The sequence below is a fragment of the Streptococcus pneumoniae genome (genome assembly GCA_040719455.1).
GTDB classification, from domain to species: domain Bacteria; phylum Bacillota; class Bacilli; order Lactobacillales; family Streptococcaceae; genus Streptococcus; species Streptococcus pneumoniae_G.
In genome coordinates, this window is sequence record JBFDTN010000001.1 from 1743528 (window position 1) to 1801198 (window position 57671).

Genomic DNA, 57671 nt, shown 5'->3' on the forward strand with positions numbered 1-57671 from the left:
TATCAAGCATAGGAATAGAGGATTCTCGTTGGAAGTCATATTTTATCATCTTTCCTTGGCAGTGAGGACAAGGAGGAGCAGGATAATCTAAGGTTGCTTGAAGGAGGATATGGGATTTAACCTTGTAAGCAGAAGTGATGGTGATATTTTTATCTTTTATTCCGATAAGATTTGTGGTATTATGAAGTTGTTCCATATGATTCTTTCTAATGTGAGTTTGGTCGCTTTTCATTATAGATTATATGGGACTTTTTTTCTACACTGAAAAAGCCCTATAATCTCTTCAGTGGAAGTTACCCACTACAGAAATTATAGAGCCACAATTAGGAATGCTTTCAACCTAGGTGAACTGGTGATTCTAGTATTTCTCAAAAAGAAATACTACAAAGCAGAGAACCAAGCTATTTATCTAAAATAGGGCAAATCTCTGCTATCCTCTTTATACTAGAGATATTTGCAATACTTATCTCAGTTTATCTGTCTAAAAATAAAATTCTAAGATGAAAAACCCATGATTGTATGATATACTCCCCATATAGTGGACAGTGAAAAAACAAAAATTCACTAGAAACTATAAGGGGAGTTTTCTTATGTCCAAAAGAAGTTCAAAATCAGTAGAAGAGAAATTAGAAGTTGTTTGCTTATTCCTTAACCAAGAACAGTCTCTTACCCAACTTAGTAAACAATATGAGGTCAATGTTCAAACAATTCAGTCTTGGAAAATGAAATATGAGAAGTTCGGTATAGACGGTCTTAAGGAAAGTCGAACTTGGAAACACTATTCGTCTGAGTTAAAAGAACAAGCCGTTCAAGACTATCTAGCTGGTAAAGGTTCCTTAAGAGATATCTGTTCAAACTATCATATCTCTGACACTTATGTTCTCAGAAGTTGGATAAAACGGTATACTAGTGGTAAAGACTTAAAATCCACAAGTAAAGGATACAGCCGTATGAACAAAGGACGCAAGACCACATTTGAAGAACGACTTGAGATTGTCAACTACACCATCGCTCACGAGAAAAACTATCAAGCTGCCATTGATAAGTTTGGTGTCTCCTACCAACAGGTTTATTCATGGGTACGTAAGTTTGAGAACGAGGGAGCCGAAGGGCTGGTGGACCGAAGAGGAAAAGGACTAGAAAGCAAGCCAAACCTCACGGAAGCTGAAGAACTTCAACTCAAAATTAAGCAACTAGAAGAACGGAATCGTTATTTAGAAATGGAGGTAGGCCTGCTAAAAAAGTTGGAAGAAATAGAACGGCGAAACCGTCGGTGAGATTAGGTAGACACTTAGACAAGTTCCAAGCTATTAAGAACTATCAAGAGGAACACTCAAATGCTTCCATTCAACCCTTATGCCAAATACTAAAAGTCTCTCGGTCAGGATACTACAAATGGCTATCCCATGAGGAAACACCATCTGAGGCGGAGAATCAGAAACTAATGGAACATATCAAGGAACTCCATAACAGTCGCAATGGCATTCTAGGTTACCGTCGCATGACAACGTTTATCAATCGTCAGTTCGATACAAACTATAATAAGAAACGGATTCGAAGGCTCATGAGAATACTGGGCATTCGTTCTGTTATTCGCCGTATTCGCCACTCTTGTACGAAAGCTGGTGATAGATTCTACGCTGAGAATCTTCTAGCTCGTGAGTTTACTGCGACAGCACCGAATCAGAAATGGTGCACAGATGTCACCTACTTACAATATGGTCTCGGTACCAAAGCTTATTTGAGTGCCATCAAGGACATCTATGATGGCTCGATTATCGCCTATGAGATTGGTCACAACAATGATAATCCCTTGGTCATGAAGACTATTAAGAAAGCTCTAGCAGTAAATCCAGGAGCGACACCGCTCATTCATAGCGATCGTGGCAGTCAGTACACATCAAAAGAATATCGTCATTTTACAACACAGGCTGGCATTACTATATCGATGTCACGAGTTGGGAAATGTATCGACAATGACCCGATTGAAAGCTTCTTTGGGCATTTCAAGACAGAATCTTATCATCTCAAGAAATACAAGACCTATGAGGAGCTAGTCGCTGATGTGGAAAGCTACATTGAGTTTTACAACACACAACGCTATCAAACAAAATTAAACAACCTGACTCCTTGGGAATTCAGGAATCAGGTTGCTTAACATCTTTTATTATTTGACTGTCTACTTGACAGGGAGCCGTTCAGTTCAATCATGGGTTTTCTGGTGGATAAATATAGTGGATAGTGCCTTGGCAGGTGGTGGGGTTAAACCAGCCACGGTAATTGGCGATAGGTTGTGTGGCGCTACCGTCCATATTGCATTCGGATACTTGGATGGAATCTATTGATTGTATGGCTATAACGACGGCTACATGTCCATACTCACCACCATCCCAGCAAGCGATGGCTCCGATTTTTGGTTGGTTGCTGACTTCAAATCCGGCATTGTGCGCATGTTGGATCCAATCTTTGGCATTTCCCCAGTAGTTACCAGCCCATGGAGCTAGTTCTTTAGCTCCCCAGGTGCATTGACCGATTGGATAGGTATTGCTTACTGAGGCAGTTAAGAGGTGATGAGGTGAGGGTGTTGGTTTTTCTTTTTCAATGGAGAAGGAGTAGTCGGCGATTTGAAAAGATTTGCCCGCAATAGTGCGATAAAGAATGCTATGGACAGGCTCATTTTCTGTAAATTTTTGGCTAGAAAGAAGAGCATGAAATTTACCATCTGATGTCTGTGTCACGGTGCTCCAAGTGGGAGGATCTGTGTCAGAATAAGTGACTAGACTTAAGTTTCCATCATTTGTGGTATCTGTAATCAGAAATTCATAAGTATCAGAAGAAGTTGGTTTAGCAACTAGCTTGGCTTTGAGATGCTCGGTGTTTAAATGGACATCACGCAGATAATAGGTTTCTTGGCTATTGTCTTTGTAAGTGATGGTGATTTGATTGTGGTAATTGCCAGAGTAGAGTTGATGGTTTTTGCTTTCAATGAGTGTGCTCCATTTTCCTGATACTGCTTGTGTGAGGTCATAGGTGCGAGCATTATTTTCATCATCATTCCAAACAGTTGCTTGGGCAGATTGTACGCTTTTGGATTGCTCCGTTTCCGTGAGCGTCAGCTGGTAGCTGGCAGAAATAGGATCTATCGTGTCGATTTTTAATAAGGGTTGAAGCTTGTCTTGACTGGGGAGTTGCTCAATCTGGATGGGGATAGAGGTATAGGCAAGACCTGTCAAATCGGATGTTTCGTTTCCTTTAGTATAAAGGCGTATTTGGTAGTTGCCTGTTTGGTAATGATGTTCCTTAAGTGGAATTTGGGCAAGATAGCCACCATTAGGTTGATGATCGGCTTGATACCAACGGCTTGTAGAATCTCCTAAATGCTCCGAGAAGACTTGTAGGGATAGTTGCTGCGATTCTTTGGAAAGTGTTTCAATTGAAATCTTTAGAATACCATTGGAGCACTCTGTATGGATATTTGGTAACAATGGATTGTGGAGATTTGAGGAGATATCTGAGTTGAGATTTGAATGATTGGCAAAGATGTAAGGAAGATGTGGATTTGGCTGGATAATGCTCGTAGGTTGAATCATATGGGCTTGAACGGATTGAGTGGGTATGATGAAAGCTAGGCAGGTAGCTAAAGAAAGGATTGATTTTTTCATAAGACTCCTTTAGATGAATGTTGCATTTACTTTATTCGTAAAAAATTAGACTTTATCTAGCTGCACTTATTCGTCTTATATAGAATATCTATGAACATTTTTAAGTGATAACTTCTATATGTTCGGTTTTTATAGAGAGAATTGCTTTTTTTACTATAAAAATAATGATTTTGTTTGTAAAAACGAATATTATATGCTAGAATATAGCCAAATACTAAAAATATAAAAGTAAAGGCGAACGATACTATGAAGCAATCATTGTTATATTCGGGGAAAGCTAAGGACATTTACGCAACAGAAGATGATGAGCTGATTGTCTCCTGTTATAAGGATCAGGCGACAGCCTTTAATGGTCTGAAAAAGGAAGAAGTCATCGGCAAGGGACGGCTCAATAATCAGATTTCGTCTTTGATTTTTGAAAAATTAAACCGAGCAGGCATTGCGACCCACTTTGTCAGAAAGTTTTCAGACACGGAGCAGTTAAATAAAAAGGTGACGATTATTCCGCTTGAAGTGGTGCTACGCAACTATACGGCGGGTTCGTTTTCTAAACGCTTTGGTGTGGATGAAGGTATTGCGCTTGCACAGCCGATTGTGGAATTTTACTACAAAAGAGATGAGTTGGATGATCCCTTTATCAATGATGAACACGTTGCCTTTTTAGGGATTGCGTCAAGTGAGGAAATTGCTTATATCAAGGAAGAAACGAGAAAAATCAACCGCTTATTAACGGCTTGGTTTGCGGAAATCGGCTTGACCCTGATTGATTTCAAGTTGGAATTTGGCAAGGACAAGGATGGTGTAATTATCTTGGCGGATGAATTTTCACCGGATAATTGCAGGCTCTGGGATGCGGACGGGCGTCACATGGACAAGGATGTCTTTCGTCGTGGTCTTGGAGAGATGACCGATGTCTATCAAATCGTGTGGGAAAAATTACAGGAGTTGGACTAAGATGAACAAACGAATTTTTGTCGAGAAAAAAGCCAGTTTTCAGATGAAAGCAGAGAGCTTGCTGCGTGAATTGCAGGAGCGTTTGGGAGCTACAAGCCTGACAAGTTTGCGCTTGGTACAGGTCTATGACGTTTTTGGCTTGGATGAGAGCCTGCTTGCGGTAGCCGAGGAGCGGATTTTTTCAGAAAAGGTGACTGATACCCTTCTTAGTGAGAACGAGGTGGGAACGAGCCTTGCACACAGTCGTTTCTTTGCGATTGAGGCCTTACCTGGTCAGTTTGACCAACGTGCGGCAAGCAGTCAGGAGGCGCTTTTCCTTCTAGGAGCTGACAGCAGCGTAACGGTGAAAACGGCTCAGCTCTACCTCTTGAATGCGGATGTGAGCGAAGCGGATCTTGCAAAGATTCAACATTATTTGCTCAACCCTGTTGATTCACGTTTCAAGGATGTGACAAAAGGCTTAGAAGTCCCTGCTTTTTCAAGTTCTGATGCGACTATTCCAGTCCTTGATTTCTTTAAGGACTATACAGAAGCGGATTTTGCCCAGTATAAACAGGATCAGGGGCTTGCCATGGAAGTGGCGGACTTGCTCTTTATTCAGGATTATTTTGCCTCTATTGGTCGTTGTCCGACAGAAACAGAGTTGAAAGTCCTAGATACCTACTGGTCAGACCATTGTCGTCATACGACCTTTGAGACTGAATTGCGTAGGATTGATTTTTCAAAATCTAGTTTTGAAGCACAATTGCAGGCGACTTATGAAAAATATCTTGCTATGAGAAGAGAATTGGGGCGTGCGGACAAGCCGCAGACTCTTATGGATATGGCAACGATTTTTGGGCGGTATGAACGGGCCAATGGGCGCTTGGATGACCTTGAAGTGTCAGATGAAATCAATGCCTGTTCAGTGGAAATCGAAGTTGATGTCAATGGGGTGAAAGAGCCTTGGCTCTTGATGTTTAAAAATGAAACCCACAATCATCCAACAGAAATTGAGCCTTTTGGTGGTGCTGCAACCTGTATCGGAGGTGCCATTCGTGATCCCTTATCAGGGCGTTCCTATGTTTATCAAGCTATGCGGATTTCAGGAGCGGGTGATATTACGCGACCTCTGTCTGAGACCCGTTCCGGTAAACTACCGCAGCAGGTTATTTCTAAAACAGCTGCCCACGGCTATTCTTCCTATGGAAACCAAATCGGTCTTGCTACGACCTATGTGCGAGAATATTTCCACCCAGGCTTTGTGGCAAAACGCATGGAGCTAGGTGCGGTTGTCGGAGCGGCTCCAAAAGAAAATGTCATCCGTGAAAAGCCAATAGCAGGTGATATTATCATTCTGCTCGGTGGGAAAACAGGTCGAGATGGTGTCGGTGGAGCGACAGGCTCGTCCAAGGTTCAGACAGCAGCCTCTGTTGAAACGGCTGGTGCGGAAGTACAAAAAGGAAATGCCATTGAAGAGCGGAAAATTCAACGGCTCTTTCGTGATAAGAGCGTGACACGCTTGATTAAAAAATCCAATGACTTTGGAGCTGGAGGAGTCTGCGTTGCTATTGGGGAATTGGCAGACGGTCTTGAAATTGACTTGGACAAGGTGCCGCTCAAGTATCAAGGTTTGAATGGGACAGAAATTGCTATTTCAGAAAGTCAGGAACGCATGGCAGTAGTCGTTGCACCAGAAGATGTAGAAACCTTTATTACCCTAGCCGCTAAGGAAAATATCCTAGCTGTTCCTGTCGCCTGCGTGACGGAAAGACCGAATCTTGTCATGACTTGGAAAGGGCAGAAGATTGTCGATATTGAGCGAGCTTTCCTTGATACCAATGGCGTACGTGTCGTGGTAGATGCGACAGTAACCGATAGTTTCAATACGCTACCAGAGCAAGGCATGACCTCAAAAGAGACCTTGAAAGAAGATGTAGAGGTGCTACTTGCTGACTTGAACCATGCTAGCCAGAAAGGCTTACAAACAATTTTTGATAGTTCAGTGGGGCGTTCTACCGTCAATCATCCGCTAGGTGGTCGCTATCAACTGACACCGACAGAAAGTTCTGTTCAGAAATTGCCTGTTGAACATGGCGTGACTGAAACGGTCTCTGTCATGGCTCAGGGCTACAATCCTTTGATTGCAGCATGGTCTCCTTATCACGGAGCAGCCTATGCGGTGATTGAGGCGACAAGCCGTTTGGTAGCAACAGGAAGCAACTGGGACAAGGCCCGCTTCTCCTATCAGGAATATTTTGAGCGAATGGATAAACAAGCAGAGCGATTTGGAAAACCGGTGGCAGCCTTACTTGGCTCGATTGAAGCTCAGATTCAGCTAGGCTTACCATCAATTGGTGGTAAGGACTCCATGTCTGGAACCTTTGAAGAATTGACGGTTCCTCCGACCTTGGTCGCTTTCGGGGTGACAACCTCAACCGCAGACCGCATTTTGTCGCCAGAGTTTAAGGCAGCTGGGGAATACATCTATTACATTCCAGGACCTGCTATTTCTGAGAAAATTGATTTTGCAAGAATTAAAGAAAATTTCAAACAATTTACAGAAATCCAAGAAAAGAACACTATTACAGCTGCAGCAGCTGTCAAGTATGGTGGTGTGGCAGAAGCCCTAGCTCTGATGACGTTTGGAAATCATATTGGAGCAAGCGTAGTGCTGGACCAGCTTGAAACCAGTCTACAAGGGCAACTGGGAGGCTTTGTCTTTACCAGTCCAGATGAGATTGAGGGCATTCTTAATATCGGTCAGACGACAAGTGAAGCAAGTCTTATCATCAATAGCGTGGACTTGCCTATTTCAAGCTTGCTGGCAAGTTTTGAAGGAACTTTTGAGACCATTTACCCGACCGTCTTTGAACAAGACAGTCGCATGGCAGAAGTGGCACCAGTTGTGACAGAGGTTGCTAGACAGAGTAAAGAAAAAGTAGCGCAACCGCTGGTTTATATCCCAGTCTTTCCTGGGACCAACTCCGAGTACGATTCTGCGAAAGCCTTTGAACAGGCAGGAGCCAAGGTACGCTTAGAGCCTTTTGTGACCTTGGATGAAGCAAGGCTCGCCCAGTCGGTTGATAAGATGGTAAATTCAATCAATGAAGCGCAGATTCTCTTTTTTGCAGGTGGATTTTCAGCGGCAGATGAGCCAGATGGCTCAGCCAAATTCATCGTTAATATCCTGCTCAACGAAAAAATCAAGACAGCAATTGATGCTTTCATCGCTCGTGGCGGTCTCATTATCGGTATCTGTAATGGCTTCCAAGCCCTTGTCAAATCAGGTCTTCTGCCTTATGGCAACTTTGAAGAATCAGACGAAACAAGCCCAACCCTCTTTTACAATGATGCCAACCAGCACGTAGCGAAAATGGTAGAAACCCGTATTGCTAATACTAATTCACCATGGCTTGCTGGTGTGGAAGTAGGCGATATTCACGCCATTCCTGTATCGCACGGAGAAGGCAAATTTGTGGTAACTGAGGCAGAGTTTGCAGAGCTGCGTGATAATGGGCAGATTTTCAGCCAGTATGTGGATTTTGAGGGCCAAGCAAGTATGGACAGCCGCTACAATCCAAATGGCTCCTTCTATGCGATTGAAGGGATTACTAGCAAGAACGGACAAATCATCGGGAAAATGGGGCATTCTGAACGCTATGAGGCAGGATTGTTTAAGAATATCCCGGGCGAAAAAGACCAGCAGTTGTTTGAAAGTGCCGTGCGGTATTTTACACAAGATTAAGAGGAAAACATGACATACGAAGTAAAATCTCTCAATGAAGAATGTGGTTTGTTTGGTATCTGGGGGCATCCGCAGGCCAGTCAAGTGACTTATTTTGGACTGCATAGTTTGCAGCACCGAGGTCAGGAGGGGGCTGGGATTTTGGCCAATGAGGCTGGATGCCTGCACCGCCATCGAGGCTTGGGCTTGGTCTCAGAGGTCTTTAGACGGCCTGAAGAATTGGAAAGTTTGCAGGGGCAAGGAGCAATCGGGCATGTTCGCTATGCGACTGCAGGCGGAGCTTCTATCAACAATGTCCAGCCTTTCTTATTTGACTTTTTTGATATGCAGCTGGGGCTGGCCCACAATGGGAATTTGACCAATACCCAAAGTTTGAAGAGGGAATTGGAAGAACAAGGGGCGATTTTTGCTAGTTCCTCTGACACCGAGATTCTGATGCACTTGATTCGTCGCAGTAAAAAAGAAACTTTGCTCGATAAAATCAAGGAGGCCCTTAATCAGGTTAAGGGTGGCTTTGCCTATCTGATTATGGCGCAAGACAAGCTGATTGCAGCGCTTGATCCCAATGGATTTCGTCCCTTGTCAATCGGGCGCATGAAAAATGGTGCCTGGGTGGTATCAAGTGAGACCTGCGCCTTTGAAGTGGTTGGTGCTGAGTGGATTGAAGATGTCAAACCAGGTGAGCTTGTCATCATTGATGATGAGGGCCTTCAGCATGACCGTTATACAGAGGATACCCAGCTAGCGATTTGTTCCATGGAATACGTTTATTTTGCTCGGCCAGATAGTGTGATCAACGGGGTCAATGTCCATGCGGCACGCAAAAAAATGGGCCGCCGTTTGGCACAGGAAGCAAGGATTGAAGCAGATATTGTGGTTGGCGTGCCCAATTCTTCCCTATCTGCGGCTAGTGGCTATGCAGAAGAATCTGGTCTGCCTTACGAAATGGGCTTGATTAAAAATCAATATACTCAGCGTACCTTTATTCAGCCAACGCAGGAATTGCGTGAGCAGGGTGTTCGGATGAAGTTATCTGCTGTTTCAAGCATTGTCAAGGGCAAGCGCGTGGTCATGGTGGATGACTCGATTGTGCGGGGGACAACCAGTCGCCGCATTGTCCAACTCCTGCGAGATGCAGGAGCAGCTGAGGTACACGTGGCAATTGCTAGTCCTCCCTTGAAATACCCTTGTTTCTTCGGCATTGATATTCAACAGCGCAGCGAATTGATTGCAGCTAACCATAGCAATGAGGAGATTTGTGAGATTATTGGTGCAGATAGCCTGACCTTCCTGTCCTTGGAAGGCTTGATTGAGGGGGTAGGTATGGAGACAGATGTGCCAAATGGTGGGCTGTGTGTCGCTTATTTTGACGGTGACTATCCAACTCCACTCTATGACTATGAGGAACGCTATTTAGAGAGTCTAGCGGAGAAAACAAGTTTCTACTAAATATAGTCGTTTTATTTGCTACATTTGATTAAAAACTAAAGGAGAAAAGGATGTCGAAAAATACATACGCAGCGTCAGGTGTTGATGTGGAGGCAGGCTATGAAGTCGTAGAACGCATCAAAAAACATGTCAAAAAGACGGAACGCTTGGGCGTCATGGGTGCTCTCGGTGGTTTTGGAGGGATGTTTGACCTCAGCCAGTTTTCAGTCAAAGAGCCTGTCTTGATTTCTGGGACAGACGGAGTCGGAACAAAGTTGATGTTGGCCATTCAGTACGACAAGCATGACACTATTGGTCAGGATTGCGTGGCCATGTGTGTCAATGATATTGTCGCAGCAGGTGCAGAGCCTCTTTACTTCCTTGACTACATTGCGACTGGGAAAAATATTCCTGAAAAGCTAGAGCAGGTGGTCAAAGGGGTTGCGGACGGCTGTGTGCTAGCGGGTGCTGCTCTTATCGGAGGAGAAACTGCTGAAATGCCTGGTATGTACGGCGAAGATGATTATGATCTAGCAGGATTTGCGGTCGGTATTGCGGAGAAATCTCAGATTATTGACGGGTCAAAGGTGGGAAAAGGCGACGTTCTTCTAGGCCTCGCCTCAAGTGGTATTCATTCTAATGGTTACTCTCTTGTCCGACGTGTCTTTGCTGACTATACAGGAGATGAAGTGCTGCCTGAACTAGATGGCAAGCCTCTCAAGGAAGTCTTGCTTGAGCCAACGCGTATCTATGTCAAGACTCTGCTTCCCCTCATCAAGGCAGGTTTGGTGCACGGGATTGCCCACATTACAGGTGGCGGTTTTATTGAAAATATTCCACGAATGTTTGATGCAACATTAGCAGCAGAGATTGAAGAAAGTCAGGTGCCGGTTTTGCCTATCTTTAAAGCCTTGGAGAAATACGGTGAGATTCCTCATGAAGAAATGTTTGAAATTTTCAACATGGGTCTCGGCATGGTTCTTGCTGTCGCAGCAGAAGATGTGGAGCGCATCAAGGAGCTAGTAGACGAAGAAGTCTATGAAATCGGACGAATCATTGAAAAAACAGACCAAAGCGTGGTATTCAAATGAAGAAAATAGCTGTTTTTGCCTCAGGAAATGGGTCTAATTTTCAAGTGATTGCGGAGCAGTTTCCTGTTGAATTTGTCTTTTCAGATCACCGAGATGCCTATGTCCTTGAGCGAGCAAAGAATCTTTGCGTGACAGCTTACGCCTTTGAACTCAAGGAATTTGAGAATAAAGTAGCCTATGAAACTGCGATTGTGGAGCTCTTAGACAAGCATGCAGTAGATTTCGTGGTCTTAGCAGGTTATATGAAGATTGTGGCAGACACCCTTCTTGCACGCTACGAGGGGCGGATGATCAACATTCACCCTGCCTATCTGCCTGAATTTCCAGGAGCACATGGGATTGAAGATGCCTGGAATGCAGGTGTTTCTCAGTCGGGTGTCACCATTCATTGGGTCGATTCAGGTGTTGACAGCGGGCAAATTATCCGTCAGGAGCGCGTGCCGATAAGAGCGACGGACACTCTGGAGAGTTTTGAAGAGCGGATACATGCCATGGAATACCAGCTCTATCCAGAGGTGATTAGGGAATTGATTTCTGATTTGTGAATCGAATGTGATCGAATAGAGCTGTCATGATTGATTCCAAAGAGAAAGGATACCAAATGGTAACACTACGATTAGTTGATGAAGAAAATTTTGCTCAGGTTATTGAGTTGACCGCGGCGGAAAAAGACAAGCAGTTTGTAGCGTCTAATCTTCGTTCCCTAGCGGATTGTTGGCTGTATCGGGAAAATGGATATGTCTTTCCCTATGCGATTTATTCTGCTGATGAGGTGGTAGGTTTCGCCCTAGTTGATGTAGATGACGAAGAGTCTTGCTACATGATTTGGCGTTTGATGATTGATTATCGCAAGCAGGGAAATGGATATGGAAAATCTGCTGTCCTAGCCTTGATTGAGCAGGCTGAAAGTTTGGGAAAATACAGCATGGTTCGGGCAGATTTTGTGAAAGGAAACCAGAAAATGGAGCGCATCTTGCAATCACTAGGATTTACCGTTTTTGACCAAGATGACAAAGAAATATTTACCAGACGAGCGATTGAATGTAAATAGTTGTGAACGATTGACAAACAAGAAAAAGAAGGAGAAATCATGACAAAAAAAGCCTTGATAAGTGTGTCAGATAAGACAGGGATTGTGGAATTGGCACAAGCCTTAGCGCAGCTTGGTTGGGAGATTATCTCAACAGGTGGGACGAAAGCAGCTCTTGATACTGCAGGAGTGGAAACCATTGCTATTGACGATGTGACAGGTTTTCCTGAGATGATGGATGGTCGTGTGAAGACCCTTCACCCTAAGATTCATGGTGGTCTTTTAGCAAGACGTGACCTTGACAGCCACCTGCAAGCAGCTAAGGACAATAAAATTGAGCTCATTGATCTTGTGGTAGTCAACCTTTATCCCTTCAAAGAGACGATTTTGCGTCCAGATGTGACCTATGATTTGGCGGTCGAAAATATCGACATTGGTGGGCCGTCCATGCTTCGCTCTGCGGCAAAAAATCATGCCAGCGTGACCGTTCTTGTTGATCCAGCGGACTATCAAGGCGTATTGGAGGAGCTGCAAACTGCGGGCGAGACCAGTCTTGCGACCCGCAAACGCCTAGCAGCAAAGGTTTTCCGCCATACTGCAGCCTATGATGCCTTGATTGCAGATTATTTTACCAATCAAGTGGGCGAAGCTAAGCCTGAAAAGTTCACCTTGACCTATGAACTCAAGCAGCCGATGCGCTACGGGGAAAACCCGCAACAGGATGCGGATTTCTACCAAACAGCTCTTCCACTTGCCTATTCCATCGCAGCCAGCAAGCAACTAAATGGCAAAGAATTGTCCTTTAACAACATTCGAGATGCTGATGCGGCTATTCGGATTATCCGAGATTTCCCAGAACGTCCAACTGTTGTGGCGCTGAAACACATGAACCCATGTGGGATTGGTCAGGCAGATGATATTGAAACAGCTTGGGACTATGCCTACGAATCAGATCCGGTATCGATTTTTGGTGGTATTGTTGTGCTCAATCGTGAGGTGGATGCGGCAACGGCTGAAAAAATGCACCCGATTTTCCTTGAAATCATTATCGCCCCAAGCTATACACCAGAAGCCTTGGATATTTTGAGCAACAAAAAGAAAAATCTGCGCATTTTGGAGCTTGATTTTAGCCAGCAGGCAGACAGCATCTCTGAAAAAGAGGTGACAGGTGTGCTAGGTGGCTTACTCGTCCAAGATCAAGATGTGTTGGTAGAAAATCCTGAGGATTGGAAAGTGGTGACCAAGCGTAAGCCGAGCCCTGAGGAGGAGACTGCCCTTGCATTTGCTTGGAAGTCTATTAAATATGTCAAGTCAAATGGCATTATCATCACCAATGACCACATGGTGCTAGGCGTTGGCCCAGGGCAGACCAACCGCGTTGCCTCTGTCAAAATTGCGGTGGAGCAAGCCAAAGATCGCCTAGACGGAGCAGTTCTTGCAAGTGATGCCTTCTTCCCGTTTGCTGATAACATTGAAGAAATCGCAGCCGCAGGCATCAAAGCCATTATCCAACCAGGAGGCTCTGTCCGTGACCAAGAATCCATTGAAGCAGCAGACAAACATGGCCTCACCATGATTTTCACCGATGTACGGCATTTTAGACATTAAAAATATTTAAGCCCCCTTTAAGCTTTTCTGTCTATACTATAGGCATATCCTAAATTTTCTTTTTCATCCTATCGTCATTCCGTGCTCGTTTATTACGAACCCCAATACGGCGAGACGATAGATCTCCTTGAACTCTCAAGCTAGCTAGGCTTGGGAGTTTTTTTCTATCGTTCGGAAATGGAATGAAAAATGCTTTATTTTATAGAATTTATAGATAAAAACGAATGATTTTGTTACAATATCCTTATAAAATACGTTTTTTAGAGGTGTAGTAATGAAGCTGTTAGTTGTTGGTTCGGGTGGTCGTGAACATGCGATTGCAAAGAAGTTGTTAGAGTCAAAAAGCGTTGAAAAGGTTTTTGTGGCTCCTGGAAATGATGGGATGTTGGCAGACGGGATTGACTTGGTTGATATTGCAATTTCCGAACATTCTGACTTGGTAGCCTTTGCACAGCAAGAAGGAATTGCTTGGACTTTTGTTGGACCAGATGACGCCTTGGCAGCAGGGCTGGTGGATGCTTTTGAGGCAGCAGGTTTACATGCTTTTGGACCGAGAAAAGCTGCTGCAGAGCTAGAATGGTCCAAGGATTTCGCTAAATCAATCATGACCAAATACGGTGTTCCAACTGCGCGCTATGAAACCTTTTCTGATTTTGAAGCAGCTAAAGCCTATATTGAAGAACAAGGTGCGCCAATTGTGGTCAAGGCTGACGGCTTGGCACTCGGAAAAGGAGTTGTGGTTGCAGAGACGGTAGAAGATGCGGTAGCTGCGGCCCAAGACATGCTACTGGATAATAAATTCGGCGACAGCGGAGCGCGCGTGGTCATCGAAGAATTCTTAAGCGGTGAGGAATTTTCCCTCTTTGCCTTTGTTAATGGTGAAGATTTCTACCTCATGCCGACAGCGCAGGACCATAAACGGGCTTTTGATAACGATAAGGGGCCCAATACAGGCGGAATGGGGGCTTATGCGCCAGTTCCTCATTTGCCAGAAAGCGTCGTAGACCAGTCTGTCGCAGACATTATTCAGCCAGTCTTACAAGGGATGATTGAAGAAAGTCGCCCCTATCTCGGTGTGCTCTATGCAGGCTTGATTTTAACAGCTGAAGGTCCTAAGGTCATCGAGTTTAACGCCCGCTTTGGCGATCCTGAAACTCAGGTCATTTTACCCCGTCTGACATCTGACTTTGCAGAAAATATCACCGATTTACTGGCAGGAAAAGTTCCTGCATTTACATGGCTTGAAAGGGGTGTGACCTTGGGAGTGGTGGTCGCAAGTGAAGGCTATCCGCTTGCATACGAAAAAGGGGTACGCTTACCAGAAAAGACCAGTGGAGAGATTGAGACCTACTATGCTGGTGCTAGCTTAAATGCCGAGCAAGAGTTGGTTTCAAATGGTGGTCGTGTCTACATGCTGGTCACCACGCAAGACACCGTTTCACAAGCGCAAAAGGTAATTTATCAGCAACTGCAAAAGCAAGACACGGCAGGTCTATTTTATCGGACAGATATTGGAAATAAGGCGAACAAATAAGGAGAAACTATGGAACAGGTACACGTATCCCTCATCATGGGGTCCATTTCAGACTGGGAAACCATGAAAAAAGCAGCGCAGGTTTTGGATGAATTTGGTGTTTCTTATGAAAAGAAGGTGGTCTCTGCCCACCGAACACCCGATTTGATGTTTGAGCACGCAGAAAAAGCGCACGAACGGGGCATCAAGGTCATTATTGCAGGTGCAGGAGGAGCAGCGCACTTGCCAGGAATGGTAGCAGCCAAAACAACCTTGCCAGTCATTGGCGTGCCTATTAAATCGCGGGCACTGAGCGGTATTGATTCGCTCTACTCTATTGTGCAGATGCCTGGCGGCGTTCCTGTTATGACGATGGCGATTGGAGATAGCGGAGCGACGAATGCAGGCTTGTCTGCCGTGCGGATTTTAGCGCTCGAAAATCCAGATTTGCATGAAAAGCTAGTCGCATTTGCTGAAAAGCAAGGAAAAATTGCAGAGGAGTCAAGCCATGACCTTATCTAAGACAATTGGGATTATCGGTGGTGGACAGCTGGGGCAGATGATGGCAATCGCAGCTATTTACTGTGGACACAAGGTCATCACGCTCGATCCAGCAGCGAATTGCCCAGCTTCTCGGGTGAGTGAAGTCATCGTAGCGGACTATGCAGATGTAAAGGCTCTCCGCACTTTAGCGGAGCGTTGTGATGTCTTGACCTATGAATTTGAAAATGTCGATGCGGACAGTCTTGACGCAGCAGCTGATAAGGCACTTCTGCCCCAAGGGACAGAGTTGCTGCGAATTGCCCAAAATCGGATTGCGGAAAAAGCCTTTTTGACCAAAGCAGCGGTGGGGCTAGCGCCTCACAGGGTGGTCAAGTCAAGCCGTGATTTGGCAGACTATGACTTTTCGACAACACGGGTGCTGAAAACTGCGACAGGTGGCTATGACGGGCATGGTCAGGTGGTCATTCGTGACGAGGAAAGCTTGGCGCAGGCAAAAGTCTTGGCAGATCAGACCGACTGCGTATTGGAAGATTTTGTCCCCTTTGACATGGAAATTTCAGTCCTTGTTTCAGGAAACGGGCGAGAGCTGACCGTTTTTCCAGTTCAGGAAAATATCCATTGCAACAACATTTTGTCTAAAACCATTGTTCCGGCTCGTATTTCTAAAAATTTAGCAGAAAAATCTGTCCAAATAGCAAGAAAAATTGCCACAGACTTGCAACTTTTTGGTACACTATGTATAGAGATGTTTGTGGCGGAATCGCAGATTTTGGTCAATGAAATCGCTCCGCGCCCTCATAACTCGGGTCATTACAGCATTGAGGCTTGTAATTTTTCCCAGTTTGATACCCATATCTTGGGGATTTTAGGCGCAGCCTTGCCAGAAATCCAGCTCTATGCCCCAGCCGTCATGCTCAATGTCTTGGGGCAGGATATGGAAGCCGCACAAACCTTTATAGCTAACCACCCCCAAGCTCATCTGCATCTGTACGGCAAGGCAGAAGCCAAGCACAACCGCAAAATGGGGCATGTGACCTTATTGACGGAGGAAGTGAATGAAGCGACCTTATAAACGCTAGGAGGTTCTTATGCACCAAATCATCGTTCATGCCTTTGCAGATCAAGTCGCAGTTGTGGAGGTACTCTTTGCCAGTCAGGACAAAGAAAAAGTAGCTGCCAAGTACCAAGAATTACAGACGAAATTTCCAAACGACTATCTAGCCATTTATGATTTGCCGCTTGATGTGGATCTCGATACCTTGCCACACTATCCATCGGTGGAAATTAGCAAGGAAGATTTTGAGTAGGAGATATTATGGATTTTATCTTACTAATGGGAATTATTTATTTAAGTTGGACTACCAGTGAAAAACTGGCCTATCTTATGAATAAGGTTCGAAAATTAGAACGACGAGAAAATGGAGGGTGTGACATGTCACAATTATTGAAAGGGCTGGAAGGCAAGCAATGTACGATTCAATTTGATGAGATTGTCAACTATAACCAACCCTATTTGATCTTAGAAGTAGATGAAGAATGGGTCAAGTTGAAGTATACAGATAAAAAAGGAAAAACAGGGATTAGAGTTGTTCGAATTGACAATATCAAAGAAATCGAGATTGTGGAATGATAATTTGATTAAATCGCCACCAAGCCCGATGAAGGGAAAAGCTTGCTCACAAGATTATTACTTGGAATCTTTCAGCTTGAATTTGAAAATAGTGTAGTGGAAAACTAGTGAGGAGAATTTGGTGAAGAAAATTATAGTTTTTACAGGATACTGGGCTATTTCTTTAATAATGGTGGCGTGTGGAAATTCGAATGTAGAGGGCGGTCAATCTTTTTCCTCGACTACTGATTCTTCAGATGTGAGATTGCCCATTCAGGAGAGATATTCCGAATATACGGATAAGGTGATACAATTGTTTTCTGAAATGGGGTTAAGTCCTGAAGATTACATTCCCGAAGACACTAGTACCAGTAGGATAGATTTCAGAGCGAATTCAGTTAATTTGACTAATAACTATCAAAATATGATCTCAGATAATCTAAACAGCGTTTTTTCAGATGTATCTGTTTCAGCAAAATCTATCTTTGAGAAATTGGGACGACCAGACGTCATATGTATTGATAGAGATTCAGGTGTAGAGGACACTTACAATATAGATGTATATTGGTATAAGTCCAATGAGGTTAATAGTGACTATGTGCGAGTGGAGTGGCCTTTGGAGGGAAGTTCTTATACAAAGTCGGTTTCTGGAATTCCTAGTGATATGAGTGACAATGGTTTCCAGATTATAGTTGAGCAAAATACATTTAAAGGAACATCAAAATAATAAAAGAGAACTAAGTTAGAGACTGTTTTCCGAACGGAAATACAGCCAATCTTGATATTAAAATATAGAAAGGAGTAAGAGGGCGAGTTTGAGGATTTGAACTCGGGCTAAAAGCATCGGAAAAAAGATAAACTTCCTTGTGTGCTAACACACATCGTCAGTTTCCTATTTTTCTCTTGCTTTTTTAACGCCCTCTGTATCATAAACCATGCTAAACCGTTACACTCGCCCTGAAATGGGGGCTATTTGGACAGAGGAAAATAAATACAAAGCCTGGCTTGAGGTGGAAATCTTGGCTGATGAGGCTTGGGCTGAGTTAGGGGAAATCCCTAAGAAAGATGTGGAAAAAATCCGTGCTAATGCTGGATTTGACATCGACCGTATTTTGGAAATCGAGCAAGAAACCCGCCATGATGTGGTGGCCTTTACCCGTGCGGTATCTGAGACCTTGGGCGAGGAGCGTAAGTGGGTGCACTACGGCTTGACATCGACCGACGTAGTGGATACGGCTTACGGATATCTTTATAAGCAGGCCAATGACATTATCCGTGAGGATTTGCGTCGTTTTACAGAGATTGTCGCAAACAAGGCACGTGAGCACAAGTACACCATTATGATGGGGCGTACCCACGGGGTGCATGCGGAGCCAACGACCTTCGGGCTTAAACTCGCTACTTGGTACAGCGAAATGAAGCGCAATATCGAGCGTTTCGAGCGTGCGGCAGAAGGTGTCGAAGCAGGGAAAATCTCTGGTGCGGTTGGCAACTTTGCCAATATCCCACCTTTTGTGGAGGAGTATGTCTGTGAAAAATTAGGCATTCGTCCGCAGGAAATTTCAACGCAGGTTCTTCCACGTGATCTTCATGCAGAATACTTTGCAGCCCTTGCAATGATTGCAACCTCAATCGAGCGCATGGCAACAGAAATCCGTGGTCTGCAAAAATCAGAACAACGTGAGGTAGAAGAATTCTTTGCCAAGGGGCAAAAAGGAAGCTCAGCTATGCCTCACAAGCGCAATCCAATCGGGTCTGAAAACATGACAGGTCTTGCGCGCGTGATTCGTGGGCACATGGTGACTGCCTTTGAAAATGTAGCTCTCTGGCATGAACGTGACATTTCCCACTCATCAGCAGAGCGGATTATCACGCCGGATACGACGATTTTGATTGACTACATGCTCAACCGTTTTGGAAATATCGTGAAAAACTTGACAGTATTCCCAGAAAATATGAAGCGCAATATGGAGTCAACTTTCGGCTTGATTTACAGCCAACGCGTGATGCTTTCCTTGATTGAAAAGGGCATGACGCGCGAAGAAGCCTATGATTTGGTGCAGCCCAAAACAGCTTATGCTTGGGACAATCAAACTGCCTTCAAACCATTACTTGAAGCAGATGAACAGGTGACAAACCGCCTTACTCAAGCTGAAATTGATGAACTCTTTGACCCGTTTTACTATGCCAAACGCGTAGATGACATCTTTGAGCGTATAGGCTTGTAAAATAAAGCATTTTTATACAGTAAAAAGCAACTCAATCGTTTTTGAGTTGTTTTTTCGTGCAAGACGGAGAAACTGACTTTTTGAAGACATTGTGCTATATTGGTGATAAGAGGGAGATGAAGAGACGATTACATGAGTCGATATAGTAAAATTATATACATGCTGTTGGTGTTCTTTTTTGGGTTTAGGATTGTTTCAGAAGAAATGCCTATTCAGCATCAGTCAAAAGAAACAAAAGTCAGAGAAGAAGTGTTAGCTGAGCCAGAAAAACAACTGTCAAAAGAAGAGCAAATAGTAGCCAGGTATCTAAAGGAGATGACGATAGAAGAGAAAGTGGGAGCTTTATTTTTTGCTCGTCTGCCTGTGGATACGGCTTTGGCGGATTTAGAAGAGTATCATCTTGGAGGCTATATTTTATTTGGACGTGATTTTGAAGGTCGGAAGTTAGAAGATATTCGACTGTTGACAGAGACCTTGCAAAAGAATGCGAAAATTCCTTTACTGATTGGATCAGATGAGGAAGGTGGGCAGGTGTCGCGGGTTAGCGCTATTTTGCCAGAAGCATTTCGCTCGCCGATGGATTTGTACCATGAGGAGGGGGGCTTAGAGGCTGTTGTCCAAGATACGAGAGAGAAAGCTAAATTGCTAAAATCCATTGGAATTCATACAGGCTTAGCTCCTGTGGCAGACTATGCGAGTTCTCCTGAGTCTTTTATCTATAATCGGACGATTGGTGAGGATATTAAGACGACTGCAACATATGTAAAAAGGGTTGTGGAGGCGATGAAAGAGGAGCAGTTTGGCTCTACTTTGAAGCATTTTCCGGGCTACGGGGACAATGGGGATTCTCATTCAGAGTTGATTTATGATGCTAGGTCATTAGAGGAGTTGGAACAAAAGGATTTCTTGCCTTTTAAGGCGGGAATAGAGGCAGGGGCAGACAGTGTCTTGGTTTCTCACAATATTTTAACCGCCATTGATCAGGTGCCTTCTTCTATTTCACCAAAAATCACGCAGATTTTACGAGAAAAATTGCAGTTTGATGGGGTCATTATGACCGATGATTTTGATATGGCTGGTCTAGCGAATTTTATGTCTCAAGAAGAGGCAGCTTATCAGGCTATCGTGGCAGGAAATGACTTTATTATCACATCGCAATATGCGAGTCAGATTCCCTATCTGCTTGACAAAGTCCATCATGGAGAATTGAGCGAGGAGCGGCTGGACCAGTCGCTTGTTCGGATTTTGAAATGGAAGTATAAACTGGGCTTGCTTCCAGAATAAAGCTGATGGGCAATGAGAATATCTTTTGCATATATAAAGGAGAAAGATTTTATTAAATAGGATGGACCATTGATCTGTCACTGATTGGTTTACATATTGGGGGTAGAAATCGAACGAACTCTTTCTAAAAAGCCTTAAAGTATTGATTTCTCTTGTATTTTTGATTGAAAATTTAGCAAAAAAACGTTAAAATAGTAAACGGAGAAAAGGGAGCTTGGGAGCTCTCTCAGGACTGAATAGATATTGGAGGAAGTCATGTCGTTTTCTGATTTAAAGCTCTTTGCCTTGTCGTCAAACCAAGAGTTAGCTAAGCGTGTTGCCAAAGAGATTGGGATGGAGCTTGGAAAGTCAACTGTTCGTCAATTTTCCGATGGGGAAATTCAGGTCAATATTGAGGAATCGATTCGTGGAAAGCACGTCTATATCCTGCAATCAACCAGCTCGCCGGTCAATGATAATTTGATGGAAATCCTCATCATGGTCGATGCTTTAAAACGGGCAAGTGCAGAGTCGATCAATGTGGTGATGCCCTACTATGGCTATGCACGTCAAGACCGCAAGGCTCGTGCGCGTGAGCCAATCACGTCAAAATTGGTCGCAAATATGTTGCAAGTTGCTGGAGTCAATCGCTTGCTTACAGTTGATTTGCATGCAGCCCAGATTCAAGGATTCTTTGATATTCCGGTCGATCATTTGATGGGTGCGCCTTTGATTGCGGATTACTTTGAGCGCCGTGGTATGACAGGGAGTGACTATGTCGTGGTCAGCCCAGACCATGGGGGTGTGACCCGTGCGCGTAAGTTGGCAGAATTTTTGAAAACACCGATTGCCATCATTGACAAACGTCGGAGTGTCGATAAGATGAACACCAGCGAGGTGATGAATATCATCGGAAAAGTAGAAGGCAAGACCTGTATCTTGATTGATGATATGATTGACACTGCAGGAACCATTTGCCATGCGGCAGATGCCTTGGCAGAAGCTGGTGCGGTAGAGGTCTATGCTTCTTGTACCCATCCTGTTTTATCCGGACCTGCTATGGAAAATATCGAAAAATCAGCGATTAAAAACTTGGTTGTTTTGGATACCATTGCCATTCCTGAAGACCGCTTGATTGATAAGATTGTGCAAATTTCAACTGCGGAACTCTTATCAGAAGCGATTGTTCGTATTCATGAAAAACGTCCATTGTCTCCTTTGTTTGAGATTTAGGAGTCTTTATGGCACGTTCACAAGAAGCCATTTTGACCAATATGTGCTTGATAGAGGATCAAGAAGCAGGGAAGGTCTTGGTCCAATACCGCTCGCCTGAGCGATACCCTTGGTCAGGTTATGCCTTTCCAGGAGGACATATCGAAAAAGGAGAGTCGCTTCATGAGGCTGTGGTTCGTGAAGTCTTTGAGGAGACGGGCTTAACGATTGTACATCCACAGTTAGTAGGGGTGAAGCACTGGCAGACGGATGCTGGGATTCGTTATTTGGTCTTTTGTTACAAGGCGACAGAATTTTCAGGAGAATTGGTGTCATCAAGCGAAGGAGAGGTTTCGTGGGTGGAGAAGTCAAAACTGCCTGAGATGGAATTAGCTTATGACATGCTCTTGAGTCTTAAGATGATGGAAGATGAAACTTTATCTGAGTTTTATTATTCTGAAAAGATTGATGGAAAGTGGCAAAAGCATTTTTACTAAAAAAGACGAGGTGGGGTTGGCACTGCACCCCAATAATGAGACCTAAGAAAAACACTATTTTGAGACCTGTTTCCTATATTCTATAGGGGATAGGTCTTTTAATTTCCGTTGAATTCTAGTTTCATTATAAAATATGATGTAATTTTTGACAATATCTGTTATACTATCTTTAGTTAGGTTTCTCCAGTTATGGAGATAGAAGGTTTCAGACTTTAAGACGGAATGAAACCATTCAATGCAGGCGTTATCTGCTGGTGTCCCTTTTCGGGACATGGAGCGGATAATGCCTTTTTCTGTGCATGTTTGGTAATAGGCTTTAGAAGTATAGACCGATCCTTGATCACTGTGTAAGAGTGTTCCTTTCGGTAAATCCAACTGATTTAACGTATCTAAAACAAAGTCTGTGTCTTGACTATCTGAAATTGTATAAGCTACAATCTCTCGGTTGTACAAATCCATAATGGACGAGAGATAAAGTTTACAGTTTCCGAAATAGAGATAGGTGATGTCTGTTACCAATCTTTGAAGGGGTTGTTTGGCTTGGAAATCCCGATTGAGCTTATTTTCAGTGATATAGTAAGGTTTCCCAAGTTTTGGGACCTTCTTTGTTTTCACACGGCAAAGCCAACCATTTTGTTTCATGATACGATAGACCTTTTTGTGATTCACTGTCAAACCATATCTGCTTTTAAGAAGTCGTGTAATGGTTCGATAACCATAAATATAGCCATTTTCAAGGCACAATGTCTCAATCTTCTCAGTGCATCATCCATCGTTTTTACCGTTGCTGGCTCAGATTTCCAGCGATAGTAGGTAGATTTTGCCACACCAAAACAATCCAAAATCATCGGGATTGGATAGTCAGCTTTATACTCTTCTACAAGCTTGATAAGGGCTATTTTATCGATTTCCTTATCAAGCTGCGATACTTTTTTAGTAGCTTCACCTCTAATCTTAACTGTTCAATCTCAGGTAATTCTATCATCCCTTTACCGTAAGTATATTGTTTTCCAACTGGTTGGTAAAAGCGGTGAAGTTCATTGTTTTGATACCATTTCCACCATGTGTAAATTTGACTATCATTCTTTATCCCTAGGTTTTCCATGATAACCTTGTTGGATTTACCTGCTTTTTTCATTTCGATACAAGCTAGTTTTATGTCTAGTGAATGTGCTTTTTTGACCATAAGAAAACACTCCTAATTCTATTATAGTAGAATTCATGGAGTGTTTTTCTTTGGTCTCACTTTATGGGGGCAGGGCCTTATTCCTGCCTCGTTTTATCTTGTATAGTCATTTATCTTTAATTGATTACGTCGTTAACTCGTCTTGCTTCAACAGTCCAGTGGACTGTTGAAGGTTGGAAATTAGGATTATTCAATAATCCTCAGCTAACCTAAGTTATGTCTGTGACTCGTTGCCTCGTACTAAATCAAAACTAAACAACTATAAAGTGCTATGAAAAATCCTCTTCCTCTTTTGCCCTCCCACAGTTTTTAGTGTATAATAAGTCTATTAGATTCTTGGAGGTGGCTATGGATTTGAGCACGCGATTTAATAAGCAGTTGGATAAGATTGAGATTTCCTTGATTCGTCAATTTGACCAGTCGATTTCAGATATTCCAGGGATTTTGCGCTTGACTTTGGGTGAACCTGATTTTCCAACGCCAGAGCATATCAAAGAGGCGGCAAAACGTGCGATTGATGCGAATAAAAGCTACTATACAGGCATGAGTGGGCTTTTGGAATTGCGCCAAGCAGCAAGCAGTTTTGTGAAAGAGAAATACGGTTTGTCCTACAATCCAGATAATGAGGTGTTAGTAACGATTGGGGCGACAGAGGCCTTATCTGCAACCCTCAGTGCCATTTTGGAGGAGGGGGATGTAGTGCTTCTTCCTGCGCCTGCTTATCCAGGGTATGAGCCGATTGTGACCTTGATGGGGGCGGAGATTGTGGAGATTGATACCACAGAAAACGGCTTTGTTCTCACGCCAGAAATGCTGGAGCAAGCGATTATTGAGCAAGGAGACAAGCTCAAGGCTGTGATTTTGAACTATCCTGCTAATCCGACAGGGGTGACCTATTCGAGAAGTCAGATGGCTGCTTTTGCAGAAGTTTTGAGAAAATATGACATCTTTGTCATCTGTGATGAGGTTTATTCGGAATTGACCTATACGGGTGAGCCACATGTGTCTTTGGCAGAATGTTTACGAGAGCAGACCATTGTTATCACTGGCTTATCTAAATCTCATGCCATGACAGGCTGGCGTTTGGGCTTTATCTTTGCGCCGCAAAATTTCACAGCACAAATCATTAAGAGCCACCAATACTTGGTCACAGCAGCCAATACCATGGCGCAATATGCAGGGATTGAGGCTTTGACGGTTGGGCGTAATGACGCAGAGCCGATGAAGGCTGAGTACATCAAGCGCAGAGATTACATTATCGAGAAAATGACGGCTCTTGGCTTTACCATTGTCAAACCAGATGGTGCTTTCTACATTTTTGCCAAGATTCCAGAGGGATATACCCAAGATTCCTTTGCTTTCTTGCAGGATTTTGCGCGTGAAAAGGCGGTTGCCTTCATCCCAGGAGCTGCCTTTGGTAAGTACGGTGAGGGTTATGTGCGTTTGTCTTACGCTGCCAGTATGGAAACCATTCAAGAAGCCTTGGAGCGCTTGAAAGATTATATGAAGCTATGATGGAGTCCATCAGTAGTAAAGGAATTGTCCTTTACAATCGTAATTTTCGTGAGCATGATAAGCTGGTCAAGATTTTCACGGAAAAAAGTGGCAAGCGAATGTTTTTCGTGAAACATGCGACGAACTCAAAGCTCAGCCCTGTCATTCAGCCCTTAGTATCAGCGGATTTTTTGCTAAAAATCAATGATGAGGGTTTAAGCTATATCGAGGATTACCAAGATGTGACGAGCTTTCAAGGAATTAACAGCGATTTATTTAGGATGAGCTATGCGACCTATGTGGCAGCTTTGGCAGATGCTAGCCTAGAGGACAATCGCTATGATCCAGCTCTGTTTGCCTTTTTGCAAAAGACTTTGGAGCTGATGGAAGAAGAACTCGATTATGAGGTTTTGACCAATATTTTTGAAATCCAGATTTTAAGCCGCTTTGGGGTATCCTTGAATTTTCACGAGTGTTGTTTCTGCCATCGGGTGGGCTTACCTTTTGACTTTTCCTTTCGTTTTAGTGGGGTGTTGTGCCCTGACCACTACCAAGAGGATTCGTACAGAGCTTGTCTTCACCCCAATATCGTCTTTCTCTTGGACCAGTTTCAAGCAGTAGAATTTCAAGAATTGGAAAAGATTTCCTTAAATCAGGAGATTAAAAAAGACCTGCGTTTGGTCATTGATCAGATTTATGAAGAGTATGTAGGCATTCATTTGAAAGCCAAGAAATTTATTGATTCTCTGGGAGACTGGGGAAGTATTTTAAAGGAGCCAGAATGAAAAAAATAGCAGTAGATGCCATGGGCGGTGATTACGCTCCTCAATCCATTGTCGAAGGGGTCAATCAAGCCATCCAAGAATTTCCAGATATAGAAATCATCCTCTACGGCGATGAGGAAAAAATCAAGACCTATTTGACTGCGAATGAGCGTGTGACCATCGTTCATACAAACGAGAAAATCGATTCAGATGATGAGCCGACTAAAGCCATTCGGCGCAAGAAAAATGCCAGTATGGTCTTAGCTGCTCGTGCAGTCAAACAGAAAGAAGCAGACGCTCTTTTGTCAGCAGGAAATACTGGAGCGCTTCTTGCAGCTGGATTTTTCATTGTGGGACGAATGAAGAGCATTGATCGTCCAGCTCTTTTATCGACCTTGCCAACGACAGATGGTAAAGGTTTTGACATGATGGATTTAGGGGCTAATGCGGAAAATACACCGCAGCATTTGCACCAGTATGCTATTATGGGATCTTTTTATGCTGAGCAGGTCCGTGGTGTGAGTCGTCCGCGTGTGGGGCTATTAAACAACGGTACAGAAAGTAGCAAGGGTGACCCATTGCGTAAGGAAACCTATGATCTTTTATCAGCGGATGCGTCTATCAACTTTGTCGGAAATGTGGAGGCGCGTGATTTGATGAGTGGAGTTGCCGATGTAGTGGTGACGGATGGCTTCACTGGAAATGCAGTACTAAAGACCATGGAAGGCACAGCCATGGGCATTATGGGACAGTTGAAAACGAGTATTCTCAAAGGTGGTTGGAAAGCGAAATTAGGGGCTTTGTTGCTTAAGGGGAGCCTTCGAGAGCTCAAGCAATCTTTGGATTACTCAGATGTTGGTGGAGCAGTTTTGTTTGGTGTAGCCGCACCGGTCGTGAAGACCCATGGCTCAAGTGATGCTAAAGCCGTATATAGCACGCTACGTCAAATTCGCACCATGCTAGAAACAGCCGTGGTGGAGAAAGCTGTGGCAGAATTTTCAGGAGAGTAACATGACCAATAAAGAAACCTATCAGCAGTTAGTAGCGATTATTGAAGAGCGAAAGGGCAAGGACTTTCAAGTTCGACCAGAATTGAGTTTAAAGGATGACTTGCAGGTGGATTCGGTGGATTTGATGGAGTTTATTCTCACCATCGAAGATACGTTTGCCATTGAAATCTCAGATGAAGAGATTGATAGGCTTGAAAATATCCGCGATATTCTCAACTTGATTGAAGAGAAAAAATAGCTAGAAAAGGGAGTGAGGAAAATGGATTTCTACGAAATCATGATGAGTCTCACTCTCATTTTTCAAGAGGAGGAATCCATTATGAGTCGAGTATCTCGTCGTAACCCCAAAAAAGCGAATTGTATTTCACTTGTTTTGAGTATCTTAGTCTTTTTAGCAGCTTTGGCATTTTTTGTCTGGAAGATGTTTGTAACGACTCCAGAAATGACTACACCGACTGCTCCTAAGCAAGATGTGACGAGTAGTGTTGTTTCAAAATCTTATACAGTCTCTCAAGAGGAAAAAGATTATCTCAAACAACGGTTTGAACCTCTACTTCAAACCAATGCAGAGACAATCGGTTATATCTATATTCCAAAAACTCTTTTAGATGAACCAGTCGTTCAAACGACTGACAATGCTACTTATTTGGATAAAACTTTTGAAGGGGAAAATGTTCCGCTTCTTGGAGCGGTCTTTATGGATACAGATAACAGTAAACATTTCAGTGATCAGTTGACTTGGTTATTTGCCCATGCGCGTGGGAGTCTTGTTCCAGACCATCGCATGTTTAAAGTGGTGAACTATTACCAAGACCAAAATTACTTTAATGAACATCCCTATGTCGTAGTGGAAACACCAGAAAGAAAGTATTACTATGAAGCGATTGCAGATGTGATTGTACCAGAAAATACAGCTTTCTACAAAACAGCTTTTCAAAATGAAGAAGAATTCCAAACACAATTACAGGATGTTTACAAACTTGCCAATGTGAAAAAGCCAAATGTGAAAGTGAGTGCTAAAGATAAGTATCTTGTCCTTTCTACCTGCTTAGAAGAAGATGATACCATGCGTTCAAATCTCTATCTTCGTCAGATTCCTGATAGGGAGTTGACAGATTTCCTAGCAGCACACGGAGATCAGTTGGCTTATACTCCAACAAGATAAGAAAAGAGCCCTTGAGGGGCTTTTTTTGTGACAAATGTGATGGGAACTTTGCAAATCCTTAAAGTTTAGAACAGATATTTTCCCCATTTTACGCTATAATAGAAAGGAGGTGTCAATATGAAAAAAGTTGTTTTTGTATGTTTGGGAAATATCTGTCGCAGTCCGATGGCAGAGTTTGTGATGAAAAGTTTGACGGATGAAATCTATATCGAAAGTCGTGCCACATCCAGCTGGGAACATGGCAATCCGATTCACCAAGGAACGCAGAAAATCCTACAAGAGTACGGGATTGACTATGACAAGAAAAAGACTTCCCAGCAAATGTCAGATATGGATTTTGCGAACTTTGATTACATTATTGGCATGGATAGTGCCAATATCCGAGATTTAAACAAGATGGCACCGGCAGCCTATAAAGAAAAAATTGTGCCTTTTACGTCGCAAAGTGTACCTGATCCTTGGTACACAGGGGATTTTCAAGAAACCTATGATATTGTGCAAAAAGGCTGTCAAGAATGGCTGGAAAGATTAGGCAAAGAATAGTAAAATGGAAAAAATCAGAGAATTATATGAAACTTATAAGGTTTATTTGACACGGCAAAATATTGAGATTTTCTCAGTCATGGTGATTGTGATTTCAGCCTTGGTGGTGTTTACATCAAGTATTCCTAGTCATGGGGTCTTGACCTTGGACAAGGGGAGCATCAAATATGATGGGAGCTTGGTTCGTGGCAAGATGAATGGAGAAGGAACCTTGACTTTTGCGAATGGAGATACCTATAAAGGGAAGTTTCGAAATGGAACCTTTAATGGCAAAGGTACTTTTACCGCGAAAGCTGGCTGGACGTACGAAGGAGACTTTGTTAATGGTCAGCCAGAAGGTCAGGGAACTTTGACAACAGAGAGTAATACGATTTATAAAGGCAAGTTTAAACAGGGGATTTATCAGAATGCGCATTAAGTGGTTTTCTTTGGTGAGGATTACAGGGCTGCTCTTAGTCCTGCTTTACCATTATTTTAAGGATGTGTTTCCAGGAGGATTTATCGGAGTTGATATCTTCTTTACCTTTTCAGGATTTCTTATTACAGCCCTTTTGATTGACGAATTTGCTCGATCACATCGTATTGATTTACTAGGGTTTTTAAGGCGTCGTTTTTATCGAATTGTACCTCCTTTGGTATTGATGTTGCTTGTCACTATGCCGTTTACGTTTCTAGTTCGACAGGACTTCATTGCTAGTATCGGTGTGCAGACAGCTGCGGTTTTGGGATTTGTGACCAATATCTATGAGATTTTCTCAGGTGGAAATTATGAAACGCAGTTTATTCCGCATCTGTTTGTCCATACGTGGAGCTTGGCTTTAGAAGTACATTACTATGTTTTATGGGGCTTCTTTGCTTGGTTTTTAGGAAAGCGTAGTAAAAATGTCGGGCAGTATCGTGGAATGATTTTCTTGACATCGGTCTTGCTATTTTTCTTTAGCTTTGGAGCTATGTTTATCGGTGCGTTTTTATCACCAAACTACTCTGCGATTTATTTCTCGACATTGACGCATGTTTTCCCCTTCTTTATGGGAAGTGCTTTAGCGACCTTGACAGGGGTGACAAATGTAGGAGCTTTGCTCAAAAAGCTTGAACGTTCGATGTCTCTTCAGAAAATCTTGGGTGTCTTAATGGGAAGTTTTTTTGCTTTAGTCTTGCTTAGTCTTTTCTTGAAATTTGAGAATCTTTGGACCTACTTGGTTGGATTTTTAGTAGCGACGATATTAGCAGCAACCATGATCTTGATGACGCGTCTTTTGCATGAAAAGACGCCTAAGGTGAAAGAAGCAAAAATCATTAGCTTTATTGCAGATACAAGCTATGGAGTCTATCTATTCCATTGGCCGCTATATGTGATTTTCTCTCAAGTCATGGAGAATGTTTCTGCAAGTGTAGCGACTACGATTTTGTCCTTTAGTTTTGCGGCTCTATCTTTCTATTTATTAGAGCCGATGATTGCTGGGCGCCATCCCAAAGTATTTGGAGTAGAATTAGACTTTAGTGCGGCTAAAAAGCCGATTGTCTACTCATCTGCGATTCTTGGCTTTGTCTTTTTGATTGTCCTGTTTCGTGCGCCAAAGGTTGGACCATTTGAAACAGACCTTATGGTCAATGCTCTTCATCAAGCTGATGAAAAGATGCAAATGACTCGCCAGCAAGCAGATAGTGCAGTGGCAAGTGATTACAATGTCAAAAAAGGAAATAGCTTGATTGGAGATTCTGTGGCTCTTCGGGCAAGCGACTGGCTAAAAGATGCTATCCCAGATATTCAAGTGGATGCAGTAGTTAGTAGAAACCTACAAACAGGCTTAGAAACCTTTGAAACAGCCATTAAAAACAAGATATTGGCTGAAAATGTCATTCTTGCTTTAGGGACAAACACGGTAGGTGATTACGAAGAAATGCTTGATAGCATTGTGGAGAAATTACCAAAAGGCCATCGTTTGATTTTGGTCACTCCTTATGATGGGCGTAATTCAGGCAATCCTTCGACGATTGTCGCTAAAACGCGTGCCTATGAACTAGAGCTAGCTCAGAAATATGACTTTATCTACATTGCAGACTGGGAAGAGACGGCTGTGGCAAGTCCAGACATCTGGGCAGGGACAGATAATGTTCACTTTGGTTCGGAATCAACCACGATTACAAAAGGTGGCGAGCTCTATGCACAGACAGTCAAGGAAGCCTTAGAGGAAGCGAATAAAGGCCCTGTCAAACCATAGGAATAAAAGACTAGGAGTGGGACTCAATCGTGATTCCGAAGAAATTGATTTTGTTGTCTTTGCTTTCCAATTTTTAGGCTCAGGAGTGAACAGTCCACTGGACTAACCTCGCTTTCGAGTTTCCAAGCTCGGATACTAACAGTCCACTGGACTAGCCTCGCTTTTGAGTATCCTGCAAGTTGACGCTTTCACAATTGAGAATTGTGAAAGGTTGGAAATAAGGCTAGCGAAGACAAGTTCGCTAGCTTCTTTTAATAGAATATTGATTTATCAATGTTTTACAAGTCCGACAACTACTGCGTCAAGCTGTTCAAACCATAAAAGTAAGGAGGTTGGCTACTTTGGCACTGCACCCCAATAATGAGACCTAAGAAAAACACTATTTTGAGACCTATTTCGGCACTTTGTCAACTGTAGTGGGTGAAGTATTATCCCATACGAGAGAGAATCAGGTTGGTTCTCTCTTTTTGTATGTTTAAAGCGATGAGAATTTTAGCTTTGAAGTTTTTAAAGTTTCTAATCGCTGTTCTTCTCCTGAAAATGGAACAGCAAGAGCTGATATACTCCTTTAGTTTATAAACAGTATGTGTTATAATAAGTTTATGGCTTACGAATTGAATTTTAGAAAACGAGTAATAGACTACGTTACTGCTGGTCACACCAAAAAAGAAGCATGTGCAGTTTTTGGTATTAGTACCAATACGTTGTATGTGTGGGAAAAACAGCTTGCAGAACAAGGACACCTAGAGCGGAAAGCACGAGTTGCCAAGTCTCGAAAAATTCCCTTAGATCAATTAGAAGCATATGTAGAGCAACACCCGGATGCTTTTTTGCGGGAAATAGCAGAACACTTTAACTGCCGTATCTCCTCTGTTTGGGCAGCTCTCAAGCAACTCGGTATCACTTTAAAAAAAGACGACGACCTACAGCGAACAAAATAAGGAGGAAGTGAGACGGTATCATGAGGTTTTATCCTGCTTTGATACCATCCCTATTGTCTATATTGATGAAACAGGGATTGATACCTATCTTTACCGAAAGCGAGGTCGAGCACCTAGAGGCGTGAAGGTCTATGACAAGATAAGTGGTCGTCGTTTTGAACGTACATCTGTCGTTGCAGGGCTGGTTGGTCAGGATATTGTTGCGCCTATGATTTACAAAGAAAGCATGACAAGTGACTTTTTTACTAAGTGGTTTGACAAGCAACTCTTGCCTTCTTTGTCAGAGCCCCATCTGATTGTGATGGACAATGCTAGCTTTCACCCTAAAGCCAGGTTAGATAAACTCGCCATAGACAAAGGGCATTATTTTTTTCCATTACCTCCTTATTCGCCCGAACTCAATCCAATTGAACACTATTGGGCGAATCTCAAACATAAGGTTCGGGAGCTACTTAGAGCTGGCAAGTCTATCTATGAAAGTCTAAAATACTGTTTATAGACTAAACGACTATAAAGATCATAATAGTGCCTTAGTTCCTCTGATAAGTCTAAGGTCTTTTGAACTACTTCTCTAGGGGTTACTGTTTGTCTAAAGGTTCGAGAATAAAAGAGCTTGTTAGATAGTTTCCGGCTGTCTTTTTGGAGGATTCTCCAATGATGTTTCATAGCTCGATAAGGAAGAGAACCCTTGTCAAAGCTCTTCATAATGGCAATCCGAGTGGACATCATAGCTCGGCTCAGGTGCTGCATAATATGGAAACGATCCAGGACAATCTTTGCTTTCGGGAATAAGAGTTTAATGATAGGAATGTAGTTTCCAGACATATCTACAGTTACGACATTGACGTTTTCCCTGACCTCTCTCGTGTATTTGAAGAAGTAGTTTTTAATGGTTGTTTGACGATTGTTCTCAAGAATAGTGATAATCTTTTTTGTTTGAAAATCCTGAGCGATAAAGGCAAGCTTTCCCTTATTTCGTGAGAATTCATCCCAAGAGAGGACTTTAGGTAATTGTGAGAACTGTTCCTTGAAGGAGAATTGATTCAGTTTTCTCTGCACAACAGAGACAGAGATATGAAGTCTTCTAGCAATATCAGAGTTCGTTACTTTTTCGGTATGTAGTTGAGTGATTTTATCCCAGATAGGTTGAGAAATTTGATGATGTTTCTTGACGAGAGTCGTTTGAGATACGGATACACGTAGACAAGTCTTGCATTTAAAGCGCCGTTTTCTCAGTTTTAGAAGAGTAGGAAATCCTTGAAGATCGAGAATAGGAATAGAGGATTCTCGTTGGAAGTCATATTTTATCATCTTTCCTTGGCAGTGAGGACAAGGAGGAGCAGGATAGTCTAAGGTTGCTTGAAGGAGGATATGGGATTTAACTTTGTAAGCAGAAGTGATGGTGATATTTTTATCTTTTATTCCGATAAGATTTGTGGTATTATTAAGTCGTTCCATATGATTCTTTCTAATGTGAGTTTCGTCGCTTTTCATTATAGATTATATGGGACTTTTTTTCTACACTGAAAAAGCCCTATAATCTCTTCAGTGGAAGTTACCCACTACAGAAATTATAGAGCCCCTATTTCCTATATTCTATAGGGGATAGGTCATTTAATTTCCGTTGAATTCTAGTTTCATTATAAAATATGATGTAATTTTTGACAATATCTGTTATACTATCTTTAGTTAGGTTTCTCCAGTTATGGAGATAGAAGGTTTCAGACTTTAAGACGGAATGAAACCATTCAATACAGGCGTTATCTGCTGGTGTTCCTTTTCGGGACATGGAGCGGATAATGCCTTTTTCTGTGCATGTTTGGTAATAGGCTTTAGAGGTATAGACCGATCCTTGATCACTGTGTAAGAGTGTTCCTTTCGGTAAATCCAACTGATTTAACGTATCTAAGACAAAGTCTGTGTCTTGACTATCTGAAATTGTATAAGCTACAATCTCGCGATTGTACAAATCCATAATGGACGAGAGATAAAGTTTACAGTTTCCGAAATAGAGATAGGTGATGTCTGTTACCAATCTTTGAAGAGGTTGTTTGGCTTGGAAGTCCCTATTGAGCTTATTTTCTGTGACATAGTAAGGTTTGCCAAGTTTTGGGACCTTCTTTGTTTTGACACGGCAAAGCCAAGCATTTTGTTTCATGATACGATAGACCTTTTTGTGATTCACTGTCAAACCATATCTGCTTTTTAGAAGCCGTGTAATAGTTCGATAACCATAAATACAGCCATTTTCAAGGCACAATGTCTCAATCTTCTCAGTGATATCATCTATCGTTTTTACCGTTATTGGTTCAGATTTCCAGCGATAGTAGGTGGATCTTGCCACACCAAAACAAGCCAAAATCATCGCAATTGGATAGTCAACTTTATACCCTTCTACAAGCTTGATAAGGGCTATTTTGTCGATTTCCTTATTAAGCTGGGATACTTTTTTAGCAGCTTCACCTCTAATCTTAACTGTTCAATCTCAGGTAATTCTATCATCCCTTTACCGTAAGTATATTGTTTCCCAACTGGTTGGTAAAAGCGGTGAAGCTCATTATTTTGATACCATTTCCACCATGTGTAAATTTGACTATCATTCTTTATCCCTAGGGTTTCCATGATAACCTTGTTGGATGTACCTGCTTTTTTCATTTCGATACAAGCTAGTTTTATGTCTGATGAATATGCTTTTTTGACCATAAGAAAACACTCCTAATTCTATTATAGTAGAATTAGGAGTGTTTTTCTTTGGTCTCACTTTATGGGGGCAGGGTACTTTTGTTCCAACTTCTTTCTTTTTCACTAAAATGAAAACGCTTTCTAAAAAATAATGCCTATTTCCAAGAAAATAGCATTTTGTGAAATAAAAAACTTTCAAATTTTTTTTCACAAACTCGGATTTTAAATCCTACAAAATTAGAATTTGGAGAAAAAATTCACAAAGATTGGCTAAAAACTTTGTGAAATGTACTTGAAAGTGTTTACAAAAAAAGAAAATTACGATATAATAATCTTGTGAAATAATTAACAAGGAAAAACCTTGAATCATTGGAGGAAACTATGGCTGATAAAAAAACAGTAGCAACAGAAGACAAAGCTTTGGCTGCACAAAAGCATGTCGATGAGTTAGTCCAAAAAGGACTTGTTGCGCTCGAAGAAATGCGCAAATTGACCCAAGATGAAGTAGATTATATCGTAGCAAAAGCCTCTGTTGCAGCGCTTGATGCTCATGGAGAATTAGCCCTTCACGCTTTTGAAGAGACAGGGCGCGGAGTTTTTGAAGACAAGGCGACAAAGAACCTCTTTGCCTGTGAGCATGTGGTGAACAACATGCGCCATACGAAGACAGTTGGGGTGATTGAAGAAGATGATGTCAATGGTTTGACCTTGATAGCAGAGCCAGTGGGTGTGATTTGTGGAATTACCCCAACTACCAATCCGACTTCAACAGCGATTTTCAAATCCTTAATTTCCCTAAAAACGCGTAACCCAATTATATTTGCCTTCCACCCATCTGCTCAAGAGTCATCTGCTCATGCAGCTCAAATCGTGCGTGATGCAGCGATTGCTGCAGGTGCTCCTGAAAACTGTGTGCAATGGATTACTCTACCATCTATGGAGGCAACTTCTGCCCTTATGAACCACGATGGCATTGCAACAATCCTTGCCACAGGTGGAAATGCCATGGTAAAAGCAGCCTATTCATGTGGTAAACCAGCTCTTGGGGTAGGTGCAGGAAACGTACCAGCCTATGTTGAAAAATCAGCTAATATCCGTCAAGCAGCTCACGATATCGTCATGTCTAAATCATTTGACAATGGAATGGTTTGTGCGTCTGAGCAAGCCGTGATTATTGATAAAGAAGTCTATGATGAGTTTGTAGCTGAATTCAAATCCTACCACACTTACTTTGTGAACAAAAAAGAAAAAGCGCTTCTTGAAGAATTCTGTTTTGGCGCAAAAGCCAATGGTAAAAATTGTGCAGAAGCAAAACTCAATCCAAATATCGTTGGGAAATCAGCGGTTTGGATTGCTGAGCAAGCTGGATTTAGCGTGCCAGAAGGTACGAATATTCTAGCAGCAGAATGTAAAGAAGTGGGCGAAAATGAGCCATTGACACGTGAAAAACTCTCACCAGTCATCGCTGTCTTGAAAGCTGAATCTCGTGAAGACGGAATTGATAAAGCTCGTCAAATGGTTGAGTTCAATGGACTTGGACACTCAGCTGCTATCCATACTGCAGACGAAGAATTGACCAAGGAATTTGGGAAAGCCGTTCGTGCAATTCGTGTGATTTGCAACTCTCCATCTACTTTTGGTGGTATCGGGGATGTTTACAATGCCTTCTTGCCATCATTGACACTTGGTTGTGGATCTTATGGACGCAACTCTGTCGGTGACAACGTAAGTGCTGTAAATCTCTTGAACATCAAAAAAGTAGGAAGACGTAGAAATAATATGCAATGGTTTAAAGTTCCTTCAAAAACATACTTCGAGCGCGATTCTATCCAATACCTTCAAAAATGTCGCGATGTAGAGCGGGTCATGATCGTTACAGACCACGCCATGGTTGAGCTTGGATTCTTGGAACGTATCCTTGAACAACTTGAACTTCGTCGCAATAAAGTCGTATATCAAATCTTTGCAGATGTAGAGCCTGATCCAGATATCACAACGGTCTATAAAGGTACTGAATTGATGCGTAGCTTCAAGCCAGATACCATTATCGCGCTTGGAGGAGGTTCTCCGATGGATGCGGCTAAGGTGATGTGGCTCTTCTATGAGCAACCAACGGTTGACTTCCATGACTTGGTTCAAAAATTCATGGATATCCGCAAACGTGCCTTCAAATTCCCAGAATTAGGGAAGAAAACCAAATTTGTGGCGATTCCAACCACTTCAGGTACAGGTTCTGAGGTAACACCATTTGCTGTTATCTCTGACAAGGCAAATAACCGTAAATACCCAATTGCAGACTACTCATTGACACCAACTGTTGCCATTGTAGACCCTGCGCTTGTTATGACTGTTCCAGACTTTATCGCAGCAGACACCGGTATGGACGTTTTGACCCATGCGACAGAAGCTTACGTTTCTCAAATGGCTAATGATTACACAGATGGACTCGCTCTTCAAGCCATTAAATTAGTCTTTGAAAACCTTGAAAATTCTGTGAAAAATGCGGACTTTGAATCTCGTGAGAAGATGCATAATGCTTCTACGATTGCAGGTATGGCATTTGCCAATGCATTCCTTGGAATTTCTCACTCAATGGCGCATAAGATTGGTGGTAAATTCCATACGATTCATGGACGTACCAACGCTATTCTTTTGCCATACGTCATCCGCTATAATGGTACTCGTCCAGCGAAGACTGCGACATGGCCTAAGTACAATTACTATCGTGCAGATGAGAAATACCAAGACATCGCTAAAATGCTCGGACTTCCAGCTTCAACACCAGAAGAAGGGGTGGAATCTTACGCTAAAGCAGTTTACGAACTTGGTGAACGTATCGGTATCAAGATGAACTTCAAAGACCAAGGCATTGATGAGAAAGAATGGAAAGAAGCAGCACGCGGTCTTGCCTTCCTTGCTTATGAGGATCAATGTTCCCCAGCAAACCCACGTTTGCCAATGGTTGATCATATGCAAGAAATCATCGAAGACGCTTACTATGGCTATAAAGAACGCCCAGGTCGCCGTAAATAAGTTATCAGCCTAGAGTAGGGATTTCCCTACTCTTTTTTATCTATAATAGCAGATATTTGTTTCATTCCATACTTATCTTATAGTCTTTTTTGAAAAAATAAAAAAATCTAATCAAATCCTCTTGAAATTATCTGAATAATATGTTAATCTTTATGTAAGGGCTTACAAGATAAAAGTAAGGGAGATGAATAATGAAAAATCCAAATTTACTAGAGGAGATGAAGACCTATCGTGGTCGCGACGAAGTTCCAACTGATTTTGACGAGTTTTGGAATCACGCGATTGCAGAATTGGCTCTCCCAGTGACTTATCGTTTGGTTGAAAAAGCCTTTGGATTGCCAAGTGTGGATTGTTACGAGATCCAATTTGACGGGACTAATGGCGGGAAAATTTACGCCCGCATGGTTTTGCCAAAGGGAGATGAGAAAGTACCTGTGATTTTCCATTTCCATGGTTACATGGGGCGCGGTTTTGATTGGCCTGACATGCTAGCCTATACAACAGCAGGTTACGGTATGGTATCGATGGATGTGCGTGGGCAGTCTGGCTATTCGCTAGATGGTCCGAGAGATGTTCGAGGCAATACCGTGAAAGGTCAGATCATCCGTGGCGTGGTCGATGGACCAGAACATCTCTTTTATAAGGATGTTTATCTGGATATTTATAGCTTGGTAGAGCTGGTAGCTGGTTTTGATCGTGTGGATGAAGCACGCTTGTCAAGCTACGGTGGCTCACAAGGCGGTGCTTTAGCACTTGTTGCTGCAGCGCTCAATCCTCGGATTACAAATACCGTAGCGATTTATCCTTTCCTATGTGATTTCAGACGGGTGTTGGAGATTGGCAATACCAGCGAAGCTTATGACGAGTTGTTCCGCTATTTCAAATTCCACGATCCTTTCCATGAAACTGAAGAAGAGGTCTTTGAGACACTGGCTTATATTGATGTGAAAAATCTAGCTCATCGTATCAAGGGTTCAGTTAGGATGATTACAGGACTTGATGATGATGTTTGCTACCCAATCACCCAATTTGCCATGTACAATCGCTTGGAATGTGAAAAAGAGTACCATCTCATGCCAGAATACGCCCACGAAGGCATGTTTGTCTATGCCAATAACAAGGTCTTTAACTGGCTGTGTGGGACATATTTTGAAAGCAAATCATTGTTTACAGAATTTAAGTAATATTCGTCAAAAATTGAAATTAGACATTGTTAACTTGCCTAGTTAGATTTTGATAGAGTATCAGATGATTGTTAAAAAGTGGGATTCTATCCAGAAAAAAGAAAGCGCTTCAAAAAAGCGGAAAATTAGGAGGGATTTATGTCAAAATGGACAAAAGAAGAGCTCGTTAAAGCGATCCAAGGAGGGCTAATCGTCTCCTGCCAAGCTCTACCTCATGAACCTCTATATACGGAAGAGGGGGGCGTTATGCCACTCTTGGTAAGAGCTGCTGAAGAAGGTGGTGCTGTTGGTATTCGTGCCAATAGTGTTCGTGATATTGAGCAGATTAAGAAGGTAACGAATTTACCGATTATCGGAATTATCAAGCGTGATTATCCACCGCAAGAGCCTTTTATCACAGCGACTATGAAAGAAGTGGATGAATTAGCTGTTTTGGATATTGCCGTGATTGCACTGGATTGTACGAAGCGTGAGCGCTATGATGGCTTGAGTGTGGCAGAATTTGTCAGACAAATCAAGGAAAAATACCCAGAGCAACTCTTGATGGCAGATATTAGCACTTATGAGGAAGGAATGGCAGCGGTTGAAGCTGGTGTGGATTTTGTCGGAACGACCCTATCAGGCTATACGTCTTATAGTCGTCAGGAAGATGGACCAGATCTTGACTTGATGAAGCAACTCTGTGACGCTGGTGTTGATGTCATTGCTGAGGGCAAGATTCATACCCCACAAGAAGCACGGGCAGTGCAGGATTTGGGTGTATGTGGTATTGTCGTCGGTGGAGCTATCACTAGACCAAAAGAAATAACCCAGCGATTTATCGCTGCATTAAAAAAATAGGGGAGATGACGTATGACAACATTGAAACTCAATAATCTCTATAAACGGTATCCAAATAGCGATTTTTATTCCGTTGAGAACTTTGATTTACAAATCAAGGACAAGGAATTTATCGTCTTTGTTGGACCGTCTGGCTGTGGGAAATCAACGACTTTGCGGATGATTGCAGGGCTCGAGGACATCACAGAGGGAGAATTGTATATCGACCAAGACTTGGTCAATGACATTGCGCCAAAAGATCGGGATATTGCCATGGTTTTCCAAAACTATGCGCTCTATCCGCACATGACCGTGTATGATAATATGGCTTTTGGGTTGAAACTTCGTAAGTATTCCAAAGAAGATATTGACAAGCGTGTGCGTGAAGCAGCTGAAATCCTGTCATTAACGGAATTCTTGCAAAGAAAGCCTGCTGACTTGTCAGGGGGACAACGCCAGCGGGTAGCCATGGGACGTGCCATTGTCCGTGACGCCAAGGTATTCTTGATGGATGAGCCTTTGTCTAACTTGGATGCTAAACTTCGGGTATCCATGCGTGCTGAGATCGCAAAAATCCATCGTCGTATCGGAGCAACGACCATTTACGTTACCCATGACCAGACGGAGGCTATGACGCTTGCAGATCGTATCGTTATCATGTCTGCAACGAAAAATGAAGCAGGAACAGGTACGATTGGACGCATTGAGCAAGTTGGTACTCCGCAAGAGCTTTACAACGAACCAGCTAACAAATTTGTCGCAGGCTTTATCGGAAGCCCAGCTATGAACTTTATCGAAGTGCAAGTGGATGGGGATAAATTGACAGACGGTGAAGCTTTCAGTGTTGGCTTGACAGAACCTCAAAAGGCATTATTGAAAGAAAAAGGCTACCAAGGTAAGAAAGTCATCCTCGGCGTTCGTCCAGAAGACATTTCTGCGGATCTCATCGTGGAAGATACTTTCCCAAGTAGTGTCGTAGAGGCTGAGGTTGTTGTCTCTGAGCTTTTGGGTAGTGATTCTGTCTTGTACTGCAAGGTCGGTAAGCAAGAAATCTCTGCTAAGGTTGAGGCAAGCCATTACTTGGCGCCAGGTTCTAAAATTCGTTTCACCATCAAGATGCCAAAAGCGCACTTATTTGATTTAGAAACACAGAAACGAATTACCTACTAAATATGTGTTGGGACCATTATTGGTTATAAAATTTGGTGGATGCTTCTCATCATAGAAGTAAACATTAGAAAAGGGGAAGTGGTGATTTCATAGTAGAAAAGAGCTAAAACCCTATTGTCGTATCGCTGTCCTATTTAGGACCATGGAAAAAGGAGAAAAAGGATGAAATTTAGAAAACTATTTTGTTCATTGTTGACAGGTGCAGCTATCGTATCGCTTGCAGCTTGTGGCAATTCAGGTGGCAGTGCAGATAAAGATATGTCTGACAAATCAGGTAAAACAGAAATCACTTGGTGGGCATTCCCAGTATTTACACAGGAAAATGCAAGTGATGCTGTTGGTACCTATGAAAAATCTATCATCGAAGCATTTGAAAAAGCAAATCCAGATGTTAGTGTGAAATTAGAAACGATCGACTTCAAGTCTGGACCAGAAAAAATCACAACAGCTATCGAAGCTGGAACAGCTCCAGATGTACTTTTTGACGCACCAGGACGGATCATCCAATACGGTAAAAATGGTAAATTGGCTGACTTGAATGATCTCTTCACAGATGACTTTGTTAAAGATGTTAACAATGAAAATATCATCAATGCCAGCAAGGCAGGCGATAAAGCGTATATGTATCCAATCAGTTCAGCACCATTCTACATGGCTATGAACAAGAAAATGCTTGAAGATGCTGGTGTACTTGACCTTGTTAAAGAAGGCTGGACAACAGATGATTTTGAGAAAGTTTTGAAAGCGCTTAAAGACAAGGGCTACACACCAGGTTCACTCTTCTCAAGCGGACAAGGTGGTGACCAAGGGACTCGTGCCTTCATCGCAAACCTCTATGGTGCTTCTGTAACAGACGATGCTGTTACAAAATATACAACAGACGATGCTAAATTCATCAAAGGTCTTGAAGCAGCATCTGGCTGGATCAAAGATGGTCTTCTTGCTAACGGTTCTCAATACGATGGTGGAGCAGACATCCAAAACTTTGCAAATGGACAAACTTCTTACACAATCCTTTGGGCACCTGCACAAAATGGTATTCAAGGCAAACTCTTGGAAGCAAGTAAAGTAGAAGTTGTCGAAGTACCATTCCCATCAGACAGCGGCAAACCATCACTTGAATACCTTGTAAATGGATTTGCAGTCTTCAACAATAAAGACGACAAGAAAGTCGAAGCATCTAAGAAATTTGTTCAATTCATTTCTGATGATAAAGAATGGGGACCAAAAGACGTTCAACGTACAGGTGCATTCCCAGTTCGTACTTCATTTGGTAAATTGTACGATGACAAACGTATGGAAATGATCAGCTCTTGGACTCAATACTACTCACCATACTACAACACAATTGATGGATTTGCAGAAATGAGAACACTTTGGTTCCCAATGTTGCAATCTGTATCAAACGGAGATGAAAAAGCTGACGCTGCTTTGAAAGCATTTACTGAAAAAGCAAACGAAACAATCAAAAAAGCAATGCAATAATTGTTGCAATTAGTCACAATCGTGGTTTAGAAGGTGTTGCTCCTTCTAAACCAACCCCACTAATCCCCCTTTTTCTCTTCAATGTTTTTCGAATGAAAAAGGGGGAATTTTTATAAAAAAGTTTAGGATATGTTGAGAAAAATGAACGAGTTTTTCAATTTTTCCAACTACATTCATCTTAAGAAGAGCGATTTTTCTGAAAAAACGCTCCAGCATTTCAAAAAGGAGAGGTGTTTAATGTGAAGGTCAACAAAATAAGAATGAGGGAAACCTTAGTTTCATATGCATTTTTAGCACCAGTTTTAGTGTTCTTTATCGTCTTTGTCTTGGCACCGATGATTATGGGATTTATCACGAGTTTCTTTAACTACTCGATGACATCCTTTACCTTTATCGGTTTGGACAACTACACACGGATGTTCCAAGATCCGGTCTTTATCAAGTCCTTGATCAATACGATTATCATTGTTATTGGCTCTGTGCCAGTCGTCGTGCTATTTTCACTTTTTGTGGCATCTCAGACATATAGTCAAAATGCCATTGCTAGATCCTTCTATCGTTTTGTCTTCTTCCTACCTGTGGTTACAGGGAGCGTTGCCGTAACGGTTGTATGGAAATGGATTTATGATCCGCTATCAGGGATTTTGAACTTTGTTTTGAAATCTGGTCATGTGATTGAGCAAAATATCAGCTGGCTTGGAGACAAGCACTGGGCACTTCTTGCCATTATTGTGATTCTCTTGACGACTTCTGTTGGTCAACCGATTATCCTTTATATCGCTGCTATGGGAAATATTGATAATTCTCTTGTCGAAGCAGCGCGTGTTGATGGTGCGACAGAATTGCAGGTTTTCTGGAAGATTAAATGGCCAAGTCTATTGCCAACAACGCTTTATATCGCGATTATCACAACGATTAACTCTTTCCAATGTTTTGCGCTAATCCAGCTCTTGACATCAGGAGGACCAAACTACTCAACCAGTACTTTGATGTACTACCTATATGAAAAAGCCTTCAAGCTCTCTGAATATGGTTACGCAAATACCATGGGTGTCTTCCTTGCAGTGATGATTGCCCTCATTAGCTTTGCCCAATTCAAGATTCTTGGAAATGATGTGGAATACTAGGAGGTTCGTATGAAAAAGAAAAAATTAACCCCATTTACAGTGATTTCAACCATCATTTTGCTCTTATTGACAGTGCTCTTCATTTTCCCATTTTACTGGATTTTGACAGGAGCCTTCAAATCTCAACCAGATACCATTGTCATTCCGCCTCAATGGTGGCCAAAAATGCCAACCATGGAAAACTTTGAACGTCTGCTTGTACAAAACCCTGCTCTTCAATGGATGTGGAATAGTGTCTTTATCTCACTGGCGACCATGCTTTTGGTCTGTGTGACCTCATCTCTTGCAGGCTATGTTCTTGCTAAAAAACGCTTCTATGGACAACGCATTCTCTTTGCCATCTTCATTGCAGCGATGGCATTACCAAAACAAGTTGTCCTTGTACCATTGGTGCGTATCGTTAATTTCTTGGGAATCCACGACACCCTTGCTGCGGTAATTTTGCCGCTCATCGGTTGGCCATTTGGGGTTTTCCTTATGAAACAATTTAGTGAAAACATCCCGACAGAATTGTTGGAATCTGCTAAGATTGACGGCTGTGGCGAAATTCGCACTTTCTGGAGTGTAGCCTTTCCAATTGTCAAACCAGGATTTGCCGCTCTTGCGATTTTCACCTTCATCAACTCATGGAATGACTACTTCATGCAGCTCGTAATGTTGACATCTCGTCAAAACCTGACCATTTCACTCGGTGTAGCAACCATGCAAGCCGAAATGGCAACAGACTACGGACTCATCATGGCAGGAGCAGCCATGGCAGCCGTTCCAATCGTAGCCGTCTTCCTCGTATTCCAAAAATCATTCACACAAGGAATCACCATGGGAGCTGTTAAAGGTTGAAATAGTTCGGGGAACTATTTCAATCGGGAAATGTGGCAAAGCGCAGCTTTGCTTTCCCCTCAATTCGGTGCACCATTCTAAGTTGGAAATTCGGCAAAACGCAGTTTTGTGTTCCTTACAATTTGGGAACTATTTCAATCGGGAAATATGGAAAAATGCAGTTTTGCTTCCCGCGTTCATATATTGGGAACAATACTGTTGAGTGGGCTATGCTTAGAAAAAATTATGGATGAGCAAACAGCCGATAGTATTCCGAATGAAAAAACAAGGAGATAGATATGATTTTTGATCAATTGCAGGATGTGGGGCGATATCGTGGCCTACATCCGCATCTGGATCAAGCGATTGACTATCTTTTGACACATGATATGGAGAGTTTTGACATTGGTAGATACGCTATTAATGACGATAAGGTTTTCTTTTATGTGCAGGAGAATCAGCTCAATCAAGAACCAGATGACAGTTTTGAATATCATGAAAAATATGCAGATATGCACTTTTTGCTCGCAGGTCGAGAATTGATGCATTATGGTCAAGGAGTTCATGAAGTGCTCAAAGATTATGAAGAGGACAGCGATATTGGCTTTGTCCGCTGTAATCTTGCAACACCGCTTCATCTGACAACTGACAACATTGCCATTTTCCTACCAAATGAAGCGCACCAGCCTAATCTCTACGATAGAGCAGGTGAGACTGTGCAGAAATGTGTGGTGAAAGTGTTGATAGACTAGAAAGGGAGACAAGAAATGAGAAATAGGAGTGCGCAGTTATTATCCTCCATTTTTAATACAGATAATTGGCTGATGAGAGTCTGTGAAAAAATCTTGGATTTGGTCACGGTCAATCTCTTGTTTCTGATTTCTTGTTTACCGATTGTGACGATTGGGATTGCGAAAATTAGCCTTTATCGGACGATACAAGAAGTACGAGACGGTCGTGGTGTACGTGTGGTGAGACTCTATATCAGTACCTTTAAGACCGAATGGAGACGAGGGCTTGCTCTAGGAGGGATGGAGCTTCTAGTGACAGCTATTTGCTTGGTCAATATTCTGATGCTAAGAGGGCAAACTGTTTCTATCTTTCAAGGGATGAAAATGATCGCTTTTGGCATTTTGTTCCTCTTGATGATGGTCATGCTCTATGCTTATCCTTTGGCAGCACGATTTGAGCAGAGATTGCAAGAACAGCTTCAAACAGCCTTTGTTCTAGCAGGATTAAACTTCCTTTGGACTTTTGGTATGTTGGGAGCAGTAGCCTTGCTCATCTTTCTGCTATTAGGTTCTAGCTGGACCATTGTCTTTGGTGGCATGTTCTTTCTCTTAGCAGGATTTTCTAGTTTTGCCTATGCGCAATTAGCCATTTTAGAGCCGATTTTTAATAAATACAATCGTTAGAGTATAGAAAACGAAGCTAGGATTTGCCTAGCTTCTTAGTGGAGAAATAAATGAAAAACTTAGAAAAATATCATGGAATTATCCCCGCATTTTATGCGTGTTATGATGAAAATGGCGAGATTAGCCGAGAAGGTGTCCGTAGCTTGACCGAGTACTTCATTGAAAAAGGAGTACAGGGCTTGTATGTTAACGGCTCTTCTGGTGAATGTATTTACCAAAGCGTAGAAGACCGCAAGGTGGTCTTGGAAGAAGTGATGGTAGTAGCGAAGGGCAAATTAACCATTATTGCCCACGTTGCCTGCAATAATACCAAAGATGGGATCGAGTTGGCTCGCCACGCAGAAAGCCTTGGGGTGGATGCGATCGCAGCCATTCCGCCGATTTATTTCCGTCTGCCGGAATACTCTGTTGCCCAATACTGGAATGACATGAGTGCCGCTGCACCAAATACAGACTTTGTGATTTACAATATTCCGCAGTTGGCAGGTGTTGCCTTGACTCCAAGCCTTTACAAGGAAATGCTTAAAAATGAGCGCGTCATCGGGGTGAAAAATTCTTCGATGCCAGTACAGGATATTCAAACCTTTGCTAGTCTCGGTGGCGATGACCATGTGGTCTTTAACGGTCCAGATGAGCAATTCTTGGGCGGTCGCCTAATGGGTGCTGCCGGTGGTATCGGTGGTACCTATGGTGCTATGCCAGAACTCTTCCTCAAGCTCAATCAATTGATTGCGGACAAGGACTTGGAAACAGCAAAAGAACTTCAATTTGCGATCAACGAGATTATCAAGCACTTGACAGCTGCGCGAGGAAATATGTATGGTGTCATCAAGGAAGTCTTGCGTATCAACGAAGGCTTGAATTTGGGTAGTGTGCGTTCGCCTCTTACTCCAGTCTGCGAAGAAGACAAGGAAGTAGTGGAAGCAGCTGCACGCTTGATTCGTGAAACGAAAGAACGTTTCTTATAAGAAAAAGCTTGCGAGAATTTTTCCGTGAGAGATAGAAGAGGTGGTTCATGAAAACATATGTTGCCATTGATATTGGTGGTACCAGTATCAAATACGGTTTGATTGATGAAAATGACCAGCTAGTCGAAAGCCATGAAATGCCGACAGAGGCTCATAAGGGTGGACCAGCGATTTTAGAAAAAGTAGCAGGAATTGTATCTAGCTATCTGGAAACTATCAATCTATCAGGGATTTGTATTTCCTCAGCAGGGATGGTCGATCCTGATAAGGGAGAGATTTTCTATGCAGGTCCGCAAATTCCAAACTATGCGGGTACGCAATTCAAGAAAGACTTGGAAGCTAAGTTTGGCATTCCTTGTGAAATCGAAAATGATGTCAACTGCGCAGGGCTTGCTGAAGTCGTTTCAGGTGGCGGCAAGGGTGCAAAAGTTGCCGTTTGCTTGACAGTGGGAACAGGTATTGGGGGTTGTCTCTTGATTGATTCTCAGGTGTTCCACGGCTTTAGCAATTCTGCCTGTGAAGTGGGTTATCTCCACTTGCCAGACGGTGATTTCCAAGACTTGGCGTCAACCACTGCCCTAGTCCGCTATGTCGCAGAAGCGCACGGCGATGATGTGGCGGATTGGAACGGACGGCGGATTTTCCAAGAACTCGAAAAAGGGAATCCCCTTTGCCGACAAGGTATCGACCGCATGGTGCATTACCTAGCCAAGGGCATTGCCAATATCTGCTATGTCGCTAATCCAGAAGTCGTTATTTTAGGCGGTGGTATTATGGGACAAGAAGCGATTTTGAAACCGAAAATCGAAGAAGCCTTGAAAATCAATCTCGTCTCAAGTATCGCAGATAAGACCAAACTCGTCTTTGCCCAGCACCAAAATACAGCTGGCATGTTTGGCGCTTATTATCATTTTAAACAGAGACATGGATAGCTAATCAAAATTAGCTTAGAGAGATTCTAAGCTAGTTTTTGTGTTTATTCTTGATTAAATCTATCTTTGTGAATCCAATGAAAGAGTTATTAGAGGTTGAACTTCGGCTTTTCTTGAAGTGCAATGATGGGGTCAATAAAGGGGTGGAACATCTTGTCTGCTTGGGATGAGTCTAAGCTTGGTATATTTTCTTTTTCATCCATCATTTGGTGACTTACTAAAAGGTCGATTTTTGACGATAAAGCTCCTCCTCTTTTTTGTAGGGGATGTACTTGGCATAGTAGATAGAGAGATGATAAATAGAGGGCTAGGAAGATAGATGCGTCGGTAGTGTCGTTTTAGCAATATATTATGCTACACAAAAATAGCAATATCTGAAAATCTGTCTAAAATAATCTATTGTTAAAAAGATGGATTTTCTCATCACTATGCGAGAATTTTCTGAAAAAACATGCTATAATGGTAGAAATACGACGTAAAGGGAATACGAAGATGACATTAGTATATCAATCGACACGCGATGCGAAAAATACTGTAACGGCTAGTCAAGCGATTTTGCAAGGCTTGGCAACAGACGGCGGCTTGTTCACCCCGCTGACTTATCCTAAAGTAGAATTAGACTTTGACCGCTTGAAAGATTTGTCTTATCAAGAAGTAGCAAAGTTGATTTTGGGTGCTTTCTTGGATGACTTTACAGCCGAAGAGCTAGATCACTGTATCACCAATGCCTATGATAGCAAGTTTGACGATGCGCGCATTGCGCCCTTGGTCAAGCTAGACGGTCAGTATAATTTGGAATTATTCCACGGCTCTACTATTGCATTTAAAGATATGGCACTGTCAATCCTGCCTTACTTGATGACAACAGCCGCTAAAAAGCATGGTTTGGAAAATAAAATCGTCATTTTGACGGCGACTTCTGGAGATACTGGAAAAGCTGCTATGGCTGGTTTTGCGGATGTACCTGGAACAGAAATCATCGTCTTTTATCCTAAAGACGGGGTCAGCAAGGTGCAGGAATTGCAGATGACGACTCAAACGGGGGATAATACCCATGTAGTAGCGATTGATGGGAATTTTGACGATGCTCAGACCAATGTCAAGGAAATGTTCAATGATGAAGCTTTGCGTGCTAAGTTAGCTGACAAGAAAATGCAGTTTTCATCTGCTAATTCCATGAATATCGGACGCCTCGTGCCACAGATTGTCTACTATGTCTATGCCTATGCGCAGTTGGTGAAAACAGGCGAAATTGCAGCAGGAGAGAAGGTCAACTTCACGGTCCCAACAGGGAATTTTGGAAATATCCTCGCAGCCTTTTATGCTAAACAAATCGGCTTGCCAGTTGGCAAATTGATTTGCGCATCAAATGAAAATAATGTCTTGACCGACTTCTTCAAGACCAAGGTCTATGACAAGAAACGCACCTTCAAGGTGACAAGTAGTCCTTCTATGGATATCCTTGTATCTTCAAACTTGGAGCGCTTGATTTTCCACCTCGTGGGAAATGATGCAGAAAAAACAGCTGAGTTGATGGCAGCCTTGTCAAGAGATGGCGAGTATGAGTTGCAAGCAGTTGATGGCGACATCTTGGACTTGTTTGCAGCAGAATATGCGACCGAAGAAGAGACTGCTCAAGAAATCAAACGGGTCTACGACAATTCGTCTTATATCGAAGATCCGCATACAGCGGTCGCATCAAGCGTATATCAAAAATACCTAGCAGAGACCAAAGATGCAGCTAAAACTGTCATTGCCTCAACCGCTAGTCCTTACAAGTTCCCAGTTGTCGCAGTTGAAGCGGTGACAGGAGAGACAGGATTGGGTGATTTTGAGGCGCTTGCCAAGTTGCAGGATCTTTCAGGTGTAGCCCTTCCACCAGCAGTGAACGGCTTAGAAACAGCACCAGTACGCCACACGACAGTTGTTGCAGCAGCGGACATGCAAGCTGAAGTGGAGCGTTATCTAGGGGTTTAGTAAACAGTAGAAAGACGAGGGAGTGAGACAGAAGTCGAGATTTCGCTAAAAACGACTTCGTCGTCTCACCCCCGCAAGGTTGACGAGGTTTGTAGAATGCTGATTTATCAAGGTTTTACAAACCCGACAACTACTGCGTCAAACTGTTAGAACTACAAAATGTAACGAGGTTGGATACTTTTGTCCCTGCCTCTTTTTATGATATGGTAGAGTATAAAAAGATTATGCAAATTACCCTGCCAGCAATGGCAGAAAATTTTTTACAGATGCTCATGGGTATGGTGGACGGCTACTTGGTATCAAGTCTTGGTTTGGTGGCTATTTCAGGGGTGTCGGTCGCTGGCAATATCATTACGATTTACCAGGCGATTTTTATTGCTTTGGGTGCTGCGATTTCAAGTGTTCTGGCTCGCAGTAGGGGAGCTGGTGATGAAAAGTCGCAAGCCTGTCATGCCACAGAAGCGCTAAAAATAACCCTGCTACTAAGCCTTGTTCTGGGCTTTGTTTCCCTGATTTTTGGGCAGGATATGCTCCATTTGCTAGGGACGGAAAGATCGGTGGCAGAGGTTGGCGGTCTCTTTCTAGCCATTGTCGGTGGAACCATTGTCCTCTTAGGACTCATGACCAGTCTTGGCGCTTTGGTGAGAACGACGGGAAATCCTCGCCTGCCCATGTATGTCAGCCTTTTGACCAATCTTCTCAATGCCCTGTTTTCTAGCTTTTTTATCTTTGGTCTTCATTGGGGAATTACAGGTGTGGCTCTGGGAACGGTTCTAGCTCGCTTAGTAGGAGTTGTGGTCTTGTGGAGATCCCTGTCCATTTCCTTTGCTAAGCCAAGTTGGGGCTTGGATAAGGACTTGCTCAGTCTGTCCTTACCTGCTGCGGGGGAGCGCCTCATGATGCGGGCAGGAGATGTGGTGATTATTGCCCTTGTGGTCGGCTTTGGGACAGAGGCAGTGGCTGGAAATGCCATTGGCGAAGTCCTGACCCAGTTCAACTACATGCCCGCCTTTGGGATTGCGACTGCAACCGTGCTCTTGGTGGCGCATAGCTTAGGGCAGGAAAAGCTCGATGAGATTGATCAGATTGTGCGCAAGACCTACTGGTTGGCGCTTGGTTTGATGTTGCCGGTTGCGCTTGTTATCTTTGCTCTGGGGACACCCCTCACCCACCTCTATACGCAGGATGTGCAGGCAGTGTCAGCTAGTCTGCTCGTTGTCCTTTTCTCGCTTTTGGGCATTCCTTTTACCGCAGGAACGGTCATCTACACCGCTGTCTGGCAAGGCTTGGGTAATGGCAAACTCCCTTTTTATGCAACGACCATTGGCATGTGGGGGATTCGTATCGGTGCAGGCTATCTTTTAGGTGTAACCTTAGGATTTGGTTTGCCAGGTGTCTGGGCAGGAACGCTTCTTGATAATGCCTTTCGCTGGCTTTTTTTGAGAATACGCTATAACAAACGAAGGAGAAGATGATGACGACATTTATTTGGGATTTAGACGGGACTTTGCTGGATTCTTACGATGCAATTTTGGCAGGGATTGAGGAAACCTATGCGCATTATGGCTTGGATTTTGACCGTGAGGCGATCAAAAGCTATATTTTGCAGCATTCTGTGCAAGCATTGCTTGAAAAGGTGGCAGACGAGAAAGGTCTCGATGCTGCAGAGATGAATGCCTACCGTGGTACGAGCTTACAGGAGAAAAATGCCCAGATCCATCTCATGGCAGGAGCTAAGGAAGTGCTGGCTTGGGCGAAGCAGGCAGGTATTACCAACTTTGTTTATACGCATAAGGGAGCAAATGCCCATCAGGTCTTGGCAGAATTGGGGATTGCGGACTATTTCACAGAGGTTGTGACCAGTGCAGACGGTTTTGCAAGAAAGCCTCACCCAGCAGCGATTGATTATCTGGTCGAGAAATACGATTTGGACAAATCAAGCACCTACTACATCGGCGACCGTCGTTTAGATGTAGAAGTAGCGATCAATAGTGGCATTCAGAGTATGAACTTCCAAGCTTATCCGTCACCTGCCAATCAGCAGATAAACCAGCTTTTAGATATCAAAGAGAACATTTTTGATGACAACATCTAACTTTTTCAGAAAATTTCAAGCAAAGAACTTGATTTTTTCTTTTCTTTGGATTATACTTGATTAATCAACAGTTGATAAGTCAATTATAAAAAGGAAAATGTCATGACAGCCATCAATCACTTACTGTACCAGCTTCATGTATCGGATCAACAAGTTACCCAGCTGTTTGAAAAACGCTTGGGAATCAGTCTGACCCGCTATGAACTCTTGAAACTACTGCTCGAACTCGCTCCTTGTAGCCAGATCCGAGTGCAGGAAGCCCTGCACATCGATCAGGCAGCTCTGACTCGTCATTTTAAGATTTTAGAGGAAAAGGGATATGTGAGCAGAACGCGCAACCCGCACAATCAGCGGGAAATCTTGGTGGATGTGACCGATTTTGCCAAACAACAGCTCATCACTTCACCCCCAACTCATCATTTAGCAGTCAAAGAGCAGATGGAGAAGATTTTGTCAGAGGAAGAACGGACTAGCCTCAAAGAGTTACTGGATAAGTTGGTCACAGGCTTAGAGACGATTGCGACTGACCATGATTAGAAAGAAGGAACTACTATGTCACTTGTAACCATTATTTTAGCAACTATTGTTGCGCTTGAACACATTTATATTTTCTATCTTGAAACCATTGCTACTCACTCTGATAAGACTGTGAAAGCTTTTGGGCTTGAAAAAGAGGAGATGATGCGCGATTCAGTCACTTCCCTTTTCAAAAATCAAGGAATTTACAATCTTTTGTTGGCAATTTTCCTCCTTTACGGAATCTTTGTCTCTGCTAACTTGGAAATCGTGACTATTTTTGTCTTGTATGTGATCGGAGCAGCAGTTTATGGAGCTGTTACAGCCAACAAAAAAATCTTGTTTGTCCAAGGTGGCCCAGCTATTCTAGCTCTTTTGAGTATTTTATTGTTGAAATAAAAGGCAAGTCGAGTAAATCTCGGCTTTTTCATATATCTAGATGGTATTGGCATGGAGAGTTTTGCCAAGTAGAGGAGGAAGTGTGCGAGGGGATGATGTAAATTTTTAAAATAGTTTATGCAAACGTTTGACTAAATGAAAAAAAGTGTTATAATAGAAATGAAAACGCTTAACATTTAGTAGAAAAGGGGCAAGCATGGTCGAATTAAATCTAAAAAATATTTACAAAAAATACCCAAATAGTGAACACTACTCTGTTGAAAACTTTAACTTAGATATTAAAGACAAGGAATTTATTGTCTTTGTTGGACCGTCTGGGTGCGGGAAATCAACGACTTTGCGGATGATTGCAGGGCTCGAGGACATCACAGAGGGAGAATGTTCGATTGATGGCACAGTGGTCAATGATGTCGCACCAAAAGACCGCGACATTGCCATGGTGTTTCAAAACTATGCGCTCTATCCGCACATGACCGTGTATGATAATATGGCTTTTGGACTCAAACTCCGCAAGTATTCAAAAGATGACATTGACAAGCGAGTCAATGAAGCGGCAGAAATCTTGGGCTTGAAAGAATTCTTGCAGCGAAAACCAGCCGACTTGTCAGGAGGACAACGCCAGCGGGTAGCCATGGGACGTGCCATTGTCCGTGACGCCAAGGTATTCTTGATGGATGAACCTTTGTCTAACTTGGATGCTAAACTTCGGGTGTCCATGCGGGCAGAGATTGCAAAAATCCACCGCCGTATCGGAGCAACAACTATTTACGTTACCCATGACCAGACAGAGGCTATGACGCTTGCAGATCGTATCGTTATCATGTCTGCAACGAAAAATGAAGCAGGGACAGGAACGATTGGGCGTGTGGAGCAGGTTGGAAGCCCAGAAGAGCTCTATCACCACCCAGTCAATAAATTTGTCGCAGGCTTTATCGGAAGCCCAGCCATGAACTTTATGGACGTGACCTTAGAGGGCGATGAGATTGTGGCAGAAGGTCTGCGCTTAAAAGTGCCAGAAGGATGCCTCAAGGTCTTGCGTGATAAGGGTTACGCAGGTAAAAAGCTCATCTTTGGTATTCGTCCAGAAGATGTGAATATGGAAGTTGCCTTCCTTGAAACCTTCCCAGAGTCTGTCGTGAGAGCTACAATTTCTGTCTCAGAATTGCTCGGCTCCGAAGCTCACTTGTACTGTCAATTAGGCGATAACGAATTTATCGCGCGTGTGGATGCGCGTGACCATCTAAAAGCAGGCAGTCAGATTGACCTTGGCTTTGACCTAAACAAAGCACATTTCTTTGACCCAGAAACAGAAAAAACAGTCTATTAAGAAAAACCTTGCTTGGAGTCCTTATAGGAATCCTAAGCAAGGTTTTTTATGGGTTTAAATGTTCTTGTTCTTCCAGAATGACTTCAAAGAGCAGAGTGCCGACCAAGTCAAACATGAGACGAGAGCGAATTTTTTCACGTTTTTTAGGAACATCATACACATGAATGGTATGATCGCTAATTTTTGACAAGAGATGATTGCCAAGAGCTGTGATGGCAAGGACTGTTGCTCCATTTTGTTTGGCTTGAAGGATACTATTGTTGATGGATTTGCTCTTTCCACCTAGAGAAAAAACAAGGATTACATCTTCATGTGTCACAATATCTTGAATACGGTCAATGCTATATTGTTCAAAGTAATCATTGGACCAGATGTTGACGAGTTTCAGCTTGCGATTAAAGGATGACATGGACATATAGCTAGAGCCTACCCCAATACAGAAAATCCGTCGCGCTTGTAAAATAGCCCGTGCAAAGGTTTGAAAATCCTCCTTATCTAGCATATCCATCGTATGTTCAAATTCGATGGTCATCTGCTCTTTCATGTAATCAAAAGATGAAGTATGTTCTTTGGCAAGTGCTTTTTTCAAGTCTTGAGATAGCCTGAGTTCATAACGCAGTTCATTATAGGTTTGATAGCCTAGTTTCTTACACGCACGAATAACCGTAGAAGATGAAATAAATAATTCATTGGAGATACTTTTTAAGGTGACGGTTTCAATTTCTGCTTGTCTCATGAGGTAATCAATCACTTCTTGCTCATTGACAGAGAGGCGATTGTAATGCTGTTTTAAATTTTCTAGGAACATATCTTTTCTTTCTAAGTGTTGGCTTTGTTGTGAGTCATGATAGTAAAATTTTACCGAAATAGTAAAAAATAAGCAAGCTAGAAACTTCTTTTCAAAAAAGCGATTTCAAAAATTTTTTTGTTAGAATGAGACTATAAACACAAAGGAGAAAAAAGATGAAAGAGAAAAATAAATTTATTTCAGCTTTTGAGCAATTTGGTCGCTCTTTCCTATTGCCAGTATCGGTGTTACCTGGTGCGGGGATTATTCAAGGGATTGGAACGGCTTTTACCAATGAGAACACCTTAAAGATGTTGCCGTTTTTAAACAATGATGTCTTTCAATTTATCATGAAATTCTTCATTGCCTTAGGAGGAACCGCATTTAATAACTTGCCAGTTATTTTTGCGGTCGGTGTTTCTGTCGGACTAGCAAAACGTGAAAAAGGTTCAGCAGCCTTGTCTGGTTTGCTAGGATTTTTGGTTATGCACAATGTCTTAAACTTCCTCTTAAGCGCCAGCGGTAAGTTAGTAGATACAGCAGGGCTCTCAGGCGGTGAAGCAAAGTTAGCCTTGTCAAATGCCATGCAAACAAAAGTTCTAGGGATTCAAACCATGGACTTAAGTGTCTTTGGGGGAATCATTGTCGGAATCACCGTGTACTTCGTACATAAATGGGCTGTTAAGCAAGAATTGCCAACGATTATTGGATTCTTTAGTGGACCACGTTTTGTGCCGATTGTGACCATGGTTGTGATGTCCATTGTGTCTATGCTGATTTTCTTTATTTGGCCAACGATTCAAATGGGTATTAGTGCTGTTTCTATCATGGTCTTGAAATCAGGTCCGATCGGAACCTTCTTGTATGGATTGATTGAGCGTGCTCTCCTTCCATTTGGTTTGCACCATGGCTTGAACTGGCCTGTTCGTACGACAGAATTAGGAGGATCTTGGACAATCGGAGGCAACCATGTGGTAGGAACCATCAATGCCTATCTTGCCTCTCTAGCAGATTCAACGATTACAGCAGTGGATCCGTCTATTACTCGCTTTAACGGTGGTAAATTCGTTTACTTCATGTTTGGTCTTTCTGGTGCAGCTTATGCCATGTATAAAACAGCGACTCCAGCGAAACGTAAGGTCGCAGGCTCCCTTTTATTTGCCGCAGCAGCGACATCATTTTTAACAGGGATTACAGAACCAATCGAATTTACATTCTTGTTTGTCGCACCAATGTTATATGCTGTCCATGCTGTTTTAGCAGGTTCAGCCTTGTTTGTAATGCACATGCTAGGAGCAGGGGTTGCCACACCAACAGGTCACGGTTTTATCAACCTAGTGATTTATGGAGTCTTGCAAGGACCTAAAACCCATTGGTGGCTTGTATTCTTAGTAGGAATTCCTTACTTCTTTATCTATTACTTTGTCTTTAAATTTATGATTGAGAAATTCAATTTTAAAACACCAGGACGAGAAGATAGCGAAGATGTACGACTTGCTAGCAAACAAGAAGCGCGAGGAAAATACGGCTTAAAAACACAGACTGTCGGAAAAGAAGAGCCAGTTTCTGCTACCACAGGAGAATTGAGTAAACAAGAAAAAACACATCAGCAAGCACTTGGCTTGATTGCTGCCCACGGTGGAGCGGAAAATATCGTTGATGTCAATGCTTGTATCACCCGCTTGCGGATTGATGTAAAAGATAAATCCAAGGTAGATAAAGACTTGATTGTCAATGAATATGAGGCGCTTGGTTTTGCAGAAAATGGCATGCAAATGCAGTCTATCTATGGAGCTTATGCCAACGTATTGAAAATGGAAATTCAAGATATTCTAGGCTTAGAGGAGTAGCCTATGACTCGTAAAGTGTTATGTGTGACGGATTTGGACGGAACCTTGGTGCGAAATTCTGTCCAGATTCACACAGACGATTTAGCTGCCTATCAAGAGCTTTTGACCTTTAGCGATATGGCGATCGCCACCGGTCGCTCGATTAAGGAAATCAATTATTTGGCGGAGAACCATCATCTTGCCCTGCAGTATGCGATTGGATTTAACGGTGCTGTTGTAGAAGCTAAGAGCTGTCCGATTTTTTCTCAATGTCTAGCCAAAGATGATTTGAGCGCTTTGCTGGATTATTTGAAGGAAGAACAGTTGATTTTTGATGCCTTAGATGGCAAAGAGCGGATTGGAAATTTTATGCATGAAGATCAACAACGTGTCTGGAATATGCCGATTCTTTGTTTGCCATCTCCATTTGAGGAAGTTCGTAAGCGTACCATTTACAAGGTGAATATTCGTCCAAATGCAGAAAAAACACCTTTTTATGTGGCAGCATTGAAACAAGCCTTTCCCCAGTTAGAAGTTTTTCAATCTGGAACAACACGGATTGAAGTGACTGCAAAAGGAGTTTCTAAGGGAAATAGTCTTGCGTTTTTGAGAAATCATTATGATAGGATTGTCACCTTCGGTGATTCAGGAAATGATGTCACCATGTTTGAGATGTCTGATATTTCCTATTGCATGAATCACGCGCCAAAAGAGGTGCAGAGTCTAGCGACTCATGTAGTGCCTAGCTTTGTAGCTGCGGTAGAGCATCTGAAAATGCAACTACATCCGTCATAAAGTCAATGAAGTAAAGAGAGTTTGGAAAACCAAGCTCTCTTTTTCGTGTATCAGAAAATCCTCAGAAAGATTTTGCTTCTAGTCTGTTATATGATGGTGAACAACTAAAACCATAATTGTGTTACATGTAATACATATAACAATCCAGTCGATTATTTTGATAATGGTAAGAGATTTAGAATGTCGGGAGAAATCTTGATTTGATAAAGATAGGTAACAGGTGAGTGGACAATTATGTATCAGATGTGAGATAATAGTCCTATGGAAAATAAGAAAACATTACTACTCATTGACGGGTCTTCCGTCGCTTTTCGGGCATTTTTTGCCCTTTATCAGCAGATTGATCGGTTTAAGAGTCCGAATGGTCTGCATACCAATGCGATTTATGGCTTTCATCTCATGCTTCATCATCTCTTGGAGCGGATTCAACCCAGCCATATTTTAGTGGCTTTTGATGCAGGGAAAACGACGTTTCGGACAGAGATGTATGCTGACTACAAGGGTGGTCGTGCCAAGACGCCAGACGAATTTCGAGAGCAATTTCCCTTTATTCGCCAGATGATTGAAGTACTAGGAATTAAGCACTATGACCTAGAGCAATACGAAGCCGATGACATCATCGGAACTTTGGCGAAACAAGCAGAAGCTGATGGCTTTTCAG

General features: G+C 42.6%; 51 protein-coding genes and 3 pseudogenes (2 of these 54 cut by a window edge). 48 read left to right on the forward strand and 6 right to left on the reverse strand.

From position 1 onward, the window contains the following. Nucleotides 1-196, reverse strand: partial view of an ISL3 family transposase gene (locus AB1I63_08450; GenBank protein MEW4354880.1) — the 5' end (the start) only. The gene continues 1064 nt to the left of window position 1, outside the view; only the first 196 of its 1260 coding nucleotides appear in the window; it begins with the start codon at nucleotides 194-196; its stop codon lies off the left edge, out of view. Between the two features lie 394 nt (nucleotides 197-590). Between AB1I63_08450 and AB1I63_08455 the strand changes: the two genes are divergently transcribed. Then, nucleotides 591-2158, forward strand: a protein-coding gene (locus AB1I63_08455) for an IS3 family transposase (GenBank protein ID MEW4354881.1) whose coding sequence is annotated in 2 segments (ribosomal slippage) — nucleotides 591-1248 and nucleotides 1248-2158 — 1569 coding nt in all. Because the reading frame shifts where the segments join, the coding sequence is not laid out codon by codon here. Between the two features lie 49 nt (nucleotides 2159-2207). Here the strand turns inward: AB1I63_08455 and AB1I63_08460 are convergent. Further along, nucleotides 2208-3662, reverse strand: a complete 1455-nt coding sequence (locus AB1I63_08460) for a GBS Bsp-like repeat-containing protein (GenBank protein MEW4354882.1) — start codon at nucleotides 3660-3662, stop codon at nucleotides 2208-2210. 246 nt (nucleotides 3663-3908) lie between these two features. Here AB1I63_08460 and purC point away from each other — a divergent pair, with 246 nt between their 5' ends. The 17 genes from purC to AB1I63_08545 all read left to right on the forward strand — a co-directional run bounded on the left by purC (nucleotide 3909) and on the right by AB1I63_08545 (nucleotide 22326). Further along, nucleotides 3909-4616: a phosphoribosylaminoimidazolesuccinocarboxamide synthase gene (purC, locus tag AB1I63_08465; protein MEW4354883.1), complete on the forward strand. Its 708-nt coding sequence runs from the start codon at nucleotides 3909-3911 to the stop codon at nucleotides 4614-4616. 1 nt (nucleotide 4617) lies between these two features. After that, the gene (locus tag AB1I63_08470) at nucleotides 4618-8343 is read left to right on the forward strand and encodes a phosphoribosylformylglycinamidine synthase (protein ID MEW4354884.1); all 3726 of its coding nucleotides are present in this window, start codon (nucleotides 4618-4620) and stop codon (nucleotides 8341-8343) included. A 9-nt stretch (nucleotides 8344-8352) separates the two neighbouring features. Further along, nucleotides 8353-9792: an amidophosphoribosyltransferase gene (purF, locus tag AB1I63_08475; GenBank protein MEW4354885.1), complete on the forward strand. Its 1440-nt coding sequence runs from the start codon at nucleotides 8353-8355 to the stop codon at nucleotides 9790-9792. Between the two features lie 50 nt (nucleotides 9793-9842). Continuing rightward, nucleotides 9843-10862 carry a phosphoribosylformylglycinamidine cyclo-ligase gene (gene purM / locus AB1I63_08480; GenBank protein MEW4354886.1) on the forward strand — a complete coding sequence of 340 codons (1020 nt, stop codon included), beginning with the start codon at nucleotides 9843-9845 and terminating at the stop codon, nucleotides 10860-10862. Further along, nucleotides 10859-11407, forward strand: a complete 549-nt coding sequence (gene purN, locus AB1I63_08485) for a phosphoribosylglycinamide formyltransferase (GenBank protein ID MEW4354887.1) — start codon at nucleotides 10859-10861, stop codon at nucleotides 11405-11407. The genes purM and purN overlap by 4 nt, the downstream gene beginning before the upstream one ends. 56 nt (nucleotides 11408-11463) lie before the next feature. Further along, nucleotides 11464-11913 carry a GNAT family N-acetyltransferase gene (locus tag AB1I63_08490; protein MEW4354888.1) on the forward strand — a complete coding sequence of 150 codons (450 nt, stop codon included), beginning with the start codon at nucleotides 11464-11466 and terminating at the stop codon, nucleotides 11911-11913. 39 nt (nucleotides 11914-11952) lie between these two features. Next, entirely contained in the window at nucleotides 11953-13500 is a 1548-nt protein-coding gene (gene purH / locus AB1I63_08495; protein ID MEW4354889.1) for a bifunctional phosphoribosylaminoimidazolecarboxamide formyltransferase/IMP cyclohydrolase, read from the forward strand. A 274-nt stretch (nucleotides 13501-13774) separates the two neighbouring features. Beyond that, nucleotides 13775-15034, forward strand: coding sequence for a phosphoribosylamine--glycine ligase (purD, locus tag AB1I63_08500; GenBank protein ID MEW4354890.1), 1260 nt, complete (start codon nucleotides 13775-13777; stop codon nucleotides 15032-15034). 9 nt (nucleotides 15035-15043) lie between these two features. Then, the gene (gene purE, locus AB1I63_08505; GenBank protein MEW4354891.1) at nucleotides 15044-15535 is read left to right on the forward strand and encodes a 5-(carboxyamino)imidazole ribonucleotide mutase; all 492 of its coding nucleotides are present in this window, start codon (nucleotides 15044-15046) and stop codon (nucleotides 15533-15535) included. Next, the gene (gene purK / locus AB1I63_08510; protein ID MEW4354892.1) at nucleotides 15522-16589 is read left to right on the forward strand and encodes a 5-(carboxyamino)imidazole ribonucleotide synthase; all 1068 of its coding nucleotides are present in this window, start codon (nucleotides 15522-15524) and stop codon (nucleotides 16587-16589) included. Before purE ends, purK begins: the two co-directional genes overlap by 14 nt. A 16-nt stretch (nucleotides 16590-16605) precedes the next feature. After that, nucleotides 16606-16824 carry a phosphoribosylaminoimidazole carboxylase gene (locus AB1I63_08515; protein MEW4354893.1) on the forward strand — a complete coding sequence of 73 codons (219 nt, stop codon included), beginning with the start codon at nucleotides 16606-16608 and terminating at the stop codon, nucleotides 16822-16824. 8 nt (nucleotides 16825-16832) lie between these two features. Then, the gene (locus tag AB1I63_08520; GenBank protein ID MEW4354894.1) at nucleotides 16833-17147 is read left to right on the forward strand and encodes a hypothetical protein; all 315 of its coding nucleotides are present in this window, start codon (nucleotides 16833-16835) and stop codon (nucleotides 17145-17147) included. Nucleotides 17148-17268: 121 nt separating this feature from the next. After that, nucleotides 17269-17853, forward strand: a complete 585-nt coding sequence (locus AB1I63_08525; protein MEW4354895.1) for a hypothetical protein — start codon at nucleotides 17269-17271, stop codon at nucleotides 17851-17853. Between the two features lie 208 nt (nucleotides 17854-18061). Continuing rightward, the gene (gene purB, locus AB1I63_08530) at nucleotides 18062-19354 is read left to right on the forward strand and encodes an adenylosuccinate lyase (GenBank protein MEW4354896.1); all 1293 of its coding nucleotides are present in this window, start codon (nucleotides 18062-18064) and stop codon (nucleotides 19352-19354) included. A 204-nt stretch (nucleotides 19355-19558) separates the two neighbouring features. Then, nucleotides 19559-20638 carry a glycoside hydrolase family 3 N-terminal domain-containing protein gene (locus AB1I63_08535; GenBank protein ID MEW4354897.1) on the forward strand — a complete coding sequence of 360 codons (1080 nt, stop codon included), beginning with the start codon at nucleotides 19559-19561 and terminating at the stop codon, nucleotides 20636-20638. Between the two features lie 255 nt (nucleotides 20639-20893). After that, nucleotides 20894-21850, forward strand: a complete 957-nt coding sequence (locus tag AB1I63_08540) for a ribose-phosphate diphosphokinase (GenBank protein ID MEW4354898.1) — start codon at nucleotides 20894-20896, stop codon at nucleotides 21848-21850. Nucleotides 21851-21858: 8 nt separating this feature from the next. Next, nucleotides 21859-22326: an 8-oxo-dGTP diphosphatase gene (locus AB1I63_08545; protein ID MEW4354899.1), complete on the forward strand. Its 468-nt coding sequence runs from the start codon at nucleotides 21859-21861 to the stop codon at nucleotides 22324-22326. 54 nt (nucleotides 22327-22380) lie between these two features. Here AB1I63_08545 and AB1I63_08550 read toward each other — a convergent pair. Next, nucleotides 22381-23512, reverse strand: a pseudogene (locus AB1I63_08550) (IS3 family transposase). A gap of 348 nt (nucleotides 23513-23860) precedes the next feature. Here AB1I63_08550 and AB1I63_08555 point away from each other — a divergent pair. The 10 genes from AB1I63_08555 to AB1I63_08600 all read left to right on the forward strand — a co-directional run bounded on the left by AB1I63_08555 (nucleotide 23861) and on the right by AB1I63_08600 (nucleotide 32150). Beyond that, entirely contained in the window at nucleotides 23861-25027 is a 1167-nt protein-coding gene (locus tag AB1I63_08555) for a pyridoxal phosphate-dependent aminotransferase (protein ID MEW4354900.1), read from the forward strand. Next, a complete protein-coding gene (gene recO / locus AB1I63_08560) occupies nucleotides 25024-25791 on the forward strand; it encodes a DNA repair protein RecO (GenBank protein ID MEW4354901.1) in 768 nt (255 codons plus the stop codon). Before AB1I63_08555 ends, recO begins: the two co-directional genes overlap by 4 nt. Beyond that, entirely contained in the window at nucleotides 25788-26780 is a 993-nt protein-coding gene (gene plsX, locus AB1I63_08565) for a phosphate acyltransferase PlsX (GenBank protein ID MEW4354902.1), read from the forward strand. Before recO ends, plsX begins: the two co-directional genes overlap by 4 nt. Nucleotide 26781: 1 nt before the next feature. Further along, complete coding sequence (locus tag AB1I63_08570; protein ID MEW4354903.1) at nucleotides 26782-27018, forward strand: phosphopantetheine-binding protein; 237 nt, start codon at nucleotides 26782-26784, stop codon at nucleotides 27016-27018. An 81-nt stretch (nucleotides 27019-27099) separates the two neighbouring features. After that, complete coding sequence (gene srtB, locus AB1I63_08575) at nucleotides 27100-27945, forward strand: class B sortase, LPKTxAVK-specific (protein MEW4354904.1); 846 nt, start codon at nucleotides 27100-27102, stop codon at nucleotides 27943-27945. Between the two features lie 117 nt (nucleotides 27946-28062). Next, complete coding sequence (locus AB1I63_08580; protein ID MEW4354905.1) at nucleotides 28063-28488, forward strand: low molecular weight protein-tyrosine-phosphatase; 426 nt, start codon at nucleotides 28063-28065, stop codon at nucleotides 28486-28488. A gap of 4 nt (nucleotides 28489-28492) precedes the next feature. Next, complete coding sequence (locus AB1I63_08585; GenBank protein ID MEW4354906.1) at nucleotides 28493-28906, forward strand: MORN repeat-containing protein; 414 nt, start codon at nucleotides 28493-28495, stop codon at nucleotides 28904-28906. Then, entirely contained in the window at nucleotides 28896-30710 is a 1815-nt protein-coding gene (locus AB1I63_08590; protein MEW4354907.1) for an acyltransferase family protein, read from the forward strand. The genes AB1I63_08585 and AB1I63_08590 overlap by 11 nt, the downstream gene beginning before the upstream one ends. Before the next feature lie 602 nt (nucleotides 30711-31312). Next, nucleotides 31313-31651, forward strand: a complete 339-nt coding sequence (locus tag AB1I63_08595; protein MEW4354908.1) for an IS630 transposase-related protein — start codon at nucleotides 31313-31315, stop codon at nucleotides 31649-31651. Nucleotides 31652-31658: 7 nt separating this feature from the next. Continuing rightward, on the forward strand, nucleotides 31659-32150 hold the full coding sequence (locus AB1I63_08600; GenBank protein ID MEW4354909.1) for a transposase: 492 nt from the start codon (nucleotides 31659-31661) through the stop codon (nucleotides 32148-32150). Here AB1I63_08600 and AB1I63_08605 read toward each other — a convergent pair. After that, nucleotides 32147-33109 (reverse strand): annotated as a pseudogene (locus tag AB1I63_08605) (ISL3 family transposase). The gene AB1I63_08600 and the pseudogene AB1I63_08605 sit on opposite strands and share 4 nt — an antisense overlap. Nucleotides 33110-33233: 124 nt before the next feature. Further along, a pseudogene (locus AB1I63_08610) lies at nucleotides 33234-34354 on the reverse strand (IS3 family transposase). 360 nt (nucleotides 34355-34714) lie between these two features. On the opposite strand from AB1I63_08610, the gene adhE reads away from it, so the two are divergent. From adhE to ugpC (AB1I63_08695), 17 genes are all read left to right on the forward strand, one after another. Further along, entirely contained in the window at nucleotides 34715-37366 is a 2652-nt protein-coding gene (gene adhE / locus AB1I63_08615) for a bifunctional acetaldehyde-CoA/alcohol dehydrogenase (GenBank protein ID MEW4354910.1), read from the forward strand. A gap of 191 nt (nucleotides 37367-37557) precedes the next feature. Beyond that, nucleotides 37558-38550 (forward strand): acetylxylan esterase, encoded by a 993-nt coding sequence (locus AB1I63_08620; GenBank protein ID MEW4354911.1) that lies wholly within the window; start codon nucleotides 37558-37560, stop codon nucleotides 38548-38550. A 138-nt stretch (nucleotides 38551-38688) separates the two neighbouring features. Beyond that, nucleotides 38689-39390, forward strand: a complete 702-nt coding sequence (locus AB1I63_08625; protein MEW4354912.1) for an N-acetylmannosamine-6-phosphate 2-epimerase — start codon at nucleotides 38689-38691, stop codon at nucleotides 39388-39390. Nucleotides 39391-39402: 12 nt separating this feature from the next. Next, nucleotides 39403-40539: a sn-glycerol-3-phosphate ABC transporter ATP-binding protein UgpC gene (ugpC, locus tag AB1I63_08630; protein ID MEW4354913.1), complete on the forward strand. Its 1137-nt coding sequence runs from the start codon at nucleotides 39403-39405 to the stop codon at nucleotides 40537-40539. Between the two features lie 162 nt (nucleotides 40540-40701). Beyond that, nucleotides 40702-42024: an ABC transporter substrate-binding protein gene (locus AB1I63_08635; protein ID MEW4354914.1), complete on the forward strand. Its 1323-nt coding sequence runs from the start codon at nucleotides 40702-40704 to the stop codon at nucleotides 42022-42024. Between the two features lie 239 nt (nucleotides 42025-42263). Beyond that, nucleotides 42264-43151: a sugar ABC transporter permease gene (locus AB1I63_08640; protein ID MEW4354915.1), complete on the forward strand. Its 888-nt coding sequence runs from the start codon at nucleotides 42264-42266 to the stop codon at nucleotides 43149-43151. 9 nt (nucleotides 43152-43160) lie between these two features. Next, complete coding sequence (locus AB1I63_08645) at nucleotides 43161-43991, forward strand: carbohydrate ABC transporter permease (GenBank protein ID MEW4354916.1); 831 nt, start codon at nucleotides 43161-43163, stop codon at nucleotides 43989-43991. A gap of 278 nt (nucleotides 43992-44269) precedes the next feature. Continuing rightward, the gene (locus AB1I63_08650) at nucleotides 44270-44722 is read left to right on the forward strand and encodes a YhcH/YjgK/YiaL family protein (GenBank protein MEW4354917.1); all 453 of its coding nucleotides are present in this window, start codon (nucleotides 44270-44272) and stop codon (nucleotides 44720-44722) included. 15 nt (nucleotides 44723-44737) lie between these two features. After that, entirely contained in the window at nucleotides 44738-45385 is a 648-nt protein-coding gene (locus AB1I63_08655) for a DUF624 domain-containing protein (GenBank protein ID MEW4354918.1), read from the forward strand. 50 nt (nucleotides 45386-45435) lie between these two features. Next, entirely contained in the window at nucleotides 45436-46353 is a 918-nt protein-coding gene (locus tag AB1I63_08660; protein MEW4354919.1) for a dihydrodipicolinate synthase family protein, read from the forward strand. A gap of 47 nt (nucleotides 46354-46400) precedes the next feature. Further along, a complete protein-coding gene (locus AB1I63_08665; GenBank protein ID MEW4354920.1) occupies nucleotides 46401-47285 on the forward strand; it encodes an ROK family protein in 885 nt (294 codons plus the stop codon). 492 nt (nucleotides 47286-47777) lie between these two features. Continuing rightward, nucleotides 47778-49262 carry a threonine synthase gene (gene thrC, locus AB1I63_08670; GenBank protein MEW4354921.1) on the forward strand — a complete coding sequence of 495 codons (1485 nt, stop codon included), beginning with the start codon at nucleotides 47778-47780 and terminating at the stop codon, nucleotides 49260-49262. 203 nt (nucleotides 49263-49465) lie between these two features. Continuing rightward, entirely contained in the window at nucleotides 49466-50737 is a 1272-nt protein-coding gene (locus AB1I63_08675) for an MATE family efflux transporter (protein ID MEW4354922.1), read from the forward strand. Continuing rightward, complete coding sequence (locus tag AB1I63_08680; protein ID MEW4354923.1) at nucleotides 50734-51357, forward strand: HAD-IA family hydrolase; 624 nt, start codon at nucleotides 50734-50736, stop codon at nucleotides 51355-51357. The genes AB1I63_08675 and AB1I63_08680 overlap by 4 nt, the downstream gene beginning before the upstream one ends. A 102-nt stretch (nucleotides 51358-51459) precedes the next feature. Further along, nucleotides 51460-51894 carry a MarR family winged helix-turn-helix transcriptional regulator gene (locus tag AB1I63_08685; GenBank protein MEW4354924.1) on the forward strand — a complete coding sequence of 145 codons (435 nt, stop codon included), beginning with the start codon at nucleotides 51460-51462 and terminating at the stop codon, nucleotides 51892-51894. A gap of 15 nt (nucleotides 51895-51909) precedes the next feature. After that, nucleotides 51910-52272, forward strand: a complete 363-nt coding sequence (locus tag AB1I63_08690; GenBank protein MEW4354925.1) for a DUF1304 domain-containing protein — start codon at nucleotides 51910-51912, stop codon at nucleotides 52270-52272. Nucleotides 52273-52468: 196 nt separating this feature from the next. Next, a complete protein-coding gene (gene ugpC, locus AB1I63_08695) occupies nucleotides 52469-53599 on the forward strand; it encodes a sn-glycerol-3-phosphate ABC transporter ATP-binding protein UgpC (protein ID MEW4354926.1) in 1131 nt (376 codons plus the stop codon). A gap of 46 nt (nucleotides 53600-53645) precedes the next feature. Here ugpC (AB1I63_08695) and AB1I63_08700 read toward each other — a convergent pair whose 3' ends face one another. Then, complete coding sequence (locus AB1I63_08700; protein MEW4354927.1) at nucleotides 53646-54407, reverse strand: MurR/RpiR family transcriptional regulator; 762 nt, start codon at nucleotides 54405-54407, stop codon at nucleotides 53646-53648. Between the two features lie 155 nt (nucleotides 54408-54562). Here AB1I63_08700 and AB1I63_08705 point away from each other — a divergent pair, with 155 nt between their 5' ends. From AB1I63_08705 to polA, 3 genes are all read left to right on the forward strand, one after another. Further along, nucleotides 54563-56236, forward strand: coding sequence for a PTS transporter subunit EIIC (locus AB1I63_08705; protein MEW4354928.1), 1674 nt, complete (start codon nucleotides 54563-54565; stop codon nucleotides 56234-56236). 3 nt (nucleotides 56237-56239) lie between these two features. Next, complete coding sequence (locus tag AB1I63_08710) at nucleotides 56240-57010, forward strand: HAD-IIB family hydrolase (GenBank protein ID MEW4354929.1); 771 nt, start codon at nucleotides 56240-56242, stop codon at nucleotides 57008-57010. 261 nt (nucleotides 57011-57271) lie between these two features. After that, on the forward strand, nucleotides 57272-57671 hold the start of the coding sequence (gene polA / locus AB1I63_08715) for a DNA polymerase I (protein ID MEW4354930.1). It continues 2240 nt past the right edge of the window; 400 of the gene's 2640 nt are visible here — the first part of the coding sequence; its start codon is at nucleotides 57272-57274; its stop codon lies beyond the right edge, outside the window.

Bases quoted from the DNA above. Each gene is read 5' to 3' on its own strand.
- AB1I63_08460 (MEW4354882.1), bottom strand. From the start codon at position 3,662: ATGAAAAAATCAATCCTTTCTTTAGCTACCTGCCTAGCTTTCATCATA.
- purC (MEW4354883.1), top strand. From the start codon at position 3,909: ATGAAGCAATCATTGTTATATTCGGGGAAAGCTAAGGACATTTACGCA.
- AB1I63_08470 (MEW4354884.1), top strand. From the start codon at position 4,618: ATGAACAAACGAATTTTTGTCGAGAAAAAAGCCAGTTTTCAGATGAAA.
- purF (MEW4354885.1), top strand. From the start codon at position 8,353: ATGACATACGAAGTAAAATCTCTCAATGAAGAATGTGGTTTGTTTGGT.
- purM (MEW4354886.1), top strand. From the start codon at position 9,843: ATGTCGAAAAATACATACGCAGCGTCAGGTGTTGATGTGGAGGCAGGC.
- purN (MEW4354887.1), top strand. From the start codon at position 10,859: ATGAAGAAAATAGCTGTTTTTGCCTCAGGAAATGGGTCTAATTTTCAA.
- AB1I63_08490 (MEW4354888.1), top strand. From the start codon at position 11,464: ATGGTAACACTACGATTAGTTGATGAAGAAAATTTTGCTCAGGTTATT.
- purH (MEW4354889.1), top strand. From the start codon at position 11,953: ATGACAAAAAAAGCCTTGATAAGTGTGTCAGATAAGACAGGGATTGTG.
- purD (MEW4354890.1), top strand. From the start codon at position 13,775: ATGAAGCTGTTAGTTGTTGGTTCGGGTGGTCGTGAACATGCGATTGCA.
- purE (MEW4354891.1), top strand. From the start codon at position 15,044: ATGGAACAGGTACACGTATCCCTCATCATGGGGTCCATTTCAGACTGG.
- purK (MEW4354892.1), top strand. From the start codon at position 15,522: ATGACCTTATCTAAGACAATTGGGATTATCGGTGGTGGACAGCTGGGG.
- AB1I63_08515 (MEW4354893.1), top strand. From the start codon at position 16,606: ATGCACCAAATCATCGTTCATGCCTTTGCAGATCAAGTCGCAGTTGTG.
- AB1I63_08520 (MEW4354894.1), top strand. From the start codon at position 16,833: ATGGATTTTATCTTACTAATGGGAATTATTTATTTAAGTTGGACTACC.
- purB (MEW4354896.1), top strand. From the start codon at position 18,062: ATGCTAAACCGTTACACTCGCCCTGAAATGGGGGCTATTTGGACAGAG.
- AB1I63_08535 (MEW4354897.1), top strand. From the start codon at position 19,559: ATGCCTATTCAGCATCAGTCAAAAGAAACAAAAGTCAGAGAAGAAGTG.
- AB1I63_08540 (MEW4354898.1), top strand. From the start codon at position 20,894: ATGTCGTTTTCTGATTTAAAGCTCTTTGCCTTGTCGTCAAACCAAGAG.
- AB1I63_08545 (MEW4354899.1), top strand. From the start codon at position 21,859: ATGGCACGTTCACAAGAAGCCATTTTGACCAATATGTGCTTGATAGAG.
- AB1I63_08555 (MEW4354900.1), top strand. From the start codon at position 23,861: ATGGATTTGAGCACGCGATTTAATAAGCAGTTGGATAAGATTGAGATT.
- recO (MEW4354901.1), top strand. From the start codon at position 25,024: ATGATGGAGTCCATCAGTAGTAAAGGAATTGTCCTTTACAATCGTAAT.
- plsX (MEW4354902.1), top strand. From the start codon at position 25,788: ATGAAAAAAATAGCAGTAGATGCCATGGGCGGTGATTACGCTCCTCAA.
- AB1I63_08570 (MEW4354903.1), top strand. From the start codon at position 26,782: ATGACCAATAAAGAAACCTATCAGCAGTTAGTAGCGATTATTGAAGAG.
- srtB (MEW4354904.1), top strand. From the start codon at position 27,100: ATGAGTCGAGTATCTCGTCGTAACCCCAAAAAAGCGAATTGTATTTCA.
- AB1I63_08580 (MEW4354905.1), top strand. From the start codon at position 28,063: ATGAAAAAAGTTGTTTTTGTATGTTTGGGAAATATCTGTCGCAGTCCG.
- AB1I63_08585 (MEW4354906.1), top strand. From the start codon at position 28,493: ATGGAAAAAATCAGAGAATTATATGAAACTTATAAGGTTTATTTGACA.
- AB1I63_08590 (MEW4354907.1), top strand. From the start codon at position 28,896: ATGCGCATTAAGTGGTTTTCTTTGGTGAGGATTACAGGGCTGCTCTTA.
- AB1I63_08595 (MEW4354908.1), top strand. From the start codon at position 31,313: ATGGCTTACGAATTGAATTTTAGAAAACGAGTAATAGACTACGTTACT.
- adhE (MEW4354910.1), top strand. From the start codon at position 34,715: ATGGCTGATAAAAAAACAGTAGCAACAGAAGACAAAGCTTTGGCTGCA.
- AB1I63_08620 (MEW4354911.1), top strand. From the start codon at position 37,558: ATGAAAAATCCAAATTTACTAGAGGAGATGAAGACCTATCGTGGTCGC.
- AB1I63_08625 (MEW4354912.1), top strand. From the start codon at position 38,689: ATGTCAAAATGGACAAAAGAAGAGCTCGTTAAAGCGATCCAAGGAGGG.
- ugpC (MEW4354913.1), top strand. From the start codon at position 39,403: ATGACAACATTGAAACTCAATAATCTCTATAAACGGTATCCAAATAGC.
- AB1I63_08635 (MEW4354914.1), top strand. From the start codon at position 40,702: ATGAAATTTAGAAAACTATTTTGTTCATTGTTGACAGGTGCAGCTATC.
- AB1I63_08645 (MEW4354916.1), top strand. From the start codon at position 43,161: ATGAAAAAGAAAAAATTAACCCCATTTACAGTGATTTCAACCATCATT.
- AB1I63_08650 (MEW4354917.1), top strand. From the start codon at position 44,270: ATGATTTTTGATCAATTGCAGGATGTGGGGCGATATCGTGGCCTACAT.
- AB1I63_08655 (MEW4354918.1), top strand. From the start codon at position 44,738: ATGAGAAATAGGAGTGCGCAGTTATTATCCTCCATTTTTAATACAGAT.
- AB1I63_08660 (MEW4354919.1), top strand. From the start codon at position 45,436: ATGAAAAACTTAGAAAAATATCATGGAATTATCCCCGCATTTTATGCG.
- AB1I63_08665 (MEW4354920.1), top strand. From the start codon at position 46,401: ATGAAAACATATGTTGCCATTGATATTGGTGGTACCAGTATCAAATAC.
- thrC (MEW4354921.1), top strand. From the start codon at position 47,778: ATGACATTAGTATATCAATCGACACGCGATGCGAAAAATACTGTAACG.
- AB1I63_08675 (MEW4354922.1), top strand. From the start codon at position 49,466: ATGGTAGAGTATAAAAAGATTATGCAAATTACCCTGCCAGCAATGGCA.
- AB1I63_08680 (MEW4354923.1), top strand. From the start codon at position 50,734: ATGATGACGACATTTATTTGGGATTTAGACGGGACTTTGCTGGATTCT.
- AB1I63_08685 (MEW4354924.1), top strand. From the start codon at position 51,460: ATGACAGCCATCAATCACTTACTGTACCAGCTTCATGTATCGGATCAA.
- AB1I63_08690 (MEW4354925.1), top strand. From the start codon at position 51,910: ATGTCACTTGTAACCATTATTTTAGCAACTATTGTTGCGCTTGAACAC.
- ugpC (MEW4354926.1), top strand. From the start codon at position 52,469: ATGGTCGAATTAAATCTAAAAAATATTTACAAAAAATACCCAAATAGT.
- AB1I63_08700 (MEW4354927.1), bottom strand. From the start codon at position 54,407: ATGTTCCTAGAAAATTTAAAACAGCATTACAATCGCCTCTCTGTCAAT.
- AB1I63_08705 (MEW4354928.1), top strand. From the start codon at position 54,563: ATGAAAGAGAAAAATAAATTTATTTCAGCTTTTGAGCAATTTGGTCGC.
- AB1I63_08710 (MEW4354929.1), top strand. From the start codon at position 56,240: ATGACTCGTAAAGTGTTATGTGTGACGGATTTGGACGGAACCTTGGTG.